Here is a 47877-nt window from a genome sequence, read left to right on the forward strand (position 1 = left end):
CGGGCGGGCTGCCGCACGCGTTTCATCGAGGCGGCCTCGCCGCAGGAGGCGGACAATGACCCGCGATGACATGGCCGCCCGGGAGGGGCATCTTCGGCACCTGGCCATCGCCGAGCGCGGCAAGCTCTCGGCCCTCTCCGGTGACCATGACCGCGCCCTGGAGCTCTATCGCCTGGCCCTGCACCAGGCCCGGGAGATGGGCGCGCCGCCCCCCTTCGCCCGCCACTACACCGACTGCATCCTCGAGAGTCTCGAGCGGCAAGGCCGTCACGCCGACGCCCTGGCGCTGGTCGAGGCCGCCTGCGCCGAGCTCCAGGCGCGCGAGGCCGCCTCGGCGCTGCAGCGCCATGACCATGCGGTGCTGACCCTGAGGCGGGCGATCCTGCTGCTGTTCCTCGGGCGTGGCGACGAGGCCGGGCGACACCTGGCCGAGGCCATCGCGCTGGCGAGACCCGCCCGCCTGGCCCTGGCCGAGGAGCTGGTGGCCTGGCGCAGCCGGGCATTGACCCTGACCGAACAGACCCTGACCGATGCCCTCTCGCGGCACGGTTACTACACGGTGCGTCGAGGGCGGGTCCGGGCCGACCTGGCGCGAACGGCGGTGGTGCCGCCGGCACGCTCCCGACAGGAGGTGAGATGAGATGGCCAACTACGACGGTCTGACCCCGGGCCAGGTGCTGGCGGATGCCAGCGTGGCCGAATTCATCAAGGAGCTGGGGCTGGGGATCGCCCGGGCCCAGCAGGAGCTGGACGACAACTCGGTGCGCCAGATGCAGGCCTTCACCGAGGTGCGTGATGACCTGGGCGAGCGTTCGCTGCTCGAGCTGGGGCTGATGCCCGCCTTCTACCACTACCAGCATGCCGACGTCTCGGTGTCGCTCCAGTTGCGTCTCGAGGTGGGCAAGCGCGACGAGTTCGGCTTCTCGGCCTCGGCGCGGCTGGGCGATACCCGCGAGCAGAGCGCGTCGTCGTCGGCCAGCGAATCGGAGAGCGAGAGCGGCACCCGTGTCGAGACGCGCCAGGCGCGTCTCGAGTACCAGGCGGATGCCACCGGCACGCTCACGGTGAATGGCACCCAGGTGGTGCCGTCGGGCACCGAACCCCGGGCGCGGCTCGGCAGTCTCCTGGATCAGTTGACCGGGCGCCAGGACGTCGATGCCATGGTCTACTCGCCGCCGGACACCTCACTGTCCATCAGCAGCGATGCCCCCGACTCCCAGGTGGTGACCACCTCACGCTCGGTGGCCTTCACCTTCGACAGCCACGCCAATGGCCTGATCACGATCGCCGACAATGCCGCCACGGACTATGTCCTGAATGCCAGCACGACCGTCTCGACCAGTGCCCAGAGCGACCTGAAGGCCTATGCCGAGCACGTGCAGGCCAGTATCCCGTCGGATTTCTCGACCCGACTGCATCCCCCGCACGCCTCCGGTGAGCCGCGCTTCGGCCTGCTCTTCAACACCGGTGAGGCGGTGTTCCGCAGCGAGGAGGATCGCCGGGGCTTGACCGAGCTGGCGTGGTGCCTGGCGGCGACCGGGGAAGCGGTGCGGATCGAGGGCATGACGGACCGCCAGGGAGCGGCCGACAAGAACCTGTTGCTGGGCACCGAACGGGGGCGGTTCGTCGAGCAGTTCCTGATCGCCAACGGGGTCAGCGAGAGTCAGATCGAGCTGGTGGACAGTCGAGGCGAGGGCCGCGCCGCCGACGCCAACGACGACGATGGGGAGGCCAACCAGCAGTGGCGCGTCACCTGGATCCTGACGCCGGAGCGCGACGACTACTGGCTGTCGGTGCGCAGCCAGGGCAGTGCCACGCTGGACGAGGTCGCGCCCGACCTGCAGGGCGGCGGCAGCGGCAACGGCTTCGCTTTCCTGTGGCAACCGGCGTCGCCCGACCTGTCGGCGTTCTCCGTCACCGTCGAGGGCCAGGCATTTCCCCTCGACGGCTCGGCGGTGGCGGGGCATGCGGCGAATGCCGCCGAGGCCTACGCGCATCATCTGGCGGCCGCCCTCAACGCCACCGGCACCCTGCGGGCCAACCGCCTGGGGCCTGTGGTCGAGGTGATGCGTGCCACCGATACCTATGACATCAAGCTGTTCAGCGCCACCAGCGAACAGGTCGAGCTGACGGGCAGCGAGGGGCTCACCGTCACCGAGCAGTTCTCCCGTACGCGCACCCGCCAGGTGGAGAGCCGTGAGGGGTCGAGCACCGCCGTGGCCGTCGGGGTCAGCGTCGACAAGCGGGAGTCTCGTCAGTTCAACATGGCGGTGACCGGCAACAGCCAGATCACCGCGCGCCTCGCCTCGGTGCCGCCACCCGAGCTCTTCGTCGAGGCGATTCAGGCCCTGCAGCGGGAGCGTCGCTCATGAGTGCCGGGACCCAGACCACGCGGGCGCTGGTCACCGCCCCGCTGCCGCAGATCATCGAACGCCTGGGCATGGCGATCGCCGAGGGGCAGTTCGCCCTCGATCGCAACGCCGTGGAGATGGCCAAGGTGATGGGCGAGACCGAGGTGGAGATCGCCGGCGAGACCCACAGCCTGCTCTCCCTGGGGTTCACCCCGAGCTTCTACGCCTACACCGAGGCGACCGTCGAGGCGCGTCTCAGCTTCACCGTCAGCGAATCCACCGACACCTCCGTCGGCGCCTCCGTCAGCGGCGGTGTCAACACCGGCGTCTACATGGCTGCCGCTACCGTCTCGGTCAGCTACGCCAGGAAGTACGCCATGGAGGCCTCCGGGATGTCCTCCATCGCCGCCCGGCTGGTCTCGCTACCGCCGCCCGAACAGTTCATGGCGCTGCTGCGCCAGCAGCGCACTGCCGACGAGTAGGCCGCGCCACGGCCGGGCGTCATCGGCCCCAGTGACAACAACAAGGAGACATCACCATGAGCATCGGACAGGACCTCCTCGACGTTCCCATGGGCGACATGATCCGCGACATGGCCTTCGCCATCGCGGACAGCCAGTTCCAGCTCGACCAGAGCTCGATGCGCACCGCCGAGATGATGGGCGGGTTGCAGTCGGTGATCGACAGCCGGGGCAACCAGACCTTCGACGACAGCCGGGTGTTCTTCGGCTACGAGTACATGACCGTCGAGCAGGCGCTCTACTACGCCATCTTCGATGACGCCCTGACCGGGTCGCTGGACGAGGACTCGATCCGCCTCAAGGAGGTGGTGCTGGATATTATCGAAGAGATGGCCGAGGCGGAGGGTGCCGGTGCCACGACGGTGCAGCCGCTGAGAACCATCAACAAGCAGGAAGATGTCGCCGCCAAGCTCGAGAGCATCAGCATCGGCGGCGAGAAGCTGGCCGAGAAGGTGATCCGGGTGCCCACCCGGATGTCGATGATGGAGCTGGGCTTCACACCGACCTTCTACCAGTTCGTCGACACCATCATCGAGGTCAAGATCGCCATCCGCATGACCCGGGAGCGTGCCTATGAGCGCACCACCTCCAACGCCAGCCGCGATCGCCAGAGCAGCTCGGGACGCAGCACCCGGGTAGGCCTCAGCTGGCCACCGGGCGTCCGCAAGTCGAAGACCTACCGCAGCAACAGCTCGGTGCAGACCACCCAGGTGGATGCCACCTACTCCCAGAAGTACAGCTACAGCGCCGAGGGGGCGAGCCTGCTGCGCACCAAGATGGTGCCGGTGCCCCCGCCCGCCGTGCTGACGGAGCGGATACGCGGCTACATGGAGGTCGAGGAGGAGGCCCGGCGGCGGCGCCTGGCGGAGATCTACCCCGAGGATGGCGATAGCGAAGGAGGTTCGTGATGGCCGTCGGACAGGATTTGCTCAATGTTCCCTTCCCGGAGATGGTCAAGTCGATGGGGGTCGGGATCGCCGAGGCCCAGTACGAGCTGGACCTCACCTCGCTGAAGATCGCGCGGCTGATGGCAGGCTACGCGCCCGAGGACGAGGAGGAGGGCACCGCCTCCAGCACGCGCCCCAACCTGGTCCGGATCGGCGACGACAACGCGGATGGCTACTCCCTGTTGGAGCTGGGCTTCACGCCGACCTTCTACCAGTTCGTCGACACCCTCATCGAGGTCAAGATGTCGATCTCCATGGCCACCGAGAGCGAGAGCAAGCGCAGCAGCTCCACGACTCGCGCCTCGGTAAGCGGCAAGGTGGGCTTCCTCTCGGCCAGCGCCAAGATGAAGGTCTCCACCGTGTCGGCCAGCTTCTCGAGCAAGTACCAGTACTCCGCCGAGGGCAGCTCGCTGATGCGCACCAAGCTGGTCACGGTGCCGCCGCCGACGATCCTCGAGGAGCGCATTCGCGCCATGCTCGACCGCGAGGGCGAGACGGAGTAACGCCATGCCACGCAACAGCTGGACCAGCCTGGACCCGGAACGGCCCGCGCCGGTGTCGGACGCCTCGACGCCGAGTGAGCCGCCACCGTTTCCCGAGTCCCTGCTCGCGCTGCAGCGCGAGCGTGACGCCCTCGAGCGCCGCATGCAGCGCCTGACGCAGGGCGGTGCGGAGCCGGCCGATGACGCCCGCTTTCCCGTCACCCCGCTGAGCGAGCGACGGCGCGCCGATGCGGCCTGGGCGAGGCAGCGCGATCGCCTCGGCGGGGCCGCGACCGATGCACGGGAGGCGATCGAGGTCGCGACGGACTCCTCCGTCGAGGGCGCGAGGGAACCCCTGCCGCTGCTGCGCACCGGCCTGCGTCGGCTGGGGGAGCCGCTGGAGCGAAGCGGCCTGCTCAAGGACGCCCGGCTCCGCGAGCCGTCCCTGCCGGCCGAGCGCCTCGCCACCCTGGCGGCGGCGGGGCAGGAGGCGTTGACCCGCCGCTACGCGGCCCGGCGTGATCGCCTGCTTTCCGTGGTCACGGGAGGCTGCGGCGACCTCGACCGGCGTGCCGAATCGGCACGACGCCGGGCCCTGGCCAGTCGACGCGAGGCCATGGCGCAGCAGCAGGCCGATGACCGGCGCGTGGCGCAGGCGCGTCGACAACGCCAGCTTCAGGAGGACGCGTGATGAGCAAGGGCGGTGAGGTAGTGGCCGATGCGGTCAGGGAGATGCTGCTGGGGCTGGCGGATGCCCTGGACGACGCCCAGTCGACGCTGTCGGAGACGGCGCGCACCAGCGATACCGGTCACGGCTACGAGATCCCCTATCTGGACTTCACCTTCGAGGTCGAGTTCTCCGAGGAGCAGAGCCAGGGCGACAGGCCGCCACGCATCGCGTTGCTGCCCAAGGCGAGGCGGGCAGGCGGCGAGGGTGAGCGCGAAACGCGGATCAGCTCCTCGATCTCCGGCCGGCTGGCCACGGTACCGGTGCAGGGGGGGCGCCCGGAGACGCTGCTCGACCTTACCCTGAAACCCGTGGACGGTCGGCCTCGGCAATGGCGGCTAGGGGTCGCGGTCAGCAACCTGGCCGGTGAACGGCTGCCAGGGGTGCCGGTATCGCTGCAGGTGGATGCGGCGATGACCGAGCAGCTGCTCGGCCATCGGCCCTCGGCCGAGCAGCGCCTGGGACTGCTCACGACCCAGCGCCTCACCACCGGCGTGGAGGGCGGGGCCGAGCTTGTCATCGATACCGCCTCGCTGCGAGGGCGTCGGGTGGTGGTGCAGGTGGAGGCGCGTGGCGCGATTGGACGGGTGATCTTGCCCGGGGAGGCCGCATGACCATCAAGCTTCGTGTCACCGCCACCCTGCTCACCGGCGCGCGCCAGCCCGCGGCCAACCAGGTGGTGGAGCTGCAGGTGCTCCAACTGAAGCGCGGCTGGACCGGGCTGGCCAGGACGACCAGTAACGCCCAGGGCAAGGTAGCCATCGGCACCTCGCTGCAGGGCGAGGGTCAGCTGGCGCCGGCGCTGCGGCTCGTCCGGTCGGGAGACGAGCCCGTCGAGGTGCTGGCCCAGCAGGGCACCTATCACATGGCGAGAACCAACCTCAACGTCGCCTTTGGCGAGGTGGTGGTGCTGCCGGGCAGCGGCGTCTCCGCGCCGGCCCTGCATCGGATCAAGGCCGAGCGCCTCGCCGGCATGAACGCCAACCTGGCGGACCTGCTCGAGAAGCGCGGGCGGCCGGGGGTGGTCGTCGATGCGCCCGACACGCCCAGGGAGGAGATACCCAGCGAGGCCCTGCTGGAAGGGCGCAAGGCCGTGGTCTTCCAGGAGATGCTGGCGACCGAGGTGGCAAGGCGCGAGCAACTCCAGATGCAGCTGGACCTTCGCCAGGCGCGAGTGACCGAACTGGACGCGGCGCTCAAGGAGAGCGTGGCAGAGCGCGAGGACCTGAACCGCCAGCTCGAGCAGCTGCGCAAGAGCATCTCGACCTCACCCGCGGTGGAGCAGTTGACCTCGACCGTCTCCGGGGCCCTGGAGCTGGCGCGTGGCGAGCATGGCATGCAGCTCGCCACGGCGGAGCTGCGCATCCGTGGCCTGGTCGTCGAGGGTGGCAAGCGCTTTCATCCCCTCGATGTCAGCGAGGCGCGCGAGATCCTGCCCGACAACGTGTCGGAGCTGGTGCTGCGTCTCGATCCGCCACGCTCGCGGGAGGCCAGCGAGGCCGCGCTGGCTCCCGACCTGATCGGCCAGACCCTGGAGCCCGCCCGGCGCCAGGCCCTCTCCCAGGGGCTGCGCCTGGAGGTGATCGAGAGCGTCTCCCCCGACCATCCCGAGGGAGCGATCATCGAACAGCGACCGGCCCCGGGCGCCACCCTGGAGGGAGCGGGTGGCCGTCTCGTCGTGGTGGTGGCGACAAGGAGTTCACAACGGGAGAGTGGCGATGAGTGACATCAAGCGTCTGATCCGTGACACCGCGGCCGCGCCCCTCGGCGATATCATCGCCTCGGTGGGCGAGGGGGTGGCGCAGGCCCAGCGGGCCCTGGATGGACAGGCCCTGGCCCAGCTGGAGGCCCTCTACCGGGACCAGGATGAGGCGACGGCACTGCTGCGCCAGAGTGGCTGGCGTCCCACCTTCTATACCATCCCCGAGACCGAGGGCGAGGTGAAGGTGGCGCTCTCCCTGGGCGGGCAGGGCGAGGAGACGACCACGGCGCGGTCATCGGGCATCCTGCCTCGCAAGTCGCGGGTCGCGCTCTACGGCGCCCCGGTGGATGCCGGCTACCAGAATCGCTTCGGCTACCAGGCCACCATCGGCGCGAGCCTGCGCTTTCGTATCGTGCCGGTGCCTCCGCCCGGCGATATCGATGCCTTGCCGATCCGCGTGGTACCCGACCTGAGCGGGTCGAGCCGGGACGAGGCGGCCGAACTGCTGGCCCAGTTCGGGCTGGCGCTAACCCTCGACGCGCAGAGTCCCGAGGCGGGGCAGGTGGTGGCCCAGCGGCCGCTGCCCGGCCAGATGCTGCGACAGGATGATGTCGTCAGCGTCACGCTCGGCCCCGCCGACTGAGGTTGCCGGGAAAGCAGAACGCGAAGGAAGAACGCCACGGCGGCTGCCGTGGCGATAGGGCTCCCTGGGCAGCATCCTGCTGCCGAGCTCCCTGCAGGGCGTCCAGCCCTGGCGCATCCGTGGCGGGAAGTGGCAGTGTCCCTTGCCCTGTCCTGCTGGACGCCTCCCGTTATCGCCGATTCCCGTGACCCTGCGGTGACCGTCGCATGGCGTTTACGTGACATCCCGAGTCCAGGGATCGCAGGGCTATCGCAGCTAGCCATGCTGTGCTTCCTTCTGTAATTGTCCTGCCAGGGAGCCCGAGCCCCGGGCGCCGGCGGGTCGCTTCTGGTAGAATCCGCCGCCGTTTCGTCTCAATCCAACTCCTGCTTCGGGAACGCTGTCATGAATGCGGTAATCATTGCGGTGCTGGTGATGGTCGGTCTGTCACTGGCACGGGTTTCGGTCGTCTTCGCGCTGGTGGTCGGGGCGCTGGTGGGCGGCCTGGTGGGTGGGCTCTCCGTGGAGGAGACGCTCGCCGCCTTCAACGACGGGGTCGGCGGCGGCGCCAAGGTGGCCCTGGCCTATGCGACCTTGGGGGCCTTCGCGGTCGCCATCTCGCGCTCCGGGCTGCCGGACCTGCTGGCCCGGCGGCTGATCGCCCTGCTGGGCCAGGAGGCCACCGCCAGCAAGCAGGCGGTGGTCAAGTACCTGCTGCTCGGCGCCGTGCTGCTGGTGGCGATCTCCTCCCAGAACCTGATCCCGGTCCACATCGCCTTCATTCCCATCCTGATCCCGCCGCTGCTCAAGGTGATGAACCAGCTGCGCCTGGACCGCCGCGCCGTGGCCTGTGCGCTGACCTTCGGCCTGACCGCCCCCTACATGCTGCTACCGGTGGGCTTCGGGGCGATCTTCCTCAACGACATCCTGCTGGCCAACATCAACCAGGCCGGCGAGGCGCTGGGCCTCGAGATCTCGCGTGGCATGGTGCCGATGGCCATGGGCGTGCCGGTGGCGGGCATGGCACTCGGCCTGGTGGTGGCGGTGTTCCTGAGCTACCGCAAGCCCCGGGACTACGAGGCGCTGGACGTGGCCACCACCAACGTGCCGCATCACCATCCGGAAACCCATGAGCCCCATGCCCTGGGCCTGGCCATGTCGGTGGTGGCCATCGTCGCCGCCCTGGGCATCCAGCTGTGGACGGGGTCGATGATCCTCGGCGGCCTGGTGGGCTTCGCTTTGCTCTCGGTGGGGGGCATCTTCAAGTGGCGCGAGGCCGATGACCTCTTCACCAGCGGCATGCGCATGATGGCGCTGATCGGCTTCATCATGATCTCGGCCTCCGGCTTCGCCGCGGTGATGACCGCCACCGGCCAGATCGAGACGCTGGTGGAGTCCAGCGTCGCGGTGATCGGCGACAACCGCGGCCTGGCGGCGCTGCTGATGCTGCTGGTGGGGCTCTTCATCACCCTGGGGATCGGCTCGTCATTCTCCACCATCCCCATCATCGCGGCGATCTTCGTGCCCCTGGCGGTACAGTTCGGCTTCTCGCCGCTGGCGACCGTGGCGCTGGTCGGCACCGCGGCGGCGCTCGGCGATGCCGGCTCGCCGGCCTCCGACTCCACCCTGGGGCCGACCTCCGGCCTCAACGTCGACCGCCAGCACGACCATATCTGGGACAGCGTGGTGCCCACCTTCCTCCACTACAACATCCCGCTGATCGCCTTCGGCTGGCTGGCCGCCATGACCCTCTAGGCGGGCCAAACGCCAAGGCAATACCGACGACGGCGGCCCGCGGGCCGCCGTCGTCGTGTCTGCTCGTCATGCCTCGGGGAGGTGGTGCTCCAGGGACGCGAGCAGGCCGCGCAGCAGCGACAGCTCGCGTCGCGACGGCTGGGCGCGGGCGAACAGTGCCTGCAGCTGCGCCTCGGTGCGGGCGTGGGGCTGGGTGAGGAAGCCGCTGCCCTGCATGACGCGGGCGAGGTGCCCATGGAAGTGGTCGAGCTGCTCGCGGCTGGGCTGTCTCTCCTCGGGAGGCAGGGCGGGGCGGTAGCCGCTCGTCGGCCGTCGCCGCCACGCCGTGAACGCCTCGTAGGCCAGCACCTGTACCGCCTGGGAGAGGTTGAGGATGCCATAGTCGGGGTTGGCGGGGATGCTCACCTGGTGACTGCACAGGCGGATCTCGTCGTTGGTGAGCCCCGAGCGCTCGCGCCCGAACACCAGCGCCACCGGGTCATGGGCGGCATGCTCCACCAGCTCGCGGGCCATGGCGTCGGGCTCGTCGAAGTGGGGTAGCGGCAGGCTGCGAAGTCGCGCGCTGGCCCCGACGACCTGGACGCAGTCGCTGACCGCCTCGGCCAGGGAGTCGACCACCCGGGCCCCCTCGACGAGGTCCTCGGCACCGGCGGCGAGCCTCGTCGCCTCGGGGTCGGGAAACGCCCGCGGCCTGACCAGCACCAGGTCGCTGAGCCCCATGGTCTTCATGGCCCGCGCCGAGGCGCCGATATTGCCGGGATGGAAGGTCTGGACGAGGACGACGCGGATATTCGAGAGCATGGACAGGTGGCCGGCGTAGGGTGGTAAGCGGAGGCTTGGTATCTTACCGGGCCTTCGGCCAGCTACAAGCTGCAAGCTACAGTCAACTCCTTGCCACCCGTATTACCGGTACCACGCTGCCTTGCTCCTTGCTCCTTGCTCCTTGCTCCTTGCTCCTTGCCCTGACGTAAAAAACCCCGCCGGCTCTCGCCGACGGGGTCTGTCTCAGGGCTTGCCCTTGAGGGCAGTGCCTGGGGCAGGGGGGCTTACATCATGCCGCCCATGCCACCCATGCCGCCCATGCCACCCATGTCCGGAGCGGCTTCCTTCTCGTCCGGATCGTCGGCGATCATCGCCTCGGTGGTGATCATCAGGCCAGCCACGGAACCGGCGGACTGCAGCGCGCTGCGGGTCACCTTGGCCGGGTCCAGCACACCCATCTCGAACAGGTCGCCGAACTCGCCGGTCTGGGCGTTGTAGCCGTAGTTGCCTTCGCCCGCCTTGACCTGGTTCAGGATGACGGAGCCTTCCTGACCGGCGTTGGTGACGATCTGGCGCAGCGGGGCCTCCATGGCGCGCAGGGCGATCGCGATGCCGTGGGTCTGGTCCTCGTTGTCACCCTTGAGCTCGGTGATCTTGGTCAGCACGCGCACCAGGGCGGTACCACCGCCAGGCACCACGCCTTCCTCGACCGCGGCACGGGTGGAATGCAGGGCGTCCTCGACGCGCGCCTTCTTCTCCTTCATCTCCACCTCGGTGGCGGCACCGACGCGGATGACGGCCACGCCGCCGGCCAGCTTGGCGACGCGCTCCTGGAGCTTCTCGCGATCGTAGTCGGAGGAGGTCTCCTCGATCTGGGCGCGGATCTGGCCGACGCGGGCCTCGATGTCACCGTCGTTGCCGGCGCCGTCGATGATGGTGGTGTTCTCCTTGGACATGGTCACGCGCTTGGCGGTGCCCAGGTGGTCCAGGGTGGCCTGCTCCAGGGTCAGACCCACTTCCTCGGAGATCACGGTGCCGTTGGTCAGGATGGCGATGTCCTGCAGCATGGCCTTGCGGCGATCACCGAAGCCCGGCGCCTTGGCGGCGGCGACCTTGACGATGCCGCGCATGGTGTTGACCACCAGGGTGGCCAGGGCCTCGCCCTCGATGTCCTCGGCGATGATCACCAGCGGCTTGCCGGCCTTGGCGACGGCCTCGAGGGTCGGCAGCAGCTCGCGGATGTTGGAGATCTTCTTGTCCACCAGCAGGATGAAGGGGTCTTCCAGCTCGACCGCCATGGTGTCCTGGTTGGTGACGAAGTAGGGGGAGAGGTAGCCGCGATCGAACTGCATGCCCTCGACCACGTCCAGCTCGTCCTCGAAGCCACGGCCTTCGTCGACGGTGATGACGCCTTCCTTGCCGACCTTCTCCATGGCCTCGGCGATGATCTCGCCGATGCGCTTGTCGCCGTTGGCGGAGATGGTGCCGACCTGGGCGATCGCCTTGGAGTCGGTGCAGGGCACGGACAGCGCCTGGATCTCCTTGACGGCGGCGGCCACGGCCTGGTCGATGCCGCGCTTGAGGTCCATCGGGTTCATGCCGGCGATGACGCCCTTGAGGCCCTCGTTGACGATGGACTGGGCCAGCACGGTGGCGGTGGTGGTGCCGTCACCGGCGACGTCGGAGGTCTTGGAAGCGACTTCCTTGACCATCTGCGCGCCCATGTTCTCGAACTTGTCCTTCAGCTCGATCTCCTTGGCCACGGAGACGCCGTCCTTGGTGACCGTCGGGGCACCGAAGGACTTCTCGATGACCACGTTGCGGCCTTTCGGGCCCAGGGTGGTCTTGACGGCGTTGGCCAGGAGGTCTACGCCGCGCGCCATGCGCTTGCGGGCATCATCGGAGAACTTGACTTGTTTTGCTGCCATTTCGCTATCTTCCTATCAATACGTGAACGTCAGATGGGGCTTGGAGCGGCGTGATCAGCCTTCGACAACGGCCAGGATGTCGGACTCGCTCATGATCAGGACCTCTTCGCCGTCGATCTTCTGCTTCTCGACGCCGAAGCCATCCTTGAAGATCACGGTGTCGCCTACCTTCACGTCCAGCGGGCGGACGTCGCCGTTATCGAGAATCCGGCCGTTACCGACGGCGAGCACCTCGCCACGCGTCGGTTTTTCCTGGGCGTTGCCCGGAAGCACGATGCCGCCTGCGGTCTTCTGTTCTTCCTCAACGCGACGGATGACGACGCGATCGTGCAAGGGACGGATGTTCATTGCTCACGTTCTCCTGATGGTTTGTGTGCCGGTTGCCCGGCGGTTGGCATCGTTTCCTCGCCGCCCGGGCGGCGAGGGCAGGCGCGAACGCCTGCCGTGTCAATGGTGCGCAAGCCGCACCGAACCTGTTGCTGACGTGTAAGTGGGGCTCACCGATAGGCTTTCAAGGGCCCCGCCGAAATTTTTTTGTGGGCCCGGCCGAGCTCAGCCGCGACGCTCGTCCCGGGAGATGAACTCGCCCTCCATGACGCCGTCATCCTCGCTCGAGGGCGCCTCCTCGGCGCCACGCCGGCGGCGCCCCTCGTCGGCCTGGGCCCAGTCATCATGAGGACGCCCGGCGCCTGGCTCGGCGCCGAACCCCTCGCGATGCATATGGAAGCCGTGGGTGCGAATGCCCAGCCAGGCCAGCAGCTTGCCCATCAGGCGCCGGGCATCGGGGATCAGGCACAGGAAACCCAGGGCGTCGGAGACGAAGCCCGGGGCCATCAGCAGGGCGCCACCGAAGATCAGCGCCGCGCCGGTGAGCAGCTCGCCGGAGGGCACCTCGCCGCGCTCCAGGCGCTCCCGGGCCCGGGCGAAGGTGGCCGCGCCCTCGCGGCGGATCAGGTGCAGGCCGATGAAGCCGGTGGCCAGCACCAGCACCAGGGTGGTGAGCAGGCCGATCTGGCTGCCCACCGAGAACAGGATCACGAAGTCGAGCAGGGCGAACAGCGTGAAGAAGAGGAGAAAGGGCATGAGGCCTCCCGTGGTGTCGATGACCATGAGATGGGGGCGGGGGAGGCGAAATCAAGCGTTGAGCCACCGCGCTGGTGGCCGGGCGCCAATCGTCGCATGATGGCCATAAGCTTAGCGCTATGATGCAATGCACAAGGCTGGCCGAGGCTCAGCGGCGCGCCGCCCGGGCCGGACACCAGCACAGTGAGCGCGGCACCCGGCACCGAGACTTCCCTGGGTGAGACCCGACAACAGGAGAGACCATGCAACTCCAAGACAGCGTGATCGCCATCACCGGTGGCGCCCGAGGCCTGGGCCTGGCCATGGCCACCCTGCTGGGCAGCCGCGGCGCCCGTCTGGCGCTGCTCGACACCGACGCCGCCAACCTCGACGAGGCGGTCTCCGTATTGCACCGGGCCGGCATCGAGGCGCGAGGCTTCGTCACCAACGTGGCCGACGAGGCCTCCGTGAAGCAGGCCTTCGCCGATATCGCCGAGTCGCTGGGCCCGGTGAGCGGGCTGGTCAACAATGCCGGCATCCTGCGCGATGCACTGCTGGTCAAGGCCCGGGACGGCAAGGTCGAGAGGACCATGTCCCTGGAGCAGTGGCAGGCGGTCGTCGACGTGAACCTGACCGGGGTCTTCCTGTGCGGGCGCGAGGCGGCGGCCCAGATGATCGAGGCGGGCAAGCCCGGCGTGATCGTCAATATCTCCAGCATCTCCCGGGCCGGCAACATGGGGCAGAGCAACTATGCCGCCTGCAAGGCCGGCGTGGTGGCGCTCACCACCACCTGGGCCAGGGAGCTGGCGCGCCATGACATCCGCGTCGGCGCGGTGGCGCCCGGCTTCATCGAGACCGAGATGACCGCCTCCATGCGCCAGGACATGCTCGACAAGCTGACCGCCGGGGTGCCGCTCAAGCGTCTCGGCCAGCCGGAGAACATCGCCCAGAGCGCGGCCTTCATCTTCGAGAACGACTACTTCACCGGCCGAGTGATCGAATGCGACGGCGGCCTGCGCCTCTAGGGGCGCAGGCCGCCGCCTGTGTGATCGCCTGGCTTGGAGGGTTGGTGGAGAGGGTCAGAAGGTGACCTGGCCCTCCAGGTTGGCCACGGTGCCCTCGCCGATCCCGCTGACCCGGGTAAGGTCCTGGGCGCTCTCGTAGGGGCCATTGGCCTCGCGGTCCTCGATGATGGCCGCCGCCTTGCTGGGCCCGATGCCGGGCAGCTCGGTCAGCAGCTCCTCGCTGGCGGTGTTGACGTTGATCGGCTCGACCTCCTGGGCCACGGCGCCCAGGGGAGCCAGACCGAGAAGCAGGGCAAGGAGGCTGCCTCCAAGCAGCCGGGTAAGGGTTCGTTTCATGTCATTTCCTCCGGTGGCATCGCCGCGAATTCGCGCGGTTGCCTACATCAAACTAGCCGTCGGAAGGGGGAAGCGGCTTGGGTGATCCTGGACTCTTCGGGTAAGTGGATGCCGCCTTGGGCGTCAGGTTTTCGCCTACGACCTGTCGGCATTGTCGGCCCCCTTGGCAGGGCAGCGACCTACCGCCCCTGTCGGCGATGACTGCTATACTCTGGCGTCGTTTTCCTCTTGCCAGGAGCCCGGTTCGTGTCTACCGCTTCCCCGCTGATCATCGCCCTCGACTATCCCTCACTGGACGCCGCCCTGTGCATGGCCGACCGGCTCGACCCGGCCCGCTGTCGCCTCAAGGTGGGCAAGGAGCTGTTCACCCGCAGCGGCCCCGACGTGCTCGAGGCGCTGCACGGGCGCGGCTTCGAGGTGTTCCTCGACCTCAAGTTCCACGACATCCCCAACACCGTGGCCGGGGCGGTGCAGGCGGCGGCCGAACAGGGCGTGTGGATGGTCAACGTCCACGCCGGTGGCGGGCGCCGCATGATGGAGGCGGCGCGGGAGCGTCTCGACCGCCACGGGCTATCGACCCGGCTGATCGCCGTCACCGTGCTGACCAGCATGGCGGCGGAGGACCTCGCCGAGGTGGGCATCACGGTCACGCCCGCCGAGCAGGTGGAGCGCCTGGCGATGCTGGCCCGGGACAGCGGCATGGATGGCGTGGTGTGCTCGGCCCAGGAGGCGCAGCGGCTGCGCGAGCGCTGCGGCGATGCCTTCCTCAAGGTGACCCCGGGTATTCGGCCGAGCTTCGCGGCGGCCGGCGACCAGCAGCGCATTATGACCCCCGCCGCGGCCATGGCCGCCGGCAGCACGCATCTGGTGGTGGGGCGGCCGGTGACCCAGGCCGAGGAGCCCATGGCGGCCCTGGCCGCTATCGAGGCCGAGCTCGCCGCGGTCGACTGACGGCCGGGGGCTACTCGCCCTCGATGCCGGTGATCGGCCGGGTGGTGCCCCAGCTGCGGCAGCGCGGGCACTGCCAGTGCAGCCGGTCGCCGCTGAAGCCGCAGCGCCGGCAGCGATGGCGGGGTAGCTTGCCGAGCAGGTCGGCGGTGTGGCGCTTGAGCAGGGCGAGCTGTTCCAGCGCCTCGCCGCGGCTGTGCTGGCGATAGAGGTCGATCAGGTAATCCAGCGCCCCCAGGCTCGCCTCGCGATTGAGCTGCTCGCTGACCAGGGCGATGGCCGGCTCGATGCCCTCTCGCTGGCGAAGGGTCTCTGCCAGCAGGATGATCACGCTGGTGTAAGGGTGACGCTCGAGCAGTTCGTGCAGGTGGCGGGTGAGCCCCTCGGCGTCATCGAGCAGCTGGTAGTTGTATGCCAGGGGCTCGAGCATGGTGGGGGTGAAGGCCGGATCCTGGGCCGGGATGCGCGACAGCAGGGTAATCGCCTGGCGGTAATGGGCGGTGTCATGCTCCAGGGCCGCCAGCAGCAGGTTGGCGCGCACGCAGCGGGGGTCGACGTTGAGCGCCCGCTTGAGGTGGCGTCGGGCGAGGGTGGGGCTGGCGTTGGCGCGCTCCTCCTCGGCCAGCTGGCAGAGCCAATGGGCCGCGGCGCGGCGGCGCTCCTCGTCCTCCTCGACCAGCTGCGGGTTGGCGACCTCGAAGGCCGCCGCCCACTCCCCTTCGCGTTCCAGCAGGTCGGCCAGCAGCCGACGCGCCGCCTGGCGCAGCGGGGCGTCCTGGGAGTCGCGCAGCAGCCCCTTGAGCAGGCGCTCGGCGCGATCCAGCAGACCCAGGGTGAGGAAGTCCCGGGCCAGCTCCAGCTGGACCCGTTCGCCCTGGGCGGCGCTGAGGCTGGGCCGTGCCAGCAGATTCTGGTGGATCTTCATCGCCCGGTCCGCCTCGCCGCGGCTGCGGAATAGGTTGCCCAGGGTGATGTGGGTCTCGATGGTCTCGCTGTTGACCTCCAGGGCGCCGACGAAGGTCTCGATGGCGCGGTCCTGCTGGTCGTTGAGCAGGTAGTTGAGACCCACGAAATAATCCCGCGCCAGCCCGGTCGGGGGCGCGGGATCATGGGCCATGCGGCGTTCGCGGCGGCCCAGCCACCAGCCGATGGCGACCGCTGCCGCCAGGACGGTCAGCAGCAGGGCATCGGGCATCTCAGGGGAGTTCCTTCAGCTCCTGGACACGCAGGCGGTCGAGTTCCTTGCGCTGCTGCTGGTTGTGGCGCTGGGCACGGGTCAGCAGGGTGCGCAGGCGCAGGTAGACCCCGCTCATGGCCAGCATGCCGAGCAGCACCCCGACGGCCAGGGAGGCCAGCAGCCACACCGAGAGGGAGGCGGCGGGCAGCTCGATCCAGATCAGGTTGAGCGGCAGCGCCTCGCGGTTGTTCACGGCGAACAGGATGCCGACCAGTAGAACCGCCAGCAGGATGATGGCCAGGATCAGGCCTTTGAGCCAACGCATGCGAAGTGTCCCCTTCAGGATGTAAGAGTTGGGTCGGAAGTGCGGAGCGGTGGGCTCAGTAGCCCAGGGCGCGGCTGGCATCCACCTGCTCGCGTAGCTCCTTGCCGGGTTTGAAGTGTGGCACGAACTTGCCGTCCAGCGCGACCGGTTCGCCGGTCTTGGGGTTGCGGCCGATGCGTGGCTCGCGGTAGTGCAGCGAGAAGCTGCCGAAGCCGCGAATCTCCACCCGGCCCCCCGCCGCCAGGGTCTCGGTGATGTCGTCGAGGATCAGGCGCACGGCCGCTTCCACCTCCTTGAGGGAGAGCTCGGGCTGTCGCATGGCGATCTGCTCGATCAGCTCGGACTTGGTCATCGCGGGTCTCCGTTGGCGGCAGGCTGTTGTTTTCGTTCAAGCATACTCGGCAAAACGAGACAAAACAACGCACTACGACCATAGGCAGAGAGCTCCCCGATGACGCCATGCGGCTGTCTCCGGCGCCGGGCTCGGGTATACTGCCATCACACTCCCGAACAGAGGCGAGGTCGACCTTGAACGAACCATCAAGCCCCGAGGCTGCACAGCGCAAGCGACTCTACTGGCACAGCCGGCGCGGCATGTGGGAACTGGACCTGCTGCTGGTGCCCTTCCTCGAACAGCGCTACGACGGCCTGGCCGAGGAGGACCAGGCGGCCTTCCGGGCACTGATCGACGAGGAGGACCAGGACCTCTTCCTGTGGCTGATGCGTCGCGAGCTCCCCGAGGAGCCGGTGCGTCGGCGCATCGTGCAGATGATCATCGAACATGCCGAGAGTGCCGACAGCGTGTCGCATCGGCCCGTCTAGGCTCGCCCTGCTGGCCCATCTGCTGCCGGCCACCGCGGTGGTTGGCCTGCTGTTCTTCGTGTTGTCGCCGGCCTCGTGGCTGGCGCTTCTCCTGCTGCTTCTCGCCGTCTCCATCCTGGCGGTGCGTCGCGGTCCACGTGGCGAACTCAGGGCCGAGACCGACCCCTCCGGTGAGGTGCGCTGGCGCTGGTGCGCGGCTGGTGACCGGGAGGCTCGGCCGGTCAGCCTGCGCTGCGACTACCTGGGGCCCTGGCTGATCGGCCTGCGCCTCGACGGGCGTCGGCTCTGGGTATGGCCCGACAGCTGCACGCCGCAGGCGCATCGCGAGTTGCGCCGCTGGCTGGTGAGGCACTGAGCCATCCTATGGCGTCAGGCTTCCCGCTCTCCTTGCCACGCCTTCTGGACGCTCATCCCTCGAGCTCGCGCAGCCAGCTGCGTGATGGCTGCGGGTGGGCGTCGCCGTGGTGCGGGCAGTCCGGGTTGTAGTGCAGGCCACGGGACTCGCGACGACGGCGTGCGCACTCGACGGTGAGGCGCGCCAGGCGCACCGCGTGCCACAGGCTGGCCAGCTCGGCACCGGGGGTGGTGCGTGCCACGGCCTCGCCGACCGTCGCCTGCAGGGCGGCGAGCGCCGAGGCCGCCTCCGCGAGCCCGGCGTCGCGACGCACGATGGCCACCCGGCGGCTCATCAGGTCGCGCAGTCGCTGGCGCCACTCGGCAAGCTCGGGCGGCGGGGCGTCGGCGACGACCTCTCCGGCTGAAGGCTCGGGAAGGGGAGTGCAGGGCGCCTCGCGCAGGGCGGCCGCACAGCTGCGGGCGAACACCAGGCACTCCAGCAGCGAGTTGCTGGCCATGCGGTTGGCGCCGTGGAGGCCGGTGCAGGCGACCTCGCCCACGGCGAAGAGGTGGGCCACGTCGGTGGCGCCATGGTGGTCGGTGGCCACGCCGCCGCAGCTGTAGTGGGCGGCGGGCACCACCGGAATGGGCACGGTGACGATATCCAGGCCACGCGACGCGCAGTGGGCATGGATGGTGGGGAAGTGGTGGCGGATTGCCGCCTCCCCCAGGTGGCGCACGTCGAGCAGCACATGGTCGCTGCCGGTGCGCTGCATCTCGGCATCGATGGCACGGGCCACCACGTCGCGGGGGGCCAGCTCGGCGCGCGGATCGACGCCCGGCATGAAGCGCTCGCCGTGGACGTTGAGCAGGCGTCCCCCCTCGCCGCGCACCGCCTCGCTGATCAGGAAGGGGCTGCCCTCCGGATCATAGAGGCAGGTGGGGTGGAACTGCTGGAACTCCAGGTTCATCAGGGTGGCGCCCAGCTCGGCGGCCATCAGCATCCCCTCGCCGCTGGCCGGCTGGGGGCTGGTGGTGTGGCGATAGAGGCCGCTGGCGCCGCCGGTGGCCAGCACGGTGTCGTGGGCCGGCAGCGTCACACGCCGGCCGGCGGCGTCGAGGCAGCGCGCTCCGCGGCAGCAGCCCTCGGCGTCCTGCAGCAGGCCGATGGCGGTGAGGTCGTCGCGGATGCGGATGGCCGGATGGGCGGCCGCGTGGGCCTTGAGGGTGTCCATCACCGCACGCCCGGTGGCGTCGGCGACATGGATGATGCGCCGGGCCCCGTGGCCGCCTTCGCGGGTGAGGTGGTAGGGGTAGCCGGCGTCGGGGCTGGTGTCGCGGGTGAAGGGCACGCCCAGCGAGAGCAGCCACTCGATGGCGGCGGGACCGTTCTCGACGGTGAAGCGCACCGCGGCCTCGTCGCACAGGCCGTCGCCCGCCACCAGGGTGTCCTGGACATGGGCCTCGAAGTCGTCGCCGGGGGAGAGCACCGCGGCGATGCCGCCCTGGGCCCAGCGGCTGGCACCCTGGTCGTCGCTGGCGGGACGCAGCAGGGTGACCGGACGGTGGTCCGCGACCTCCAGGGCCAGCACCAGGCCGGCGACACCGCCGCCGATGATCAGCACCTCAGGGTTGGCGTCGGGCATCTTGCGCTCCTTGGTCGGATGGTGCGGTATAGCGGCGTGCCCACTTGCGCCCGGAGGCGCGGCGCAGGCGGCGGCTGGGCAGGCGGTTGAGGCCGCCGAGCCGCTCGACCAGCTCCCGGGCCAGTCGGGCCAGCTCGCGGTTGAGCCACAGGTAACCGCTGGGACTGAACAGCACGCGCCCCTGGTCGCTCACCGCGCTGGTGGCGAGGTGGGCGTAGCGCTGCAGGTCGAAGAAGGCCACCTCGGCGGTGATGGGCTGGCCGGTGCGCACCTGGGTGGCCAGGGTATCCAGCTCGCGGGCCAGGCGATGCTGCTCCCCGCGAAGCCCCGTCATCGCCTCGATCTGGTCATGCCCGGCGCGGGTGGTCCAGTGGGTCTCCAGAAGCAGCTCGATGGTGGAGATCATGCGCCGCTGCAGGGAGATGATGTCGTCGAGTTCGTCGCGGCGCAGGCGCCGCTCGCGGTGAATGGCGTCCACCAGGCCGCGCTGCTTGACCAGTGCCGAGCTGGTGGCCTTGAGCAGGGCTCGGGTGTCGATGTCTACCGCTGCCGAGGCGGTGGTGTGGGCGTGGAAGAGGCGCGCCATGCGCTCGAGGTTCTCAGCCAGCATGAAGCGCATCATGTCGGTGGCCTTCTGGGGCAGCACCAGCACGGTGACGGCGATGCCCATCAGGGTGCCCAGCAGAACGTCGAAGGCGCGCCACAGGCCGACCCCGAGGTCGTGGCTGCCGTCGCCGATCACCAGCAGCAGGCTGATGGCGAACATCAGGCCGCTGTAGCCGTGGCGGTTGCCGAAGGTCCACCAGGTGGCCACGCCGATGGCGGCCAGGCCGCCCAGCGGCAGCAGCAGCGGGACGCTCGGCGGCAGCAGGAGCAGCAGCAGGCCGGAGCCGGCGCCCAGAGCGGTGCCCAGCAGGCGCTGGCGACCCTTGTCGAGCACGCCGCCGATATGCGGCAGGTTTCCCATGACCATGATGGTGCTGACCAGTGCCCAGCTGGAGTGGGGAATCTCGAACAGGCGAATGATCAGGAAGGTCAGGGCGAGGGCCAGCAGCACGCGCAGCACGTGCAGGCGACGGCGGAAGCGATAGGTGAAGAAGGGGTCGCGCAGCGGCGGCAGATTCATCGGGCCAGTATCATGGCAGTGCCCCATGGTGGGGTCGATCCGGCCTGGTGGCGGTGAGCTGGTGCCCGGAGCCGGGCTCGAACCGGCACGGTGTCGCCACCGAGGGATTTTAAGTCCCTTGCGTCTACCAATTTCGCCATCCGGGCGGCACGGTGTCGGGCGGATCGGGTCGATCGGGGGAGTGGAGGCTGGAGTCGGAATCGAACCGGCGTACACGGAGTTGCAGTCCGCTGCATAACCACTCTGCCATCCAGCCTCATCGAGTCAGAGATAATGGAGCGGGAAAGGAGATTCGAACTCCCGACCCTCGCCTTGGCAAGGCGATGCTCTACCACTGAGCTATTCCCGCCTGACTCGAGAGCGAATTATACGGATAAGCCGGTGACTGTCAAACGTTTTATGCTCGCCTGCGGGTGCTCGCCTACATGGAACGGCTGAGGTGCGGCCAGGCGGCCTTGAGGTAGAGGAACATCGACCACAGCGTCAGCACGGCGGCCACGTAGAGGGTGACCACGGCGAGCACCGCGATGGGGGTGCCGGGGGCGAAGGCGAGCAGCAGGAAGATCGCCACCATCTGCAGGGTGGTCTTGACCTTGCCGAGCCAGGAGACCGCCACGCTGCCGCGCTTGCCCATCTCGGCCATCCATTCCCGCAGCGCCGAGATCACGATCTCGCGACCGATGATCACCAGCGCCGGCAGGGTCAGCCAGAGGGCGTCGTAACGCTCGATCAGCAGCGCCAGGGCCACCGCCACCATCAGCTTGTCGGCCACCGGGTCGAGGAAGGCGCCGAAGGGGGTGGACTGGTTCCAGCGCCTGGCCAGGTAGCCGTCGAGCCAGTCGGTGATCGAGGCCAGGGCGAAGAAGGCGGCGGCCAGCGGCATGCTCCACGCGAAGGGCAGGTAGAAGAGCACCACCAGCAGCGGGATGAAGGCGATGCGGGCCAGGGTGAGGATATTCGGGATGTTCATCGCGCGAAGCTGTCCTTGCCGGTGATGGGGAGCATTGAGCGTAGGCGCATTCTATCCCCCTTGGCCGGCTTCATCCATGCAGGGCGCGATGGATGGTGTCGGCGAGGCTGTCGCTGATGCCCGGCACCCGGGCCAGCTCCTCGCGGCTGGCCTGCTTGACCCCGTGCAGGCCGCCGAAGAAGCGCAGCAGCTCGCGCCGGCGCTTGGGGCCGACGCCGGCGATGCCCTCCAGGGTGGAGGTGCGGCGCACCTTGTCGCGGCGGGTGCGGTGGCCGGTGATGGCGAAACGGTGCGACTCGTCGCGGATATGCTGGATCAGGTGCAGCGCCGGGGAGGCCGCCTCCAGGTCCAGGGTGCGATCCACGGTCTCCAGGAACAGCGTCTCCAGCCCGGCCTTGCGGGTGGTGCCCTTGGCCACACCGAGCAGGATGACGCCGCTGACCCCCAGCGAGGTGAGCACCTCCCGGGCCATGTTGAGCTGCCCCTTGCCGCCGTCCACCACCATCACGTCCGGCGCCACGCTCTCGCCCTCGGCGACGCGGCGGAAGCGGCGGGTCAACGCCTGCTGCATGGCGGCGTAGTCGTCGCCGGCGGCCACCCCCTCGATGTTGAAGCGGCGGTAGTCGGACTTGCGCGGCCCGTTCTCGTCGAACACCACGCAGGAGGCCACGGTCGCCTCGCCGTGGCTGTGGCTGATGTCGAAGCACTCCAGCCGCGCCGGCGGGGCGGCCATGCCGAGCGCCTCGCGCAAGGCCTCGAAGCGTCGCGCCAGCTGGGTCTGGTTGGCCAGCTGGCCGGCCAGCTGCTGCTCGGCGTTGGTGCGCGCCAGCTCCTTCCACTGGGCGCGGTGACCGCGTACCTGGTCGGTGAGGCGCACCCGGCGCCCCGCCCGCTCGGACAGCGCCCGGGCGATCAGCGCGGCATCGGGCACGGCGTGGCTGGTGATCACCTCGCGGGGGATCTCGCGGGCCTGGCCCAGGTAGTACTGGCTGACGAAGTCGCCGAGCAGCGCCTCGGGCGTGAGGTCCAGGCCGTTGGCGGGGGCGTGGTGGCGCGCCCCGAGCAGGCGCCCCTGGCGGATCGCCAATACCGAGATGCACAGTGCCCCGGGGCGGCTGGCCAGGGCGAAGACGTCGGCGTCGCCGTCGCCGGTATCCACGAACTGGCGCTGCTGCAGCTGGCGCAGCTGCTGGATCTGGTCGCGCAGGCGGGCCGCCTCCTCGAAGGCCAGCTGGCGGCTGGCGGCCTCCATGGCCTCGGTGAGCTCGCGGGTGACCTGCTCGCTCTTGCCCTCCAGGCACTGCACCGCGTGCTCCAGGTCGCGGCGGTAGTCGGCCTCGGCGATGTAGCCCACGCAGGGGGCGCTGCAGCGGTCGATCTGGTACTGCAGGCAGGGCCGCGTGCGGTGGGCGAAGACGCTGTCTTCGCAGTTGCGGATGCGGAAGATCTTCTGCATCAGCGACAGGCTCTCGCGCACGGCATGGCTGCTGGGGTAGGGGCCCAGGTAGCGGCCGTCATCGCGGCGGGTGCGGGCGCGCTTGTACTCCAGCGCCGGGAAGGGGTGGCGGTCGGTGACGAAGACGAAGGGGTAGGACTTGTCGTCGCGCAGCAGGATGTTGTAGGGCGGGCGCAGCTCCTTGATCAGCGTCTGCTCCAGCAGCAGCGCCTCGGTCTCGCTGTTGGTGACGGTGACCTGGATGTCGGCGATGCGCCCAACCAGCGCCTGGGACTTGGCGTTGAGCGCGCCGCGGAAGTAGCTGGCCAGGCGCGCCTTGAGGCGGCGCGCCTTGCCCACGTAGAGGGTATCGCCCTGGGCGTCCAGCATGCGGTAGACGCCGGGGGCCTCGCTGACATTGGCCAGGAAGCGGCGGTGATCGAAGCTCATGGCAAGGCGCTACTTGACGCTGGAGAAGCCTTCCACCAGCCCGTGGCGCAGCCCCAAGTGGGTGAGCTCCACGTCCGAGTCGACCCCCAGCTTCTCGAAGATGCGGTAGCGGTAGGTGTTGACGGTCTTGGGGCTGAGGAAGAGGCGGTCGGAGATGTCCGCCACCTTCTGGCAGTTGATGATCATCATCGCCACCTGCATCTCGCGGGAGGAGAGCTCGTCGAAGGGGTTCTCGGGCGAGTCGATGCGCGACAGCACCAGGCGCTGGGCGACGTCCGGGCTGACGTAGCGCTGGCCGTGGAACACCTCGCGGATGGCGCCGACCATCTCGTCGTGCTGGGAGTCCTTGCTCACCAGCCCCCAGGCGCCGGCGTCCAGCAGCCGCTGGGCGAAGGTGTCCTCCAGCCAGGCGGTCAGCACCAGTACCCGGGCGTCGGGCAGGGTGCGGGTGATCTTGCGCGTGGCCTCCAGGCCGCCGATGCCCGGCATGCGGATATCCATCAGCACCACGTCGGGCTTGAGGCGCCGCGTCTCGTTGATCGCTTCCTCGCCACTGGAGGCCTCGCCGACCACGCGCAGGTCCTTCTCGGCGTTCAGCAGGTGGGCCAGGCTGGTCCTGACCAGGTGATGGTCATCGGCAATCAGTACCTTGATCAACGCGGGGGACTCCTGAACGGCTCGACCACGACGAGTCGATCTCATCGAAGGGCAGGGGGATACGGGCTAGGCACGACAAGAGTGGCATAACTGGCCGCCGGGCAAAACCCTCCTTAGGAGGGTAACGAACGATGAAAAAAAGGCTTGACCCTCCCTGCCTGCCGCCGTATCATTCGCCCCGTTCTCGCGAGACGAGAAAGCGTGGGGCCTTAGCTCAGCTGGGAGAGCGCAACACTGGCAGTGTTGAGGTCAGCGGTTCGATCCCGCTAGGCTCCACCAACAAGACATGACGAATCAGCCGCTTAGCGTAGCTCGCTAGGCGGCTTTTTCGTGCGCTGGGAAAAAACTGGGAAAATACTGGGAAAACTCCACACGGCTGGCGGGCTACTTCAGGCCCTCGGGTAGATCGATCTCGGCGCCCAGCTTGGCGAAGACCAGGGCGCGCATCGCGGCCACCAGTGGCGTCGGCCCCAGCGAACACCTCGCCCCGGTCGCGCTCACCGGGCACACGGCATACCAGCGTTCATGCTCGCCATACTGCTGGCCGGTGTGGGTGTGGAGCTCGATCAGGTGCTGCTCGATCAGTGGGCCGCCCTGGCTCCAGTCGGTGGATGGCGAGTAGACATCTGGCCATCCGTCAGACGTGCGGCCCTTGAGGCCGATATGCTGTGCCCCGTTCGGCATGCCGATGATGTCGAGCTCTATTCCTGTCACTTGGGCCACAGCCCAATCGAGGGCAGCGCCCTCCAACTCTCTTACCCGCATCACGACACTCCTTCCAGTAGGGCGGCCATGCCCTTGCCCGGGCCTTTGGCATCCTGCCAGCGGATCCCGTGGCCGTCGAGGTAATGCTGGGTCATGCTCTCGTCGGCGTGGCCCATCAGCACCTGGATCTCGCCGAGGTCGGCGCCGCTGTCCTCGAGCAGCTTGGAGCCGAGCGAGCGGATCTCGTGGAAGGTGGGCCGCTGGCGCGGTTCCAGCCTGGCGATCTCTGGCACCTTATCGCGCAGGCGGGCGAAGGTCTTGGAGAGCATGTCATCGGTGACCCGGCTCCAGTGGTTCCGGGCTCGGGTCTCGGCAGTGATGCGCTGGTGCACTCGGTGGACGATGTAAGGCGAGACCGGAGGCACCAGGCGCGAGCGCTGGATGATGTCCTCGATGGCCGGTGTCACCTCGATGGCCACGTAGGCGCTGTGGCTGCGGGTGCGAGTCTTCTTCCTTATATAGCGAAGGCGCCCATCGACGATGTGGTCGTAGCGGGCGGCGGCGACCTCGGCGCGGCCGAACAGGCAGACCAGGGCGAGCTCCATGGCGATCTGGAACCAGGGCTCGGCCTGCTCATAGATGGCCTGGAACTGCCCGGGGGTGAGCCGGCGGCGCTGCTTGGTGTAGCCGGCATCGCTCTTGGCGGTGGGCTCGATGGGGTTGTCTTCCATCCAGCCCTTGGTGCGTGCGTACTGGAACACCTGGACCAGCAGGGCGCGGTGGTAGCGGTAGGGCTCGCCCTTGTAGTGCTCGTCCAGGTACTCGGCGCACCAGCGGGTAGTGATCTGTTCGAGGGGCATCTCGCCGCGGTCCTTCGCCAGGCGGGCGAGGGCGTAGCGCTTGTTGCGGCGCGTGCCGGCGGCCAGCTGGGTGGCGTTGTCGACCCGGTCGCGCTGGAACGCCTCGATGGCGGCGCCCAGGGTGAGCCCGCCAGTACCTTCCACTCGGGCAACGAGGTCGGTGCCCTTCACCAGCCGCGCGTTGAGCACCCGCGCGGCGGCCTGGGCCTTGGCCTTGTCGCTGCCCATGCCGTGCTTCTTGCCGGTGCGCGGGTTGCGGTAGGTGTAATAGCCCGCGGACTCGTAGAGGTTGGGCTCGAGCCCGCGGTGCTTGCGCTTGCGCGGCCTGGCTGCCATCAGCTGGTCTCCATCTCCTCGAGCACCTGGTCGGCGAGCTCGTTGCCGGTCATCAGCTTCTCGGCATCGAGGTCGATGTACCAGACCCCGCCGATGCGCTTGGCCGGGACCGTGCCCTCCCGGCACCACTTGCGGATGGTGGACATGGCCGGCGGCGTGCCGGCGAACCGGGCCTTCCGCCACTCCTCGGGCTTCATCAGCTTTCCCATCAGTCTAGTCTCCCGTCATCCTCGCGCCGCCCGGGCCATGCCCGCGGCCTTCCCGCCACTTCCTCTCCTGCTCGGCCTGGGCGTCGCTGGCGGCCTGCCGGCGCCTCTCCCTCTCCGTCTCGATGGCCTCCGGCACGCCCGGCGTTCTCTGCATCGCCTCGATGGCGCTCTGAGCCCGCTCCAGCTTGGCGCGCAGCCTATCGATTACTCGCCCGGCCACCTCGGCCACCTCCCACTCGCCCTTCGGCGTCTCGCCGTCCGCCTTCACCCGCCCCAGGCCGTAACAGCCGCCGCAGGGGCGGTCCTTCCGCCGCTTGATCTGGTCGGTGCCGCTGCCGTGGCAGACCGGGCAGGCGTCGGCGGGGATCTCCTGCCACTCGGCATCCCAGCGCGCCTGCTCGATGTAGTGGGTGGCCGGCGGCTCGACGCTCAGGTCGAGGTAGATCACCAGCGTCTGGCCGGCGAGCTGGCCCTCGCCCTGGGCGGTGCCGATCCGGGCCGCCCGGGTGCCGTGCTGGGTGTGGAGGTGCGTTGGCTTCACTCGGAGGGCTCCTCGGCTTGGCGGCGGAGTTGTTTGGCGAGGCAGTCAACAAACGCGACGCCAGCGGACCCCAGCTCCTCCCGGTACTCCTCAAGCAGTTCTGCCTGCCATTCGGCCCTGCGGCGGGCGAGGGAGGTGGCTGGGGCTTCGTCTAGCATCTCGGTCCAACCGCCGAAATGGTGATGTTCGTTGCAGAACTCGACAGCTTCGCGCAGCCGCTCCATATACACCGACAGGCCCTCGGCCGCCTCGAGGATGCGCTCGGCCCGCCCCTGGTGCGGTTCGTCCGGCACGCCCAGCGCCTTGGCCACCAGGTCCAGCACGGTCGCCTGGTCGCGGGCATAGTCGGCGGCGGCATCACGCTTGGCCTCTAGCTGCTGAATCCTTACCTCGGCCAGGGCCAGCGCACCGGCGAGGCCCTGCTGGTCATACGGGCAGCCTGCCAAACCGCCATTCCCGCAGACAGCGCACCCGCTGCGAGGGTATGGCTCTCCCCGCGCTTGCAGTACGTTGCGGCAGTTGTTGGGGCGGTGCTTCGGTTGATCGCTCATCCCTTCCTCCCGGCCTTGGCGGCCTCGTTGATCTTGTCTCGCCAGCTGTCGATGCCTTCCTGCCCCCCAGGTGTGCGGGGCGTGACACTGGCGCTGTATCGGGCAGCGGGCGCAGCCGCGCCCACCCTGGTAGTGGCGCTCGCAGGTGTCGAGGGCGAGCGGTGAAAGCTCAGTCATGTGCGGCCACCTGTGCCGGCACCGGGACGGGCAGGGCGTGCTGGCGCCGGCACAGGTGGCCCTGCTTGATCAGTTCCTCGCGCAGCTCCCGGGCGGCGCCGGGGGTGAGCCGGTGGCGGATGGGCGCCATGCAGCGCCGGCAGAACAGCGTGGCGAAGGGCTGGCCCTGGCTGCGCCCCACGGACCAGGTGATGGAGCAGGTCATGCCGGCACCCCCAGGGCTCGCCTGGCCCGCTTCAACTCCTTGCCCTTCGGCTTGATCACCTCGACCACTCGGGCGCTGGGGCACTGCCAGGAGAGCCCGGCCTCGGTGCAGTCGGGATCCGGTTCAATCTCGCCGACCGGCTGGCACTGGTAGACACGCCCGTCAGGCCAGGCACAGGCATACAGCAGTGCCGCCGGGTAGCTGGTGGTCAGGTAGACGCGATCCTTGCGGTGGACGCCAGCCGCACCGAACTCGGAAAGCGAAGGCGCGCCAGTTTCGTCGGGAGGCAGCAGGCGGTCACCGTGGCGACGTCCAGCCGGCCCGCCGTGGTAATAGATGGTCATGCCTCGTCCTCCCTAAGCCACGCCTGCCGCACCAGCTCCCACGCCTGGCGGTCGCAGTCCATGCCCAGCGGGCGGTAGGCGCGGCCTTCGGCCCGGGCTTTGTCGTCGTCCTCGAACTCGCGCTCCAGGTCGCGCTGGATCACCCGACGGGTGTGGGCGGGGATCGTCGGCCAGGCCTCGGCGAGCTGCTGGGCGAACGCGGCGGCGGCGATGGTCTTGCGTCCGTAGCAGTAGCGGGCTGCGAAGATAAGCAGCTCGTGGGCGTCGAAGGCGAGAAGGTGCTGGTGGCTGTTGTCGATCGTCATGCCGTCATCTCCCCGCGGCTGATGCCTTGGGCAAGCTCCAGGGCGGCCCGAGCTTTCTCCGCGATCACCATCCTGTTGTGCCCGGTGGCGCTGCCGTCCACGGCGATGCGCTCAATGCTCTCCAGCGCCTCCTCGAGTTGCTGGCAGACGCGCAGCCGGTTGCCGTCGAAGTCCACCGCGACAAGCTCGCCGCCGTTGATCTTGGTGTCGGCACGGTAAGCGGGCCATTCGCCCTCGGGGTAGCGCACGACGAGAGTGTGGGTATGGATCATGCCTCGCCCTCCATCGCCTTGGCGGCCTTGCGCACGATCGCTGCGGCCATCTTGCGGCGGGCGGCCTGGCCTTCCTTGCCCCTGAGTTCAATGAGCAGATCCAGCGCGAGCGTGGCGGCCTCGGCGGTGCGGTGGGCCAGCATCCCCTCCAGGCTGATCTGGGCGTCGCTGACGCTGGTGTTGAGCAGGGCTTGTAGGCTCATGTCAGTCTCCCTTGATGCGTTTGGTGTCGCCCTGGGGCAGGAAGTCAGAGGGCAGGGCCTGGCCGGTGGCCTTGGCATACTCCACTTCGATCTTGGCGGTGCCGATGATGGCGCTGGCCACCTGGCTGACGGCCTTGGCGCGGGTCACCTCGCGCTGCAGGGCCTCGTCGGTCAGCTCCTCGCCGTTGGCGTCGTCCTTGAGGCGCTCCAGTTGGAGGAAGAGGTGCTCGCGCAGGTCACTGACACTTGTCTTCATGGGGGTGGCTCCGGTTGTTGATCATGCGGTTGAGGGCGCCCTTGAGCTGCACCACCTGGCGCAGCTCGGCGGGGAAGCGCAAGTAGGTGTTGCGGCGCATCAGGTCGCTGCGGCTGACCAGCTCGAGGTTGTCGATGGCGGTGTTTGCCTTGTCGCCGTCGCGGAAGACCAGGGCATGCCCGGGCGGTACCGGCTGGCCGGTGTGCGCTTCCCACACCAGGTGGTGCACCATGCGCCAGTCGCGGGGCGGGTAGCCGATGTCGGTGACCTTGCGCTGGAGGTAGCCGTCAGAATTCACGCGCTCGCTGCCGACCGGGGCGTAGCTGTGGGGCTTCTGCCTCTTCTGGAAGCGGGTGTGCTTGCCGCCGATGTCGATCCCCTTCATACCCTTGTTCCAGGGGCGCTGGCCGGGCTTGAACGCGGCACTGTGGCGGGCCTTGTGAGCCTCGCTCTTGCGCACGCCGAGCTTGATGGCCTGGTTCTTGATGCTGGCCTCGCTGCGCCCGAAGATCCGCGCCAGGGTGGCGTTGGTGTCGTCCGGGTAGAGGCGGGCGAGCAGGTCGAGGTCGTCATCGCTCCAGGGGCGGAAGTCGTTACGACAGGGCATCGGTCACCTCCACCTCGTCCGGCCTTGGCTCGCAGGGCACCCGGCCGGAGTAGGTCACGCAGGCCTCGGTGTCGTGGTCGTGAAAGCGGCAGGGGATGGTGGCTTCTTCCACCATCTGGAGATGCGCCACCTGGCGCTGCAGCTGGCGCAGGGCCTCGATGATCTGCAGCACGGTGGGCCAGCCGAGGGTGACGCCGCCCTGGCCCTGGCGGGCGCGGGCGAGCTCCAGGAGCTTCTCGGGGTCGATGCGGGTCAGGTCAGCCATGGTGGGGCCTCCAGTAGTCGACGCTCAGAGCGTGAAGGTCGGCGGCGGCGGCATCGCTGCGCCAGGTGGCCAGGCGAGGCTGAGCAGCAGCCAGGCCAGCAGTGCGGCGTCGAGCAGCCAGATCAGCGTGGTGGATGGATGCATAGCGGTATCCTCCGGCGGCGCGCGGGGACTGGCCGTGGTGCTGGTCCTGGTTGGCGATGGCGTTGCCGCGCAGAGCGGGCCAGCCCCCCGCCTGTAGGCGTTGCCCCAGGGCGTTGCAGGGCAGGTCGGTGGTGCGGATCTCCAGGGCGGTCATGCGCGGGCCTCCTGTTGCTGGCGCTGGGCGCGTTGGCGACGGGCCTGCAAGGTGCGCAGCCGGGCGCGCCGTTCGGTGGCGTTGCGCTTCAGCTCCTTGCGTAGCCCCTGGCCCTTCTCCTGGATGCGGCTGTGCACCCAATGGCGGCTGACGTGGTGGCCGTGTGCGGCGAGCCGCTCGACGATCTGCGGCACCGTCATGCGCTCCACCTCGATGCAGTCACGGATGATGCGCTCGGCCTCGGGGATGATCCGGCGGTTGCGGCCGCGGCGGTTGGGATCGCGCAGCCCGATGCGCTCGGTGGCGCCGCGCACCTGGGTGTAGGTGCGGCCCATCTCGGTGGCGATCTGCTCGTAGGTGAGCCCCTGCTCGAGCAGCTGCTCCAGGCGGTCGTAGTCCTCACGGGTCCAGGGCTCGCCGCACATGGTGGCGCGCCGCTGGCCGCTGGCGCCGAGGTGGTAGAAGACGCCGTGCTTGACGCTCCGCCAGCTGCGGCCCATCCGCTCGGCGATCTCGGTGTAGGTCAGGGCCGGGTCGGTCTGCTCCACCAGCTGCCGCAGGCGGGCGATCTCGGGCTCGGTCCAGCGCTTCCAGGTCTTGGCCATGGCGCCCTCCTCACTGCTGCGCCAGCTGGCGCTGGTCATATCCCGCCGGCCACAGCCCGGGGCAGTGCTCGGCGGCGATCTCGTCGTAGTCGGGGTGGCCGGTGCGGTGCTCGGGGCGGATGCCGCGAGACTCCTCCACCAGCCATGTGGCGACGCCCTGGCAGTAGACCTCGCGCTCGGCCTGGGCCACGTCCTGGTCGTAGGTGTTGAGGGCCATCACCGCGCCGATCAGGCCGGCGACGATGGCGATCCACATGGCGCGGTTGAGCAGGTAGGGGATCATGCGAGCACCTCAAGCGTGGTGGTGAGGGCGCCGGTGTGGCGCTCCACGTAGTCCATGGCGGCCCAGGTGGCGTAGGCCACGCCCAGGGCGAGCAGGCCGAGGTAGATCAGCGCGCCTTTCATGCCGTCGCCTCCGCGGGCTGGGCCGGGGCGGGGGCGCCGTCGATCAGCTCCTGGAGCGCGGTGCAGAGGTGGCCGAGCTGCTGGGCGCTCTGCTGGCGCTGGTCCTCGGTGCTCTCTGGCCCGGGAATGGCGACCGACACACGCAGGCCAACTCCGTCCAGCCAGCGGGCGTTGATGGGCTTGGTCCAGACCTGCACCTCCTGCCCGCCGTGAGCGGCGATGTTGTCGCGCACCTCGCAGCTGGCGTTGTGCTGGCCCAGCAGGTTGAGCACGACGACCTGGCTCTGGGCGCGCATCAGGTTGAGGGTGAAGCCGTCCTGCAGGCCGGCGTCGTGCAGGGCCTGGCCGGCGGGGGTGCGGTTGGCGTTGGTGAATTCCATGGTCAGATCCTCCGGACCCAATAGCGGTTGCCGAGGTCCACGGCCAGGCCATCGAGGAAGGCCTTGCGGTGGGGTGGGCGAATGGTGGCCAGGCGCAGGCGGCCGCGGCGTTGCGGGTGGCCGCGCTCGCTGATCTCGACGTTCAGGATCATGCGCTCGGCTGCCTGTGCGGTGACGGTGGTCATGCGTACACACTCCCGAGATCACGCCGGGCGACCCGGCTGGTGGCGGTAACGGGCTGGCGGCGGGTGACCGGCTGGCGCACGCGCATCAGCTCGTCGCTGTCCTGGTTCAGGCTGCTGACGATCAGCGCCAGCACGAGAGGGGCGATCCAGCCGCGGCGGATGGCCTCGGCCACGGCGGCGGTGACCCGGTAGGCGCCGACCTTGTGATAGGCGCGGTCGAGCCCGTGGCGCACGGTGGCGGGGCTGCGCCCGGTGGCCTTGGCGATCTCCTTGCGGGTCATGCCGGCGGCGGCATGCAGGAGGTAGGTGGCCTCCATCAGCGTGAAGCCGGGGGCGGCGCGCTCGTCGTGAGCGATGGCCTTCCAGTTCCCGAGGGTGATTTCCATGGCGGCCTCCGTGGGCGGCGTGTGTTGATGCACTTAATATAGGAAAGCCTGTTTTGTGGGTCAACAGGAATACCTATATTTTTTCACCCGGCCATGAAAAAGCCCGGCGCGGGGCCGGGCTGTAGGAGATCGCTTACATGGTGTGGAGGTGGTGGCCTACGGTGCTGGCGCACGGTGTGGGCCATGCTGTGGGGGTGGCGCAAGCCGAATGCGACCCGCGGGCCGCCGGAAGACGCCGCGCCACGCCTTGCCCCGCGCCCTGGTCATGGATGGCCAGGGCGTTACTGTGTGCGTATCGAGGATGGGGTAAAGTGGATTACAGCTGGTTGCGCAGGCAGCGCAGGTAATAGGTGTTCGAGAACTCCGTCGTGATTCTCTGCTGGTATTCTCGCGAGGAGAAGCGCGGTTCATCGAAGGCCGCGATGATCATCTTCTTGATCCAGTCTTCCCCTTGTGAATGCGCCATCATCGCACTGATGCCGGTGCCTGTCTGGCGAGCCTTCATGACCTCGCGGGCCAGCTTGGAGACCACAGCGCACTGACCCTCCTTGGTCTTGGGGGGCTCTGGCGGCGGTGGTGGTGGCGGCGCGGGCTCACCAAATTGGCGCTTGAGGGTGCCTTCTGGGCAGGGATCGCCCTGGTAGTAGGTTCGGCCGTTGATTTCACAGTGATAGCCCGCCTGCGCCTGGGCCATTAGCGGCACCAGCAGCAGGGTAGCAGCGACAGCGGTGGCGCGAAGCATGGGATCAGCTTGCGGGCAGGAAGCGCATGATGGCGAAGACAAGGCCAGCGACGGTGATGATTGTGCCGACGTTCCACATGATCATCTGACGACCGAGCGAGTGCATCTCGCCGCGGACCTTTTCGACTTCCAGGCGCACGTCGTTCAATCCATCGCGAGTCGCATAGGTTGCCTTGATGGTGGCCAGATCCTCACGGACGACCCTCATATCACCCTCCAGGTGCTCGACTCGTGCTGTCAGGTCGCTCATGGGCGGCTCTCCTCCATCGTTGCCGCCAGTATAGCCGCTTCGCCTGCGCTTGCGGTAAGGGGCTAAATTGATGGGTTCACGCGCCATCGTTCACCCCCAGCGACAGGCCATCCACCACCAGGTCCTTGAGGAACCAGCTGACGTTGCCGCAGCAGTAGCAGGCCACGGCCAGGAAAGGCACCGGGTCGAACCCTGGCGGGTGGCCGATCTGCTGCATGAACTCGTAGGCGTCGCCCTCTTCCTCGCCCAGCGGGCTTAGCGCAGTGTCGCCACAGGCAGGGCAGCGGCCTTGCAAGGGTGTGGCGGTATACACCCAGTCGATCAGCGCCTCCGTGGACACGCGGACATCACGCTTGTCGTTGGTCACAGGAAGTTCTCCACCCAGAAGACCCGGCCGAGGATGCGCGGGGCCTCGGGATCGTTGGTGTGGTAGATCTCCTCGGGGTACTCGGCGGTGTTCTCGCTGACCACACGCATGCGGCCCGGAGGCAGGCGGTAGAGGCGCTTGATGCGCAGCATGCCGTCGTGGTCCAGGGCGTAGACCTGGCCGTCCTGGATGGTGCGGCTGCCCTTGTCGATGCCGATGGTGGCGCCGTCCTGGATGGCGGGCGTCATGGAATCGCCCTTGGCCACGGCCAGGGCGGCGTTCTCGGGGCTGACGCCTGAGCGCGCCAGACGGGGCAGCGAGAAGCGCTCCTGGGCGCCGTGGTTCTCGATCACCTGGGTGGCTCCATTCCCTGCGGCGAACTCTACTTCCCTGTAGATCGGCAGCCACACCTCGTCGGGGCGCAGCGGCTCGTCGCCTTCCACTATCTCCACATCGACCATCTCGGCGTTGCTTTCGACAGCGCGCCGGGGGCGCATCTCGCTGACATTGCTCTCCATCTGGCCTTCGCCGGTGGCGAGCCAGTGGGGGTCGACCTTGCATGCGTGCGCGATCTGCACCAGGTAAGCGCTAGAGCGCGAGTCCCCCTTCTCCAAGTCGGAGATGGTGGCCTGCTTAAGCCCAACCGCTTTGCCTAGCTCGGTCTGCGTCAGCTTCGCGTGTTTTCGGGCACGCCTTACCCGTTCGCCAATGCTCATATCCACGGAAGATATAGGCGCCCCTATACGCTTGCAAAAAGGAGTTCCTATCTCTACCTTATAGGCATTCCTGTTTTCAGCGAGCGCGCAGCACATGGATCAGACCATCGAACGACTCATCAAGCACTTTGGAACCCAGGAGAGCACTGCTGAAGCTCTTGGGGTTAAGCAGGGCACGGTTTCGGGATGGGTGCGTGGGAAGCATGGGATCTCTCCTGCGGTGGCTCTGCGCGCCGAGCGCCTGACTGGCGGCCGTTTCACGGCGGCGGAGCTATGCCCGGCGGTGTTCGGTGATGAGGCCCTCCAGGCCGCTGCCGATTGATCCCAGCTTATGCCACCGCCCGAGGTTTCGCCGCGGGCCCCGGTGGCCCTGATCGAACGTACAGGGGTTTTGCCATGCAGCACCACGACCACCAGAAGCAGTGCTACGCGCTGATCACCGAGACCACCCGCCTGCAGGAGCAGATCCAGGATCGTGCTGAGCGTGAGGCCACGCCCAGCGCGCACACCTGCCGCCTGCTGGGCCGCTACCACGACGCCATGGCCCAGCTGCTGGCGCTGCGCCCGGCTCACGATGCGGAGGCCAAGGCGCGCCAGGTGCGTACTGGGCAGCAGCACAAGGCTGAGGCCGGCGAGTGGTGGGCGAGGGCGAAGGCCCTGGTGGAGGGAGTGTCATGAGCATTATCACCAAGCTCTACGACCGCCTGACCGGTGTGCTGGGGCGGGACTGCCAGGGGAGGCCGCTGCGGCGTGGCGATCGCGTCGAACCGGCGGTGCCTCCGCATAAGTGCGACGAGCTCGCCCAGGGCCCGGGTGAGGTGATTGGTATCAAGCCAGGATCCGCAAACGTCAAGGGGTTAAGACCGCGCCTGATGGTCCGCAATGCCAACGGGGTGGCCCATGGTGCCCCCGAGTGTTGGCGCCGGCTGGATGACGACGAGAAGGCGAGCTGGCGCCTGGTGGCCAAGGCCACGGGCTGGCAGCCACGCACGGTACCGCAACGCGACGAGGTAGAGGCATGAGCCTGGCAGCAATGCACTGGGCACGGCAGACGATGCGCCACGCTCCGGCCAGCGTGAAGGCCCCGGCGCGGCTGGCGCTGATGCTGCTGGCCGACTACGCCGACGAGGATCACGTGAGCTGGCCTTCGCTGGGCACCATGGCCGAGGAGATGGGCTGCTCCAAGCGCAGCGTGCAGCGCGCGATCGACGCCCTGGAAGACCACGGCCTGGTGGCGGTGGAGATTCGGCACGCGGCGAACGGTCGGCAGCAGTCGAACCGCTATCGGCTGGCCGTTGGGGGAGGGTGTCAATCTGTCACCCCCTCTACATCTGACCAATTAGGGGAGGGTGACAATCTGACACCCTCCGAGGGTGACAAATTGGCAGGGGAGGGTGACAGCCCTGTCAGGGGGAGGGTGACACCGGTGTCACCCCTTGAATCTACCACTAGGACTCTACCCCCCTCTCTCTCTGACGCGGGCGAGGCGCCGAGCGTGTTCGACCGAGCGGCGGACCTGGACGACCAGGGCGAGCCGATCGAGCCCGAGGTAGGCGAGACCTCGCCCCAGCCCCTGGCGGACCACGTGGGCCGCAAGACCTCGATGACCCTCGAGTGGGAGCCGGAGCCCGCCGCCTGGCAGCGCGCCTGCTGGGAGCGTGGGCTGGCGCCGGATGCCGATGTGCACCAGGCGCTGATCGACTTCCGCGATCACTTCGCCGCCCGCCCCGGGCGTGTCGAGACCCCCGCTGACTGGACCCGCCGCTTCGCGCGCTGGGTCGCCGAGAACCTGCAACGCCAGCCGGCGCAGTCCGCCACCACCGGAGGTGCCCATGCCAACGCAAACCGCCGCGAGCGTACTCCAGCGCGCCGTCTCACCGCAGCAGAGGCGCGTGCACGTGACCGAGCCCGCCATGAGCCAGGAGGCGCCGTCTACGAGGGGGAGCACCATGCCCTCGGTCACTGAGCAGGACATGGACCTGGTGTTCGACGCCCTGGGCGCGATGTACGGGGCCAAGTTCAGTAGCCAGTGGGGTGCCTACGACGAGGGCGGCGTGTGGCTGGCCGAGCTGGCGCACCTGAGCCGCAGGCACCTGGAGCGGGGCATCCGCCGCCTGCGCCAGCAGGTGCGCGAGGCAGCCCGGGCCGGCGACGAGGCATGGCCGCCCCAGCCGGTGGCTTTCGCCGCGCTGTGCGAGCCGCGCCCGGAGGATCTGGGCATGCCGGCGGTGAGCGCCGCGTGGCGAGAGGCGGCGGGGCATGCCCACGCGCCCTCCGAGCACGCCTGGAGCCACGAGGCGGTGCGCCTGGCCGGCCAGGCCGTGGGCTGGTGGGAGCTGACTCATGGGGGCGGCGAGACCAAGGCCGCACGCCTGGAGAATCGCTTCGCGCGGGAATACACCGCCCTGGTCAACCGGGTGATGGCCGGCGAGGAGCTCACGCCACGCCAGCTGCTCGAGCACGACGGCAGTCGCAGCGCCGCCGAGCTGGCGGAGCGCGCCGGCCGGGAGGCGGCACAGCAGCAGGCGGAGGCCGCGGGCCTGCCGGATCGCATGAACGCCGACCAGGGGCTGCGCAGCCTGCGGGCGGCATTGGGGAGGGGCTGACCATGGGTGCACTGGCACAACCGACATCGAACGAGATCAAGCGCGAGGGGCTCGCCGACGTCCGCCGCTCAGGCCGCACCGCCCGGCAGCAGCTCAAGATCCTGCACACGCTGTTCTGGCATGCGGTGGGCGAGGGGGCCACTCGGCAGCAGCTCGCCGAGGCGCTGGAGATCCCGCTTTCGAGCATCTGCGGGCGCTGCTCCGAGCTGCTCGACCTGGATCTGATCGAGCCGATCGGTACCCAGGGCAAGCCGGCCCGGCAGGTGCTGGCGATCAGTGACAAGGGCAGCGCGTGGCTGGTGGCGCAGGAGCATGCGCAGGCAGAGGAGGTGGGGCCGTGATCTCAATGGATCTCTTTGGTGGGCTTCCTGAGCATCGGCAGATCCTGCTCTCCTACGGCGGCGGCAAGGACAGCACGGCCATGATCGCCATGGATCTCAACCGTGATGCAGCCGCAAGCTACCTCGGCATCACCAGGGAGGTGCTCGACAAGGCCCTGCCAGTCTTCGACCGCGCTGTGTTCAGCGATCCCGGCGCCGAGTTCGGCGTCACCTACCAGACCATCGACCGCGTCAAGCTCGAACTCGGCGCCCGCCTGGTCATCACCCGGCGGGAGGGCGAGACGATCGCCGAGTGGTGCCACCGCCTGGGCATCGTCCCGATCATGCCCGGCGGCGCCCACGTCTGCTCCAAGAAGTTCAAGGGAGACGTCCTGGCGGCCTGGGCCAAGGCCCAGGGTATCACCGAGCCCGTCTGGCTGATCGGAATCGAGGCCAACGAAGGCCGTCGGGCTAAGCGCTTCACGCCACCAGCTGGCGATACCGCTGAGTACCGTTACCCGCTGATCGATCTCGGCCTGACCCGGGAGGATATTGACGGCCTCCTGGTGCACCTGGGCTGGCCCAACGTCCACAAGTCCAGCTGTACGTTCTGCCCCTACATGGCCGAGTGGGAACTCCGCGACATGTACTGGAACCACCCCGAGGAGTGGGCACAGGTCGCCGAGATCGAACGCCGCTTCAAAGAGGTGTCCCGGCTGAAGCACCAGGCATGGATCGATGCCGGCGAGCCGCTCAATTCCGGCGGGAGAGCGCCACCTGGAATGTGGCGCAAGGACAGCTGGGCCGCGGGCGCCCGCCTTTTTGCCAAGACCATCAACGGACGTCGCTTATCGGTCCAGGAATGGGCGGAACGCTTCGAAAACCTGATAGCGAGGGAAGCCGCATGAAACCCATCGACATCGAGAACCTGATCCTGCTGAAGCTGAGCCGGGCGACACCCATGACGATCGCTAAGCTGCAGCGACTGCTGAAACCAGCCCAGGGCAAGGGGCCGATCTGGCGCCAGGTGGCTAACGCGGTGTATCGCCTGGAGCGCCAGGGGCTGGTGCACATCGTGGGGGACGAGCTTGCCGGCGACGTGTCGCTGCCGATCTTCGGGCTGTCGCAGGCCGGCAAGCTGGAGGCACAGCGGGTGGCCTCGCTTCGCCCGGGAGCGCTGGCGGTGCCGCAGGCGGAAGGGGAGGCGGGTCATGCGTGAGTGTGCTTCTCCGAACTGCCATGGGCTGGCTGCCCACCCAAGTCGCCTGTGCTGGTGCTGCCGCTGCCGACGTGAAGCCCAATTCGCCGCCGAGGATGCGTTGGGGGATGCGATGGCGCGCCGTCGCGGCCTGGGGGCGAGCTCCACCGCCTGTGATGAACAGCTGGCCCCAGGCTTCGATGACCCGGATGCGCCGGTTGACGACGGCCTGACTGAGGCAGGAAGGCGCATCGCGAAAGCCTGGGGAATCGAGAATTATCATCTGGCCAGCTTCCCGGTGGACGATCCGGCCCAGGGCCGCAAATTCGACCATGACAAGCCGCGCTTCGACCTGCTGGTGGAGGGCATGCCCCGCGCGCTGGAGGAGGTCGCCATGGTGCTGACCTTCGGCAGCCAGAAGTACGCCGACCACAACTGGCAGCACGTCGACCGGGCGGCCCAGCGCTACCTGGCCGCGGGCATGCGCCACGAGCTGGCGCTAGCCACCGGTGAGACCCACGACCCGGAGACCGGCGCCCACCACCTGGCGCACAAGCTGTGCTGCGATCTGTTCCGGCTCGAGCTGGCGCTGCGGGACGAGGAGGTGACATGCAGATGACCACCACCGCACCCCTTCGTCGACCCAGCACCCGGCTGTGCCCGGGCTGCGATCGCCACCGGCCCCACGGCCACTTCTCCGAGGCGGTGATCCTCGACAAAGACCCGCAACGCTGGCGCCGGGTGGAGCACGACGTGTGTCGCGCTTGCCGTGCCGGATCCGTCGCGGCACCGGGGAGGGCGATGCGATGACCTTCCTTCTGGATGCCTTCCTGGTGCTGCTGTGCTTCGGCCTGGTGGTGGCTCTGCTGGTGCTGGATATGGTGATGACGCTGCAAGAGGAGATCCGCCGTGACGACTGAGACCAAGGGCGGCGGCATCGCTCGCCAGGCGGCGATGCTGTGCGAGGAGCCGGCCTTCCGGCTCTACCTGGACCATCGGCGTCGGCAACGGTTGTCGCTGACTCGCCAGCAACTGCCGGACGGCACCCATACCGGTGAGGATGCCGCTGATGCGATCCGCCAGGCGTGCGGGGTGAACAGCCGGGCGCAACTGGACCACCTGCCCGAGGCGGCCAGCATGTTCGGCCGCATTGTGCGCGATTTCCACCGCTGGCGCGGGAGGGTGGGCCAATGATCGTCGAGCGTGCCGAGGAGCTGATCAATGAGCGCCGGTTCTGCGAGTGGCTGGACGCGACTCAGGCGCATGGCTCGGGCTGGCCGCACAACCGCACCTCGGCGCTGGCCTGGCTGCTGGAGGAGTGCGAGATCGACTGTCTGCGCAGCCTGCGGGTGGACCCGGAGGCTGCGGCAACCTACGAGCAGATCGAACGGCGCTTCGCCGCCTGGGACCGCAACGGGGAGCTGGAGGTATGAGCCTGCCGAGACGCAAGAAGGTGCCGACGCTGGCGCAGATCAAGCGCAACCCGCCCCCGGGAGCGAAGGGCTACCGGCGACCGGACGAGAAGGGCAAACGCAAACCAGGGCAGGGGAGGCGCTGATGGAGGTCTGGATGCCGTGGCCGCCGAGCACCAACCGCATCTGGCGCAACGTGGGCAAGCGCACGCTGCTGAGCAAGGAGGCTCGGCTGTTCCGCAATCGGGCCCGGGGCGAGCTGCTGGCGCAGGGTGCGGCCAACCGCCAGCTGGCGGGCCGTGTGGCGGTGGAGGTGGTGCTGTATCCCAAGAACGGCCGGGCCTTCGACATCGACAACAAGCTGAAGGCGCTGCTGGATGCGCTGACGTTCAGCCGGGTGTGGCTGGATGACGGGCAGGTGGACGAGATTCGGGTGGTGAGGGGGCCGCAGCAGGAGGAGGCGCGGGCCCGGGTGACGATCATGGAGATGGCAGGAGGCGAGCATGGGCATGGCACTGGCGAGGCTGACGGAGGCGGCGACGATGACGCGTGACGAGTGGCAGCGGGTGGCCAACCCGTGGCGGATCGTGGAGGCGGCCCAGGAGGACGAGGCGGCGCGGGATGCGGCGGTGGTGCGCATCATCGACACCTGCCTGGAGCTGCAGCTGGTGCGCCGGCATGACAGCGTGGGGTATCAGCCTTTCTCGGTGACGGGGAACATTCCGATGCCTGGCTCGGGCAAGGCGATCGACCAGGCGATGATGGCGGCGGAGAAGTATCGACCGGACAGCGAGTGGCATCAGGCGTGCGCGCGGCTGCTGGACTGGCTGCCCCGGCGACAGGCGGCGGCAATGATGCTGCAGGCGGCCCGGGTGCGCCCCGGGGTGGTGGGGGATTGCCAGTGGGCGGTGACAGCGCGGCAGATGGTGGAGCGCCAGGAGGTGCTGCTACGCAGCCTGGGGATGCGGGAGCATGTGACCCGGCCGTTCGAGAGCGTGAGAGCCCTGCAGGAATGCGCGGCCAGGGCGCGTGGTCGGCTGCGGGAGTGGTTGGCTGTCGGCGCGACACAAGATGTTGACGAAGTGAGGGGTTAGCGCTACCTTATGGAGTAGGCTGCTGGCGCTTCGCGCTGAAAGCCGCCCCTTCTCGACGCCCCGCCCGGTTCTGCCTGGCGGGGCGTCTTGCATACCGGCCCCTCGCTACCATCTGCGGTAAGGCGACCGTGGGGCCTGTAGCTGCCACCCTCAGGCGGCGTGCCTCATGCTTCGGCAGAAAGAAGCTTACGGCGGTGATGAGGGGTATCCCGCCAGCCACCACATACCCGCCAAGCCTCTGCCAGGGGATGGGAATGCCCGTCCGGCGGCACGCTTAAATCGTGCGGGTTTTTCAACACGGCGCCCGGACGAACCAATCGGAGATCCCGAACGGTTCGGCTCGGGCGTTCTTTATGCCGGCCTGCGGACTTGCCCCTCCGCCCTGGTAAGGGCCGGCACCCTTCACCCGGTGCGGGGTGATCCCTCGGCCACGGATGGCCACCTCTTTCGTGATGACGCCGCCACCTGGTGTCCTTGCCCGCTCGGCGGGCTCTTTCTTCTGCCGGTGATGTCATGCCCCAGGTCTCTCGCCACTTCAAGCGCCGCGAATTCGCGTGTGCATGCGGCTGCGGCTTCGACACTATCGACTCCGAGACGCTGCGCATCCTGGAGGCGGTGCGGCAGCACTTCGGCGCCCCGGTGGTCGTGACCAGTGCCGCGCGCTGCCGCCAACACAACGCCGATGTGGGCGGGGCCAGCCGCAGCCAGCACATCTACGGCCGCGCGGCTGACATCAAGGTGACCGGACACCCGGCGGCGATCGTCGCTGATTTCATCGAGGAGCAGTTCCCGTGGGCTAGTGTGGGCCGCTACCTGACGTTCACCCATGTAGATACCCGCACTCACGGGCCAGCTCGCTGGGGGCGCAATGCTTGACCCTAAGGATCCGGTGGATGTGTGGCAGCTGGTCTTCGAGCAGACGCCGGCGGTGCTGCGCTGGGTGCTGGGGGTGCTGACCATGGGCATCTTCACGCTGGCGGGCGTGCTTTACCGCTGGCACCGGGACGACCTCAAGGAAGTGCATGTGCGCATGGATCGCCTCGAGAAGCGCATGGAAGAGCGGCACGCCGAGACCAACCGGCTGCTCCTGCAGATCAGCAACAACACGAGAGGCAGATCATGAAGCGAATCATCTTCGCGCTGCTGGCGGCCCTGGCCGCCGCCGGCTGTGCCAGCATCGACTCACCGATGGATGACGGCTATCAGTTCGGCGACCTGACCGGCACTGTGCTGAGCCTGCAAGCCGAATACTGTGCCACCGCCGACCCGCGTGAGCGCGCCTTTCGCCTGGCGGCCCTGCGCGCTGCCGGTGTGCCTATTCCCCGCTCTGGTGCCTGTGCCGACATCCTCGCGCTGATGCCCGAGGTGGAGCTGGACATCGACACTGCCGAGACCGAGGCCGACCGGCGCCGTTTCGAGGAGATGCGCCATGCAGGTGGAGATCCCGCACCGGCTGCTGACGACCCGCGCGCCGAGTGATGCCCCAGCCCCCTGGGCCAGGCACGCCACTCGCTGGATGGTGGCATCTACCTGGGTGGTGATCGCGGACGGCAAGCGCTTCGAGATCCCGGTGGGCTTCGTGTTCGATGGCTCAAGCGTGCCGCGGCTGCTGTGGTGGCTTTGGCCGCCAGGCTATGCGCCGGCATGGGAGGCGGCGTGCTTCCACGACTGGTGCTATGCGTTCGGCTATCGCCGGGTGAGCAAGCGCTTCGCGGACGACGCCTTCCGCTCGATCATGCTCAGACAGGGGGCCAGGCCGTGGATCGCCCGCATCTTCCACGCCGCTGTATCACGGTTTGGGCGCGGCGGTTGGTAGCCCGCTGGTACCTGCGCGCCTTGGTGCTGCAGTACCTGCTGGCGCTGTGGTGGCACACCCGGAGGAAAAACCATGACCGCAAGAGAGCGCACCGCTGACACCATGCGGCGCAGTGCCGGCGGCGCTGGTGTCGGCCTGCCGGTGGTGCTGCACTGGCTGGCGCAGCAGGCCGGCATCGAGCTGCCGATGGACGTGGCCCTGGCCATGGCCGGCATGATCGGGCTGGCGCTTGGCAAGCTGCAGGACTGACCCATGCCCACCTGGATGCTCGCCGACCTGCCCGTGATCCCATGGTGCGGCGACCGCGAGGAGCTCACCGAGCAGGCGATCGAGCAGGTGGCCGAGGCCTGGCAGTTCGTCTGGGATGACGAGCGCAACCTGGTGATGCCGCACGACGACGACTGACCACTCCGCTGGGAGCCGAGGAGGTGATCCAGCATCTCCGGGCCGGGCGACGGAAACCCGGCACGCTGGCTACTCGCCGCGAGGCGATACGCCAGCCCTACATCGAGGTGATGGGATGCCACAGCGACCACCGCGGCCATGCCGCGCCCCAGGCTGCCCTGCCAAGACTACCGCGCGCCACGGCTTCTGCGACCAGCACGAACAGCAGGCCAGCGGCTGGCAACGACACCACCGAGGCAAGAGCAGCACTCAGCGAGGCTACGGCGCGCGCTGGCGCAAGCTGCGCGCCCTGGTCATGGAGCGTGACCGCTGGCTGTGTCAGCCCTGCCTGCAGCAGGGTATCGCCACCCCGGCGCACGCCGTTGACCACATCACCCCCAAGGCCCAGGGCGGCGACGACAGCCCCGGCAACCTCCGGGCGATCTGCCGGTCATGCCACCAGGCCAAGACCCAGCAGGAGGCCGCCCAGGCCCAGCACGGCGATGCCTGAGGGGGGAGGGGGTGGTCGGATCTCTACCAGCTGGCGCCGGAAAGACCGCCGCCGAAGTCAGTTTTTTATTCCCGCGGAATATGAAGTTCCAGGGGTTGCCGAGGAGGCCGCGCCATGGCAGGCACCAGCAAGAGCGGGCGCAAGCCGAAGCCCAGCCACCTGAAGGCGGTCCAGGGCAACCCCGGCAAGCGCGCCGTCAACCATGACGAGCCCCAGGGCGATGCGCTGACCGAAGCACCGCCGCCGCCGGCGTGGCTGGACGACAACGGCCGCGCCGCCTGGCTGCATCACGTCGAGTGGCTGGTGCGCACCAAGATCCTGACCCGCTCCGACCTCCACCTGTTCGAGACCTACTGCGACGCCTACGCCACCTGGCGCGCCGCGGTGGAGGACGTGGCCCGCAACGGCCTGACTGTGGAGACCGCCATGGGCGGCATCTCAAAGAACCCGGCGCTGACGGCCAAGAACGAGGCATTCCGCCAGATGACCGTGGCCGGCTCTGCCCTGGGCCTGACGCCTGCCGATCGCGCCCGCCTGGCCGTGCCCGGTGCCAAGGATGCCGACAACCCCTTCAAGGAACTGCTGGGCGGTAAACAGCGATGACACTCCATGGCCAGCTACCCCAACGTCAACAGCGCGAACAAGTACGCCCGCGACGTGGTGGGTGGCCGGGTACCCGCCTGCCGCTGGGTGAAGCTGGCCTGCAGGCGCCACCTCGATGACCTGAAGGCGGCCAAGGCCAAGAGCTACCCCTATCGGTTCGACCGCGACACCGCCGAGCGGGTCTGTGCCTTCATCCAGCTGCTGCCCCACACCAAGGGCAAGTGGGCCCGCGAGCGCAAGCTGATCGAGCTCGAGCCCTGGCAGCGCTTCCTGTTCGCGGTGCTGTTTGGCTGGGTGGCCAAGAGGACCGGCCTGCGGCGCTTCCGCGAGGCCTACATCGAGGTGCCGAGGAAGAACGGCAAGAGCGTGATCGCGGCCGGGGTGGCCAACTACATGCTCGCCGCGGATGGCGAGTACGGCGCCGAGGTCTACGGCGGCGCCACCACCGAGAAGCAGGCCTGGGAGGTGTTCCGCCCAGCCAAGTTGATGCTGACCAAGAGCCCCGCGCTGATCAGCGCCGCCGGCATCGAGGTGATGGCCAAGAACGTCAGCATCCCTGCGGATGGCAGCCGGCTCGAGCCGCTGATCGGCAACCCGGGGGATGGCTCCTCGCCGAGCTGCGCCCTGGTGGACGAGTTCCACGAGCACCAGACGCCTGACCTTTACGACACCATGCTCACCGGCATGGGTGCCCGCGACCAGCCGCTGATGTTCATCATCACCACCGCCGGCTTCAACCTCGCGGGGCCCTGCTACGACAAGCGCCGCCAGGCCCAGCAGGCGCTCGACGGCTCGGTGCCCAACCCCGAGTTGTTCGGGGCCATCTACACCATCGATGAGGGCGACGACTGGCAGGATCCGGCCACCCTGCGCAAGGCCAACCCGAACATGGGCGTCTCGGTCTCCGAGGAGTTCCTGGCCAAGGCGGAGCAGGACGCCATCCGCTACCCCAGCCGCCAGAACAGCTTCCTGACGAAGCACCTCAACCTGTGGGTCTCGGCGCGCACCGCCTGGCTGAACATGGCCGACTGGCATGCCGCCGGCGAGGAGGAGCTGGCGCTGGAGGCCTACGAGGGCCAGCCCTGCTGGGTCGGCGTGGACCTGGCCAGCAAGACCGACATCGCCGCCATCGCGCTGCTGTTCCGCGACGCCCAGGAGGATGGCAAAACCCGCTGGACCGCCTTCGTGCGCAGCTACCTGCCCGAGGGTGCCATCGAGCGGGCCAGCCATAACCGCGCCGCCTACGAGAGCTGGATCAACAGCGGCCACCTGATCACCACCGATGGCGAGGAGCTCGACTTCGACATCATCCGCGACGACCTGCTCGACCTGGCCGGCCGCTTCGAGATCGAGGAGATCGCCTACGACCCCTGGCGCGCCACCCAGCTGGCTCACCAGCTGATGAAAGACGGCGCCGAGATCGTCGAGTACCGCAACACCGTGCAGAACATGAGCCCGCCGATGCGGGAGATGGAGGCCGCCATCACCGCCGGCCGCTGGCGCCACGGCTGCGACCCGGTGCTGACCTGGATGGCCAGCAACGTGGTGGCCAAGGTCGACGCCAAGGAGAACCTCTATCCGCGCAAGGAGCGCGCGGAGAACAAGATCGACGGCATCGTCGCCATCCTCATGGCGCTGGGCCGGGCTCTCACTCTCGAGAACCAGGAGGACGACCTCCTGGCCTCGCTATCCGACGACGACATCCTGGTGATGTGAATGCGCCACTACCTGATCGACACCCTGGGCACGGCCGGCTTCGGGGCGCTGACCTATGGGCTGTACCTGCGTTACGGCCTGGCGGATGCGCTCATCGCCGGCGGCGGCCTGCTGCTGGTGCTGGCGCTGCTCGCTGCCCGGGCCGCCAAGCGCACCGCCGCGAAAGGAGCCAAGGCATGATCCTCGACAGCCTGTTCTCGCCGCCGGCCCAGCGCAACATCGAGAACCCTGACACCCCGCTGACCGGGCAGAACCTCGCCGAGTACCTCGACAGCGACATCGGCATCCAGGTCGACAACCAGTCGGCGATGACGCTCTCCGCCGTGTATGCCTGCATCTACGTGCTATCCGCCTCGGTGGCCCAGCTGCCGCTGCACGTGATGCGCAAGCAGGGCAACACCATCGAGGCCGCCAAGGACCACCCCGCCTACTGGCTGCTGCATGACGAGCCCAACCTCTGGCAGACCAGCTACAAGTGGCGCGAGACCAAGCAGGCCCACGTGCTCGGCTGGGGCAACGGCTACACCCAGGTGAAGCGCAACGCCCGCGGCGAGCTGCGCGAGCTGGTGATGCGTCGCCCCTGGGAGACCCAGCTGGTCAAGAACGGCAACCGCTACCTCTACGCCGTGGTGGACGAGGACGGCAGCCGCGCCGTGCAGCTGGAGGACATGATCCACGTGCGCGCCCTGGGCAGCGACGGCCGCACCGGCAAGAGCCTGGTTCGCCAGCACGCCGAGACCATCGGCCTGGGCCTCGCCGCCCAGCGCTACGGCAAGGACTTCTTCACCGGCGGCGGCCGTCCCACCGGGCTGGTCAGCGTGAAGAACACCCTGCAGAAGGACAGCTGGGAGCGCCTCAAGAAGGCCTGGGACACCGCCGTCTCGCGGCTCAAGACCAGCGAGAACAAGACCCTGATGCTGCCGGCGGATCTCGACTACAAGAGCATCACGATCCCGCCGGAAGACGCCCAGTTCCTCGAGACGCGCAAGCTCAACCGCTCCGAGATCGCCGGCATCTTCAACGTGCCTTCGCACATGATCAACGACTTGGAGAGGGCGACTTTCTCGAACATCAGCGAGCAGGCCATCCAGTTCGTGCGCCACACCATGATGCCGTGGATCGTCAACTGGGAGCAGGAGCTCAACCGGCGCATCTTCACCCGCGCCGAGCGCGCCGCCGGCTACTACTGCAAGTTCAACCTCGCCGGGCTGCTGCGCGGCACCGCCAAGGAGCGCGCCGAGTTCTACCACGCCGCCATCACCGACGGCTGGATGGACCGCAACGAGGCCCGCCTGCTTGAGGACATGAACCCCCGCGACGGCCTCGACCAGATGCTGGTCAGCGTCAACGCCCAGCCGGCCGACCAGCTCGGCCAGCCCGACAACCCCCAGGAGTGACCTCATGAGCGAGACCGAGAAGCGCGCGCTGGCCTGTGAGGTCCGCGCCGAGACGGACGACGACGGCCGCCCGGTGCGCATCGTCGGCCATGGCGCCGTGTTCAACCGCCGCAGCGAGATGATCATGGGCATGTTCAAGGAGGAGATCGCCCCCGGCGCCTTCGACGACGTGCTCACCGACGATGTGCGCGCGCTGTTCAACCACGACCCCAACTTCGTCCTCGGCCGCACCACCAGCGGCACCCTCGAGCTCAGCATCGACGCCGAAGGCCTGCGCTACGACATCGACCCGCCCGACACCCAGACAGTGCGCGACCAGGTGCTGGCGCCCCTGCAGCGGGGCGACATCACCGGCAGCTCCTTCGCCTTCCGCGTCGCCCCCGATGGCGACGAATGGCGCGAGGAGCCCGACGGCCTGATCGTGCGCACCATCACGCGCTTCAGCCGCCTGCTCGATGTCTCGCCGGTCACCTACCCGGCCTACCCGGATGCGGGCGCCGCCGCGCGCTCACTCCAAGCCCGCTGTGACGAGATCAAG

76 protein-coding genes, 4 tRNA genes and 1 pseudogene (2 of these 81 only partly in view) are annotated in these 47877 nt (G+C 68.6%); 42 read left to right on the plus strand and 39 right to left on the minus strand.

What is annotated here, in order from left to right:
• The 11 genes from BLP95_RS13495 to BLP95_RS13545 all read left to right on the plus strand — a co-directional run.
• On the plus strand, positions 1-69 hold the 3' end of the coding sequence (locus tag BLP95_RS13495) for a hypothetical protein (RefSeq protein WP_089680237.1). The gene continues 1053 nt to the left of window position 1, outside the view; only the last 69 of its 1122 coding nucleotides appear in the window; its start codon lies beyond the left edge, outside the window; the stop codon is at positions 67-69.
• Positions 56-640, plus strand: a complete 585-nt coding sequence (locus BLP95_RS13500; RefSeq protein ID WP_089680239.1) for a hypothetical protein — start codon at positions 56-58, stop codon at positions 638-640. The genes BLP95_RS13495 and BLP95_RS13500 overlap by 14 nt, the downstream gene beginning before the upstream one ends.
• Before the next feature lies 1 nt (position 641).
• On the plus strand, positions 642-2372 hold the full coding sequence (locus tag BLP95_RS13505; RefSeq protein WP_089680241.1) for an OmpA family protein: 1731 nt from the start codon (positions 642-644) through the stop codon (positions 2370-2372).
• On the plus strand, positions 2369-2833 hold the full coding sequence (locus BLP95_RS13510) for a hypothetical protein (RefSeq protein ID WP_089680244.1): 465 nt from the start codon (positions 2369-2371) through the stop codon (positions 2831-2833). Before BLP95_RS13505 ends, BLP95_RS13510 begins: the two co-directional genes overlap by 4 nt.
• Before the next feature lie 56 nt (positions 2834-2889).
• Positions 2890-3780, plus strand: a complete 891-nt coding sequence (locus BLP95_RS13515; protein WP_218118546.1) for a hypothetical protein — start codon at positions 2890-2892, stop codon at positions 3778-3780.
• Positions 3780-4322, plus strand: coding sequence for a hypothetical protein (locus BLP95_RS13520; protein ID WP_089680246.1), 543 nt, complete (start codon positions 3780-3782; stop codon positions 4320-4322). Before BLP95_RS13515 ends, BLP95_RS13520 begins: the two co-directional genes overlap by 1 nt.
• Before the next feature lie 4 nt (positions 4323-4326).
• Positions 4327-4992: a hypothetical protein gene (locus BLP95_RS13525; protein WP_089680249.1), complete on the plus strand. Its 666-nt coding sequence runs from the start codon at positions 4327-4329 to the stop codon at positions 4990-4992.
• A complete protein-coding gene (locus BLP95_RS13530; protein ID WP_089680251.1) occupies positions 4992-5642 on the plus strand; it encodes a hypothetical protein in 651 nt (216 codons plus the stop codon). The genes BLP95_RS13525 and BLP95_RS13530 overlap by 1 nt, the downstream gene beginning before the upstream one ends.
• The gene (locus BLP95_RS13535) at positions 5639-6754 is read left to right on the plus strand and encodes a PASTA domain-containing protein (protein WP_089680253.1); all 1116 of its coding nucleotides are present in this window, start codon (positions 5639-5641) and stop codon (positions 6752-6754) included. The genes BLP95_RS13530 and BLP95_RS13535 overlap by 4 nt, the downstream gene beginning before the upstream one ends.
• Positions 6747-7373 (plus strand): PASTA domain-containing protein, encoded by a 627-nt coding sequence (locus tag BLP95_RS13540; RefSeq protein ID WP_089680255.1) that lies wholly within the window; start codon positions 6747-6749, stop codon positions 7371-7373. The genes BLP95_RS13535 and BLP95_RS13540 overlap by 8 nt, the downstream gene beginning before the upstream one ends.
• Positions 7374-7757: 384 nt before the next feature.
• Entirely contained in the window at positions 7758-9107 is a 1350-nt protein-coding gene (locus BLP95_RS13545) for a Na+/H+ antiporter family protein (RefSeq protein ID WP_089680257.1), read from the plus strand.
• 66 nt (positions 9108-9173) lie between these two features.
• On the opposite strand, the gene BLP95_RS13550 is transcribed toward BLP95_RS13545, so the two are convergent.
• From BLP95_RS13550 to BLP95_RS13565, 4 genes are all read right to left on the minus strand, one after another.
• Complete coding sequence (locus BLP95_RS13550; protein WP_089680259.1) at positions 9174-9908, minus strand: RNA methyltransferase; 735 nt, start codon at positions 9906-9908, stop codon at positions 9174-9176.
• A gap of 245 nt (positions 9909-10153) precedes the next feature.
• Positions 10154-11797, minus strand: coding sequence for a chaperonin GroEL (groL, locus tag BLP95_RS13555; protein WP_089680261.1), 1644 nt, complete (start codon positions 11795-11797; stop codon positions 10154-10156).
• Positions 11798-11851: 54 nt separating this feature from the next.
• Complete coding sequence (locus tag BLP95_RS13560; protein WP_010628243.1) at positions 11852-12145, minus strand: co-chaperone GroES; 294 nt, start codon at positions 12143-12145, stop codon at positions 11852-11854.
• 204 nt (positions 12146-12349) lie between these two features.
• Positions 12350-12880 carry an FxsA family protein gene (locus BLP95_RS13565; protein WP_089680263.1) on the minus strand — a complete coding sequence of 177 codons (531 nt, stop codon included), beginning with the start codon at positions 12878-12880 and terminating at the stop codon, positions 12350-12352.
• Positions 12881-13122: 242 nt separating this feature from the next.
• On the opposite strand from BLP95_RS13565, the gene BLP95_RS13570 reads away from it, so the two are divergent.
• Complete coding sequence (locus BLP95_RS13570) at positions 13123-13884, plus strand: SDR family oxidoreductase (protein ID WP_089680265.1); 762 nt, start codon at positions 13123-13125, stop codon at positions 13882-13884.
• A gap of 54 nt (positions 13885-13938) precedes the next feature.
• Here the strand turns inward: BLP95_RS13570 and BLP95_RS13575 are convergent, their stop codons facing one another.
• Positions 13939-14220: a ComEA family DNA-binding protein gene (locus BLP95_RS13575; RefSeq protein WP_089680268.1), complete on the minus strand. Its 282-nt coding sequence runs from the start codon at positions 14218-14220 to the stop codon at positions 13939-13941.
• A gap of 246 nt (positions 14221-14466) precedes the next feature.
• Here BLP95_RS13575 and pyrF point away from each other — a divergent pair, with 246 nt between their 5' ends.
• Positions 14467-15171: an orotidine-5'-phosphate decarboxylase gene (pyrF, locus tag BLP95_RS13580; protein WP_089680270.1), complete on the plus strand. Its 705-nt coding sequence runs from the start codon at positions 14467-14469 to the stop codon at positions 15169-15171.
• A gap of 10 nt (positions 15172-15181) precedes the next feature.
• On the opposite strand, the gene lapB is transcribed toward pyrF, so the two are convergent.
• From lapB to BLP95_RS13595, 3 genes and pseudogenes are all read right to left on the minus strand, one after another.
• Positions 15182-16363 (minus strand): lipopolysaccharide assembly protein LapB, encoded by a 1182-nt coding sequence (gene lapB, locus BLP95_RS13585; RefSeq protein WP_089680272.1) that lies wholly within the window; start codon positions 16361-16363, stop codon positions 15182-15184.
• Position 16364: 1 nt separating this feature from the next.
• Positions 16365-16670, minus strand: coding sequence for a LapA family protein (locus BLP95_RS13590; RefSeq protein WP_023006763.1), 306 nt, complete (start codon positions 16668-16670; stop codon positions 16365-16367).
• 55 nt (positions 16671-16725) lie between these two features.
• Positions 16726-17028, minus strand: a pseudogene (locus BLP95_RS13595) (integration host factor subunit beta); the annotation flags it as partial.
• A 170-nt stretch (positions 17029-17198) separates the two neighbouring features.
• On the opposite strand from BLP95_RS13595, the gene BLP95_RS13600 reads away from it, so the two are divergent.
• Positions 17199-17492: an FAD assembly factor SdhE gene (locus BLP95_RS13600; protein ID WP_089680274.1), complete on the plus strand. Its 294-nt coding sequence runs from the start codon at positions 17199-17201 to the stop codon at positions 17490-17492.
• A complete protein-coding gene (locus tag BLP95_RS13605) occupies positions 17452-17847 on the plus strand; it encodes a protein YgfX (protein ID WP_143004428.1) in 396 nt (131 codons plus the stop codon). The genes BLP95_RS13600 and BLP95_RS13605 overlap by 41 nt, the downstream gene beginning before the upstream one ends.
• Positions 17848-17899: 52 nt before the next feature.
• Here the strand turns inward: BLP95_RS13605 and nadB are convergent, their stop codons facing one another.
• The 8 genes from nadB to BLP95_RS13645 all read right to left on the minus strand — a co-directional run bounded on the left by nadB (position 17900) and on the right by BLP95_RS13645 (position 24112).
• On the minus strand, positions 17900-19474 hold the full coding sequence (nadB, locus tag BLP95_RS13610; protein WP_089680279.1) for an L-aspartate oxidase: 1575 nt from the start codon (positions 19472-19474) through the stop codon (positions 17900-17902).
• Positions 19455-20600: an FUSC family protein gene (locus BLP95_RS13615; protein ID WP_089680280.1), complete on the minus strand. Its 1146-nt coding sequence runs from the start codon at positions 20598-20600 to the stop codon at positions 19455-19457. Before BLP95_RS13615 ends, nadB begins: the two co-directional genes overlap by 20 nt.
• A 59-nt stretch (positions 20601-20659) precedes the next feature.
• A tRNA-Leu gene (locus BLP95_RS13620) sits at positions 20660-20746 on the minus strand.
• Positions 20747-20782: 36 nt separating this feature from the next.
• Positions 20783-20856 (minus strand) — tRNA-Cys (locus tag BLP95_RS13625).
• Between the two features lie 18 nt (positions 20857-20874).
• Positions 20875-20949, minus strand: a tRNA-Gly gene (locus BLP95_RS13630).
• Positions 20950-21021: 72 nt separating this feature from the next.
• Positions 21022-21570, minus strand: a complete 549-nt coding sequence (gene pgsA / locus BLP95_RS13635) for a CDP-diacylglycerol--glycerol-3-phosphate 3-phosphatidyltransferase (protein WP_089680282.1) — start codon at positions 21568-21570, stop codon at positions 21022-21024.
• Positions 21571-21640: 70 nt separating this feature from the next.
• Positions 21641-23455 carry an excinuclease ABC subunit UvrC gene (gene uvrC, locus BLP95_RS13640; RefSeq protein WP_089680284.1) on the minus strand — a complete coding sequence of 605 codons (1815 nt, stop codon included), beginning with the start codon at positions 23453-23455 and terminating at the stop codon, positions 21641-21643.
• A 9-nt stretch (positions 23456-23464) separates the two neighbouring features.
• Positions 23465-24112, minus strand: a complete 648-nt coding sequence (locus BLP95_RS13645) for a response regulator (protein ID WP_023006771.1) — start codon at positions 24110-24112, stop codon at positions 23465-23467.
• 203 nt (positions 24113-24315) lie between these two features.
• Here BLP95_RS13645 and BLP95_RS13650 point away from each other — a divergent pair.
• Positions 24316-24391, plus strand: a tRNA-Ala gene (locus BLP95_RS13650).
• Between the two features lie 105 nt (positions 24392-24496).
• On the opposite strand, the gene BLP95_RS13655 is transcribed toward BLP95_RS13650, so the two are convergent.
• The 23 genes from BLP95_RS13655 to BLP95_RS13760 form a co-directional block, all read right to left on the minus strand.
• Positions 24497-24877, minus strand: a complete 381-nt coding sequence (locus tag BLP95_RS13655) for a phage protein NinX family protein (protein ID WP_089680286.1) — start codon at positions 24875-24877, stop codon at positions 24497-24499.
• Positions 24877-26013: a phage integrase Arm DNA-binding domain-containing protein gene (locus tag BLP95_RS13660; RefSeq protein ID WP_089680289.1), complete on the minus strand. Its 1137-nt coding sequence runs from the start codon at positions 26011-26013 to the stop codon at positions 24877-24879. The genes BLP95_RS13655 and BLP95_RS13660 overlap by 1 nt, the downstream gene beginning before the upstream one ends.
• Entirely contained in the window at positions 26013-26222 is a 210-nt protein-coding gene (locus BLP95_RS13665) for a MerR family transcriptional regulator (protein WP_089680291.1), read from the minus strand. Before BLP95_RS13665 ends, BLP95_RS13660 begins: the two co-directional genes overlap by 1 nt.
• A 4-nt stretch (positions 26223-26226) precedes the next feature.
• Positions 26227-26763 (minus strand): hypothetical protein, encoded by a 537-nt coding sequence (locus tag BLP95_RS13670; protein WP_089680293.1) that lies wholly within the window; start codon positions 26761-26763, stop codon positions 26227-26229.
• Complete coding sequence (locus BLP95_RS13675; RefSeq protein WP_143004430.1) at positions 26760-27314, minus strand: hypothetical protein; 555 nt, start codon at positions 27312-27314, stop codon at positions 26760-26762. Before BLP95_RS13675 ends, BLP95_RS13670 begins: the two co-directional genes overlap by 4 nt.
• A 169-nt stretch (positions 27315-27483) precedes the next feature.
• On the minus strand, positions 27484-27696 hold the full coding sequence (locus tag BLP95_RS13680; protein WP_089680296.1) for a hypothetical protein: 213 nt from the start codon (positions 27694-27696) through the stop codon (positions 27484-27486).
• Complete coding sequence (locus tag BLP95_RS13685) at positions 27693-28040, minus strand: hypothetical protein (protein WP_089680298.1); 348 nt, start codon at positions 28038-28040, stop codon at positions 27693-27695. The genes BLP95_RS13680 and BLP95_RS13685 overlap by 4 nt, the downstream gene beginning before the upstream one ends.
• A complete protein-coding gene (locus BLP95_RS13690) occupies positions 28037-28345 on the minus strand; it encodes a hypothetical protein (protein WP_089680299.1) in 309 nt (102 codons plus the stop codon). Before BLP95_RS13690 ends, BLP95_RS13685 begins: the two co-directional genes overlap by 4 nt.
• Positions 28342-28617 (minus strand): hypothetical protein, encoded by a 276-nt coding sequence (locus BLP95_RS13695; RefSeq protein WP_089680301.1) that lies wholly within the window; start codon positions 28615-28617, stop codon positions 28342-28344. The genes BLP95_RS13690 and BLP95_RS13695 overlap by 4 nt, the downstream gene beginning before the upstream one ends.
• Complete coding sequence (locus BLP95_RS13700; protein ID WP_089680303.1) at positions 28614-28820, minus strand: hypothetical protein; 207 nt, start codon at positions 28818-28820, stop codon at positions 28614-28616. The genes BLP95_RS13695 and BLP95_RS13700 overlap by 4 nt, the downstream gene beginning before the upstream one ends.
• 1 nt (position 28821) lies before the next feature.
• A complete protein-coding gene (locus BLP95_RS13705; protein WP_176760295.1) occupies positions 28822-29076 on the minus strand; it encodes a hypothetical protein in 255 nt (84 codons plus the stop codon).
• Positions 29057-29683, minus strand: a complete 627-nt coding sequence (locus BLP95_RS13710; RefSeq protein WP_089680306.1) for an HNH endonuclease signature motif containing protein — start codon at positions 29681-29683, stop codon at positions 29057-29059. Before BLP95_RS13710 ends, BLP95_RS13705 begins: the two co-directional genes overlap by 20 nt.
• Positions 29670-29948, minus strand: coding sequence for a hypothetical protein (locus BLP95_RS13715; protein ID WP_089680308.1), 279 nt, complete (start codon positions 29946-29948; stop codon positions 29670-29672). Before BLP95_RS13715 ends, BLP95_RS13710 begins: the two co-directional genes overlap by 14 nt.
• Before the next feature lie 294 nt (positions 29949-30242).
• Positions 30243-30851: a hypothetical protein gene (locus tag BLP95_RS13720; RefSeq protein WP_089680310.1), complete on the minus strand. Its 609-nt coding sequence runs from the start codon at positions 30849-30851 to the stop codon at positions 30243-30245.
• 10 nt (positions 30852-30861) lie between these two features.
• On the minus strand, positions 30862-31134 hold the full coding sequence (locus BLP95_RS13725) for a hypothetical protein (protein WP_089680311.1): 273 nt from the start codon (positions 31132-31134) through the stop codon (positions 30862-30864).
• Complete coding sequence (locus BLP95_RS17195; RefSeq protein WP_281187382.1) at positions 31131-31256, minus strand: hypothetical protein; 126 nt, start codon at positions 31254-31256, stop codon at positions 31131-31133. Before BLP95_RS17195 ends, BLP95_RS13725 begins: the two co-directional genes overlap by 4 nt.
• Positions 31253-31636, minus strand: coding sequence for a hypothetical protein (locus tag BLP95_RS13730; RefSeq protein WP_089680314.1), 384 nt, complete (start codon positions 31634-31636; stop codon positions 31253-31255). The genes BLP95_RS17195 and BLP95_RS13730 overlap by 4 nt, the downstream gene beginning before the upstream one ends.
• Before the next feature lie 2 nt (positions 31637-31638).
• A complete protein-coding gene (locus BLP95_RS13735) occupies positions 31639-31821 on the minus strand; it encodes a hypothetical protein (protein WP_089680316.1) in 183 nt (60 codons plus the stop codon).
• Complete coding sequence (locus tag BLP95_RS13740) at positions 31818-32207, minus strand: helix-turn-helix domain-containing protein (RefSeq protein ID WP_089680318.1); 390 nt, start codon at positions 32205-32207, stop codon at positions 31818-31820. The genes BLP95_RS13735 and BLP95_RS13740 overlap by 4 nt, the downstream gene beginning before the upstream one ends.
• A gap of 316 nt (positions 32208-32523) precedes the next feature.
• A complete protein-coding gene (locus BLP95_RS16750; protein WP_143004431.1) occupies positions 32524-32949 on the minus strand; it encodes a DUF4124 domain-containing protein in 426 nt (141 codons plus the stop codon).
• Between the two features lie 4 nt (positions 32950-32953).
• Positions 32954-33199, minus strand: coding sequence for a hypothetical protein (locus BLP95_RS13750; protein WP_089680321.1), 246 nt, complete (start codon positions 33197-33199; stop codon positions 32954-32956).
• A gap of 76 nt (positions 33200-33275) precedes the next feature.
• Positions 33276-33566: a hypothetical protein gene (locus BLP95_RS13755; RefSeq protein ID WP_089680323.1), complete on the minus strand. Its 291-nt coding sequence runs from the start codon at positions 33564-33566 to the stop codon at positions 33276-33278.
• Complete coding sequence (locus BLP95_RS13760) at positions 33563-34378, minus strand: S24 family peptidase (protein WP_089680325.1); 816 nt, start codon at positions 34376-34378, stop codon at positions 33563-33565. Before BLP95_RS13760 ends, BLP95_RS13755 begins: the two co-directional genes overlap by 4 nt.
• On the opposite strand from BLP95_RS13760, the gene BLP95_RS13765 reads away from it, so the two are divergent.
• From BLP95_RS13765 to BLP95_RS13870, 26 genes are all read left to right on the plus strand, one after another.
• On the plus strand, positions 34377-34604 hold the full coding sequence (locus tag BLP95_RS13765; protein WP_089680327.1) for a transcriptional regulator: 228 nt from the start codon (positions 34377-34379) through the stop codon (positions 34602-34604). The two genes, BLP95_RS13760 and BLP95_RS13765, sit on opposite strands and share 2 nt — an antisense overlap.
• A 74-nt stretch (positions 34605-34678) precedes the next feature.
• Positions 34679-34960, plus strand: a complete 282-nt coding sequence (locus BLP95_RS13770) for a hypothetical protein (protein WP_089680329.1) — start codon at positions 34679-34681, stop codon at positions 34958-34960.
• Positions 34957-35304 carry a hypothetical protein gene (locus tag BLP95_RS13775; RefSeq protein WP_089680331.1) on the plus strand — a complete coding sequence of 116 codons (348 nt, stop codon included), beginning with the start codon at positions 34957-34959 and terminating at the stop codon, positions 35302-35304. The genes BLP95_RS13770 and BLP95_RS13775 overlap by 4 nt, the downstream gene beginning before the upstream one ends.
• Positions 35301-36248 carry a helix-turn-helix domain-containing protein gene (locus BLP95_RS13780; RefSeq protein ID WP_089680333.1) on the plus strand — a complete coding sequence of 316 codons (948 nt, stop codon included), beginning with the start codon at positions 35301-35303 and terminating at the stop codon, positions 36246-36248. The genes BLP95_RS13775 and BLP95_RS13780 overlap by 4 nt, the downstream gene beginning before the upstream one ends.
• On the plus strand, positions 36232-36888 hold the full coding sequence (locus tag BLP95_RS13785; protein ID WP_089680335.1) for a replication protein P: 657 nt from the start codon (positions 36232-36234) through the stop codon (positions 36886-36888). Before BLP95_RS13780 ends, BLP95_RS13785 begins: the two co-directional genes overlap by 17 nt.
• Before the next feature lie 2 nt (positions 36889-36890).
• Positions 36891-37229, plus strand: coding sequence for a hypothetical protein (locus tag BLP95_RS13790; protein ID WP_089680337.1), 339 nt, complete (start codon positions 36891-36893; stop codon positions 37227-37229).
• Positions 37226-38116 carry an adenine nucleotide alpha hydrolase family protein gene (locus BLP95_RS13795; RefSeq protein WP_089680339.1) on the plus strand — a complete coding sequence of 297 codons (891 nt, stop codon included), beginning with the start codon at positions 37226-37228 and terminating at the stop codon, positions 38114-38116. The genes BLP95_RS13790 and BLP95_RS13795 overlap by 4 nt, the downstream gene beginning before the upstream one ends.
• The gene (locus BLP95_RS13800; protein WP_089680341.1) at positions 38113-38427 is read left to right on the plus strand and encodes a hypothetical protein; all 315 of its coding nucleotides are present in this window, start codon (positions 38113-38115) and stop codon (positions 38425-38427) included. The genes BLP95_RS13795 and BLP95_RS13800 overlap by 4 nt, the downstream gene beginning before the upstream one ends.
• Positions 38428-38539: 112 nt before the next feature.
• Positions 38540-39025, plus strand: coding sequence for a dATP/dGTP diphosphohydrolase domain-containing protein (locus BLP95_RS13805; protein WP_218118547.1), 486 nt, complete (start codon positions 38540-38542; stop codon positions 39023-39025).
• Between the two features lie 290 nt (positions 39026-39315).
• Complete coding sequence (locus tag BLP95_RS13810; protein WP_089680343.1) at positions 39316-39600, plus strand: hypothetical protein; 285 nt, start codon at positions 39316-39318, stop codon at positions 39598-39600.
• Positions 39597-39839 carry a hypothetical protein gene (locus tag BLP95_RS16900; RefSeq protein ID WP_176760293.1) on the plus strand — a complete coding sequence of 81 codons (243 nt, stop codon included), beginning with the start codon at positions 39597-39599 and terminating at the stop codon, positions 39837-39839. The genes BLP95_RS13810 and BLP95_RS16900 overlap by 4 nt, the downstream gene beginning before the upstream one ends.
• Complete coding sequence (locus BLP95_RS17200; protein ID WP_281187383.1) at positions 39836-39964, plus strand: hypothetical protein; 129 nt, start codon at positions 39836-39838, stop codon at positions 39962-39964. The genes BLP95_RS16900 and BLP95_RS17200 overlap by 4 nt, the downstream gene beginning before the upstream one ends.
• Positions 39964-40371, plus strand: coding sequence for a RusA family crossover junction endodeoxyribonuclease (locus BLP95_RS17205; RefSeq protein ID WP_218118548.1), 408 nt, complete (start codon positions 39964-39966; stop codon positions 40369-40371). Before BLP95_RS17200 ends, BLP95_RS17205 begins: the two co-directional genes overlap by 1 nt.
• Positions 40322-40912: a hypothetical protein gene (locus BLP95_RS17210; RefSeq protein WP_089680345.1), complete on the plus strand. Its 591-nt coding sequence runs from the start codon at positions 40322-40324 to the stop codon at positions 40910-40912. The genes BLP95_RS17205 and BLP95_RS17210 overlap by 50 nt, the downstream gene beginning before the upstream one ends.
• A gap of 513 nt (positions 40913-41425) precedes the next feature.
• Positions 41426-41788: a D-Ala-D-Ala carboxypeptidase family metallohydrolase gene (locus BLP95_RS13825; protein WP_089680347.1), complete on the plus strand. Its 363-nt coding sequence runs from the start codon at positions 41426-41428 to the stop codon at positions 41786-41788.
• The gene (locus BLP95_RS13830) at positions 41781-42035 is read left to right on the plus strand and encodes a hypothetical protein (RefSeq protein WP_143004432.1); all 255 of its coding nucleotides are present in this window, start codon (positions 41781-41783) and stop codon (positions 42033-42035) included. Before BLP95_RS13825 ends, BLP95_RS13830 begins: the two co-directional genes overlap by 8 nt.
• A complete protein-coding gene (locus tag BLP95_RS13835; RefSeq protein ID WP_089680351.1) occupies positions 42032-42391 on the plus strand; it encodes a hypothetical protein in 360 nt (119 codons plus the stop codon). The genes BLP95_RS13830 and BLP95_RS13835 overlap by 4 nt, the downstream gene beginning before the upstream one ends.
• Positions 42342-42728 carry a DUF1353 domain-containing protein gene (locus tag BLP95_RS13840; RefSeq protein WP_089680352.1) on the plus strand — a complete coding sequence of 129 codons (387 nt, stop codon included), beginning with the start codon at positions 42342-42344 and terminating at the stop codon, positions 42726-42728. Before BLP95_RS13835 ends, BLP95_RS13840 begins: the two co-directional genes overlap by 50 nt.
• Positions 42729-42800: 72 nt before the next feature.
• Entirely contained in the window at positions 42801-42977 is a 177-nt protein-coding gene (locus BLP95_RS16905; protein WP_176760297.1) for a hypothetical protein, read from the plus strand.
• A 3-nt stretch (positions 42978-42980) separates the two neighbouring features.
• Complete coding sequence (locus BLP95_RS16910) at positions 42981-43133, plus strand: hypothetical protein (RefSeq protein WP_176760298.1); 153 nt, start codon at positions 42981-42983, stop codon at positions 43131-43133.
• Between the two features lie 115 nt (positions 43134-43248).
• Positions 43249-43623 (plus strand): HNH endonuclease, encoded by a 375-nt coding sequence (locus tag BLP95_RS13845; protein WP_089680354.1) that lies wholly within the window; start codon positions 43249-43251, stop codon positions 43621-43623.
• Between the two features lie 114 nt (positions 43624-43737).
• On the plus strand, positions 43738-44226 hold the full coding sequence (locus BLP95_RS13850) for a phage terminase small subunit P27 family (RefSeq protein WP_089680356.1): 489 nt from the start codon (positions 43738-43740) through the stop codon (positions 44224-44226).
• A 6-nt stretch (positions 44227-44232) separates the two neighbouring features.
• Entirely contained in the window at positions 44233-45942 is a 1710-nt protein-coding gene (locus BLP95_RS13855; RefSeq protein ID WP_089680358.1) for a terminase large subunit, read from the plus strand.
• Complete coding sequence (locus tag BLP95_RS13860) at positions 45943-46122, plus strand: hypothetical protein (RefSeq protein ID WP_089680360.1); 180 nt, start codon at positions 45943-45945, stop codon at positions 46120-46122.
• Positions 46119-47339, plus strand: a complete 1221-nt coding sequence (locus tag BLP95_RS13865; protein WP_089680362.1) for a phage portal protein — start codon at positions 46119-46121, stop codon at positions 47337-47339. Before BLP95_RS13860 ends, BLP95_RS13865 begins: the two co-directional genes overlap by 4 nt.
• 4 nt (positions 47340-47343) lie before the next feature.
• Positions 47344-47877, plus strand: partial view of an HK97 family phage prohead protease gene (locus tag BLP95_RS13870; RefSeq protein WP_089680364.1) — the 5' portion only. 69 nt of this gene lie beyond the right edge of the window; 534 of the gene's 603 nt are visible here — the first part of the coding sequence; the start codon lies at positions 47344-47346; the stop codon falls past the right edge of the window.

This window comes from Halomonas shengliensis (genome assembly GCF_900104135.1).
Taxonomy (GTDB): Bacteria; Pseudomonadota; Gammaproteobacteria; order Pseudomonadales; family Halomonadaceae; genus Halomonas; species Halomonas shengliensis.

Excerpts from the sequence above, each read along its gene's own strand:
- BLP95_RS13750 (WP_089680321.1), bottom strand. The coding sequence starts at position 33,199 with ATGAGCGACCTGACAGCACGAGTCGAGCACCTGGAGGGTGATATGAGG.
- BLP95_RS13805 (WP_218118547.1), top strand. The coding sequence starts at position 38,540 with ATGGCGCGCCGTCGCGGCCTGGGGGCGAGCTCCACCGCCTGTGATGAA.
- BLP95_RS13570 (WP_089680265.1), top strand. The coding sequence starts at position 13,123 with ATGCAACTCCAAGACAGCGTGATCGCCATCACCGGTGGCGCCCGAGGC.
- BLP95_RS13710 (WP_089680306.1), bottom strand. The coding sequence starts at position 29,683 with ATGCCCTGTCGTAACGACTTCCGCCCCTGGAGCGATGACGACCTCGAC.
- BLP95_RS17205 (WP_218118548.1), top strand. The coding sequence starts at position 39,964 with ATGGAGGTCTGGATGCCGTGGCCGCCGAGCACCAACCGCATCTGGCGC.
- BLP95_RS13510 (WP_089680244.1), top strand. The coding sequence starts at position 2,369 with ATGAGTGCCGGGACCCAGACCACGCGGGCGCTGGTCACCGCCCCGCTG.
- BLP95_RS13700 (WP_089680303.1), bottom strand. The coding sequence starts at position 28,820 with ATGAGCCTACAAGCCCTGCTCAACACCAGCGTCAGCGACGCCCAGATC.
- BLP95_RS13680 (WP_089680296.1), bottom strand. The coding sequence starts at position 27,696 with ATGACCTGCTCCATCACCTGGTCCGTGGGGCGCAGCCAGGGCCAGCCC.
- BLP95_RS13865 (WP_089680362.1), top strand. The coding sequence starts at position 46,119 with ATGATCCTCGACAGCCTGTTCTCGCCGCCGGCCCAGCGCAACATCGAG.
- BLP95_RS13725 (WP_089680311.1), bottom strand. The coding sequence starts at position 31,134 with ATGATCCCCTACCTGCTCAACCGCGCCATGTGGATCGCCATCGTCGCC.
- BLP95_RS13605 (WP_143004428.1), top strand. The coding sequence starts at position 17,452 with ATGCCGAGAGTGCCGACAGCGTGTCGCATCGGCCCGTCTAGGCTCGCC.
- BLP95_RS13565 (WP_089680263.1), bottom strand. The coding sequence starts at position 12,880 with ATGCCCTTTCTCCTCTTCTTCACGCTGTTCGCCCTGCTCGACTTCGTG.
- BLP95_RS13550 (WP_089680259.1), bottom strand. The coding sequence starts at position 9,908 with ATGCTCTCGAATATCCGCGTCGTCCTCGTCCAGACCTTCCATCCCGGC.
- BLP95_RS13825 (WP_089680347.1), top strand. The coding sequence starts at position 41,426 with ATGCCCCAGGTCTCTCGCCACTTCAAGCGCCGCGAATTCGCGTGTGCA.
- groL (WP_089680261.1), bottom strand. The coding sequence starts at position 11,797 with ATGGCAGCAAAACAAGTCAAGTTCTCCGATGATGCCCGCAAGCGCATG.
- BLP95_RS13675 (WP_143004430.1), bottom strand. The coding sequence starts at position 27,314 with ATGAGCGATCAACCGAAGCACCGCCCCAACAACTGCCGCAACGTACTG.
- BLP95_RS13835 (WP_089680351.1), top strand. The coding sequence starts at position 42,032 with ATGAAGCGAATCATCTTCGCGCTGCTGGCGGCCCTGGCCGCCGCCGGC.
- BLP95_RS13665 (WP_089680291.1), bottom strand. The coding sequence starts at position 26,222 with ATGGGAAAGCTGATGAAGCCCGAGGAGTGGCGGAAGGCCCGGTTCGCC.
- BLP95_RS13530 (WP_089680251.1), top strand. The coding sequence starts at position 4,992 with ATGAGCAAGGGCGGTGAGGTAGTGGCCGATGCGGTCAGGGAGATGCTG.
- lapB (WP_089680272.1), bottom strand. The coding sequence starts at position 16,363 with ATGCCCGATGCCCTGCTGCTGACCGTCCTGGCGGCAGCGGTCGCCATC.
- BLP95_RS13695 (WP_089680301.1), bottom strand. The coding sequence starts at position 28,617 with ATGATCCATACCCACACTCTCGTCGTGCGCTACCCCGAGGGCGAATGG.
- BLP95_RS13830 (WP_143004432.1), top strand. The coding sequence starts at position 41,781 with ATGCTTGACCCTAAGGATCCGGTGGATGTGTGGCAGCTGGTCTTCGAG.
- BLP95_RS13690 (WP_089680299.1), bottom strand. The coding sequence starts at position 28,345 with ATGACGATCGACAACAGCCACCAGCACCTTCTCGCCTTCGACGCCCAC.
- BLP95_RS13590 (WP_023006763.1), bottom strand. The coding sequence starts at position 16,670 with ATGCGTTGGCTCAAAGGCCTGATCCTGGCCATCATCCTGCTGGCGGTT.
- BLP95_RS13545 (WP_089680257.1), top strand. The coding sequence starts at position 7,758 with ATGAATGCGGTAATCATTGCGGTGCTGGTGATGGTCGGTCTGTCACTG.
- BLP95_RS13760 (WP_089680325.1), bottom strand. The coding sequence starts at position 34,378 with ATGTGCTGCGCGCTCGCTGAAAACAGGAATGCCTATAAGGTAGAGATA.
- BLP95_RS13720 (WP_089680310.1), bottom strand. The coding sequence starts at position 30,851 with ATGGCCAAGACCTGGAAGCGCTGGACCGAGCCCGAGATCGCCCGCCTG.
- BLP95_RS13515 (WP_218118546.1), top strand. The coding sequence starts at position 2,890 with ATGAGCATCGGACAGGACCTCCTCGACGTTCCCATGGGCGACATGATC.
- BLP95_RS13770 (WP_089680329.1), top strand. The coding sequence starts at position 34,679 with ATGCAGCACCACGACCACCAGAAGCAGTGCTACGCGCTGATCACCGAG.
- BLP95_RS16900 (WP_176760293.1), top strand. The coding sequence starts at position 39,597 with ATGATCGTCGAGCGTGCCGAGGAGCTGATCAATGAGCGCCGGTTCTGC.
- BLP95_RS17210 (WP_089680345.1), top strand. The coding sequence starts at position 40,322 with ATGGGCATGGCACTGGCGAGGCTGACGGAGGCGGCGACGATGACGCGT.
- BLP95_RS13845 (WP_089680354.1), top strand. The coding sequence starts at position 43,249 with ATGCCACAGCGACCACCGCGGCCATGCCGCGCCCCAGGCTGCCCTGCC.
- BLP95_RS13855 (WP_089680358.1), top strand. The coding sequence starts at position 44,233 with ATGGCCAGCTACCCCAACGTCAACAGCGCGAACAAGTACGCCCGCGAC.
- BLP95_RS13740 (WP_089680318.1), bottom strand. The coding sequence starts at position 32,207 with ATGGAAATCACCCTCGGGAACTGGAAGGCCATCGCTCACGACGAGCGC.
- BLP95_RS13730 (WP_089680314.1), bottom strand. The coding sequence starts at position 31,636 with ATGGAATTCACCAACGCCAACCGCACCCCCGCCGGCCAGGCCCTGCAC.
- BLP95_RS13525 (WP_089680249.1), top strand. The coding sequence starts at position 4,327 with ATGCCACGCAACAGCTGGACCAGCCTGGACCCGGAACGGCCCGCGCCG.
- nadB (WP_089680279.1), bottom strand. The coding sequence starts at position 19,474 with ATGCCCGACGCCAACCCTGAGGTGCTGATCATCGGCGGCGGTGTCGCC.
- BLP95_RS13765 (WP_089680327.1), top strand. The coding sequence starts at position 34,377 with ATGGATCAGACCATCGAACGACTCATCAAGCACTTTGGAACCCAGGAG.
- uvrC (WP_089680284.1), bottom strand. The coding sequence starts at position 23,455 with ATGAGCTTCGATCACCGCCGCTTCCTGGCCAATGTCAGCGAGGCCCCC.
- BLP95_RS13540 (WP_089680255.1), top strand. The coding sequence starts at position 6,747 with ATGAGTGACATCAAGCGTCTGATCCGTGACACCGCGGCCGCGCCCCTC.
- BLP95_RS13615 (WP_089680280.1), bottom strand. The coding sequence starts at position 20,600 with ATGAATCTGCCGCCGCTGCGCGACCCCTTCTTCACCTATCGCTTCCGC.
- BLP95_RS13790 (WP_089680337.1), top strand. The coding sequence starts at position 36,891 with ATGGGTGCACTGGCACAACCGACATCGAACGAGATCAAGCGCGAGGGG.
- BLP95_RS13520 (WP_089680246.1), top strand. The coding sequence starts at position 3,780 with ATGGCCGTCGGACAGGATTTGCTCAATGTTCCCTTCCCGGAGATGGTC.
- BLP95_RS13535 (WP_089680253.1), top strand. The coding sequence starts at position 5,639 with ATGACCATCAAGCTTCGTGTCACCGCCACCCTGCTCACCGGCGCGCGC.
- BLP95_RS16910 (WP_176760298.1), top strand. The coding sequence starts at position 42,981 with ATGCCCACCTGGATGCTCGCCGACCTGCCCGTGATCCCATGGTGCGGC.
- BLP95_RS13560 (WP_010628243.1), bottom strand. The coding sequence starts at position 12,145 with ATGAACATCCGTCCCTTGCACGATCGCGTCGTCATCCGTCGCGTTGAG.
- BLP95_RS13715 (WP_089680308.1), bottom strand. The coding sequence starts at position 29,948 with ATGGCTGACCTGACCCGCATCGACCCCGAGAAGCTCCTGGAGCTCGCC.
- BLP95_RS16905 (WP_176760297.1), top strand. The coding sequence starts at position 42,801 with ATGACCGCAAGAGAGCGCACCGCTGACACCATGCGGCGCAGTGCCGGC.
- BLP95_RS13850 (WP_089680356.1), top strand. The coding sequence starts at position 43,738 with ATGGCAGGCACCAGCAAGAGCGGGCGCAAGCCGAAGCCCAGCCACCTG.
- BLP95_RS13785 (WP_089680335.1), top strand. The coding sequence starts at position 36,232 with ATGCCCTCGGTCACTGAGCAGGACATGGACCTGGTGTTCGACGCCCTG.
- BLP95_RS13800 (WP_089680341.1), top strand. The coding sequence starts at position 38,113 with ATGAAACCCATCGACATCGAGAACCTGATCCTGCTGAAGCTGAGCCGG.
- BLP95_RS13860 (WP_089680360.1), top strand. The coding sequence starts at position 45,943 with ATGCGCCACTACCTGATCGACACCCTGGGCACGGCCGGCTTCGGGGCG.
- pgsA (WP_089680282.1), bottom strand. The coding sequence starts at position 21,570 with ATGAACATCCCGAATATCCTCACCCTGGCCCGCATCGCCTTCATCCCG.
- BLP95_RS13840 (WP_089680352.1), top strand. The coding sequence starts at position 42,342 with ATGCAGGTGGAGATCCCGCACCGGCTGCTGACGACCCGCGCGCCGAGT.
- BLP95_RS13505 (WP_089680241.1), top strand. The coding sequence starts at position 642 with ATGGCCAACTACGACGGTCTGACCCCGGGCCAGGTGCTGGCGGATGCC.
- BLP95_RS16750 (WP_143004431.1), bottom strand. The coding sequence starts at position 32,949 with ATGCTTCGCGCCACCGCTGTCGCTGCTACCCTGCTGCTGGTGCCGCTA.
- BLP95_RS13775 (WP_089680331.1), top strand. The coding sequence starts at position 34,957 with ATGAGCATTATCACCAAGCTCTACGACCGCCTGACCGGTGTGCTGGGG.
- BLP95_RS17195 (WP_281187382.1), bottom strand. The coding sequence starts at position 31,256 with ATGAAAGGCGCGCTGATCTACCTCGGCCTGCTCGCCCTGGGCGTGGCC.
- BLP95_RS13780 (WP_089680333.1), top strand. The coding sequence starts at position 35,301 with ATGAGCCTGGCAGCAATGCACTGGGCACGGCAGACGATGCGCCACGCT.
- BLP95_RS13500 (WP_089680239.1), top strand. The coding sequence starts at position 56 with ATGACCCGCGATGACATGGCCGCCCGGGAGGGGCATCTTCGGCACCTG.
- BLP95_RS13735 (WP_089680316.1), bottom strand. The coding sequence starts at position 31,821 with ATGACCACCGTCACCGCACAGGCAGCCGAGCGCATGATCCTGAACGTC.
- BLP95_RS13685 (WP_089680298.1), bottom strand. The coding sequence starts at position 28,040 with ATGACCATCTATTACCACGGCGGGCCGGCTGGACGTCGCCACGGTGAC.
- BLP95_RS13655 (WP_089680286.1), bottom strand. The coding sequence starts at position 24,877 with ATGCGGGTAAGAGAGTTGGAGGGCGCTGCCCTCGATTGGGCTGTGGCC.
- BLP95_RS13705 (WP_176760295.1), bottom strand. The coding sequence starts at position 29,076 with ATGAAGACAAGTGTCAGTGACCTGCGCGAGCACCTCTTCCTCCAACTG.
- BLP95_RS13660 (WP_089680289.1), bottom strand. The coding sequence starts at position 26,013 with ATGGCAGCCAGGCCGCGCAAGCGCAAGCACCGCGGGCTCGAGCCCAAC.
- BLP95_RS17200 (WP_281187383.1), top strand. The coding sequence starts at position 39,836 with ATGAGCCTGCCGAGACGCAAGAAGGTGCCGACGCTGGCGCAGATCAAG.
- BLP95_RS13575 (WP_089680268.1), bottom strand. The coding sequence starts at position 14,220 with ATGAAACGAACCCTTACCCGGCTGCTTGGAGGCAGCCTCCTTGCCCTG.